Source organism: Janthinobacterium rivuli, assembly GCF_009208735.1.
Classification (GTDB): domain Bacteria; phylum Pseudomonadota; class Gammaproteobacteria; order Burkholderiales; family Burkholderiaceae_D; genus Janthinobacterium.
On sequence record NZ_WFLJ01000030.1, the window covers coordinates 1 to 50,930 of the forward strand.

Sequence of the window (50,930 nt, forward strand, 5' to 3'; positions counted from 1 at the left end):
CCCCTGCCTGGCGCGCCACGCATGCTGCCAGATATCGGCCCATTCGGCGAGCAGGGCCAGCTGCCCGGGCTGCAGCGGCGCGTCGCCGGCCAGCAGCAGGCCCGCCTGCTCGCCGGCGCGGCCCGTGGCGCGCAACGGCACCCAGGTGACGGCCACGGGCAGCCATTCGTCCCAGGCGGCGGCGATGGCGGGCGGCAGTTGCGCCGCCTCGACGGCCAGCGGCGCGGCGTCCGCATGGCGCTCCGCCAGCGCCCGGCACAGCTGATTGAGCCACTGGGCATACGGGGCGTTGGCTTCCACTTCCACCACGCCCGACAGGGTGTGCACGCCGCCGGCGTCGAACCACAGCGCGGCCTGGCGGTACGGCGCCAGCGCGCGGCTGTCGTTGACCAGCAGGAAAGCCAGCTCGTTGGCGCTGGCCGCGGCGCGTGCGCGTTGGGCCAGCTCGAGCAAGGTCAGCAGAGGATCAAATGCTACCGCGTCGTTCATGCATGCGCTTTCGCCGCCGCCACGCTACGCGACAACGCCGCCAGGCGCTCGGCGCCCGCGCCACGCACGGCGCCCAGCTGGGCACTGAGGCCGGGACGTCCCACGGGTTCTGCCGGGCCGGCGTCGCGCGCCGAGCTCTTGATGGCCTGGCCATCGCGGGTGATGACGATCTTGAAGGTCTGCACGGCGATGCGTCCCTGGGCGTCGCGCGCCGTGACCGTGAAGTGCAGCGTGCCTTCGAAGCCCGGCGGCGCCATTCCCTCGAAGCGCGCCGCGCGGCTGTCGAACCTGAGCCAGGCCGGCAGCGGCCTGCCGTCCGCCTGCTGTGCGCTGAGCTGGAACGGCGTGCCGCCGCCGGACTGCACGAAGGCGTCGGGCGCCAGTTGCACCGCGATGCGTTCGCCGATGTTGAAGGCCTTGTCGCCGATCGGCACCTGCACGAGCAGCGCATCGCTGCGCGACGGCAGTTCCGGCAAGCCGGTCGGCGTGAAGGCCGTCAGCAGCATGGCGGGGTTGGTCAGGGCGGCGATGCTGACGGGGGCCAGCGGACTCCTGGCCACGTCGGCCCCGCGCCCACCGCTGGCACTGCTCGGGCTGAACAGCGCCAGCGTGTCCGGTGCCAGCACGCCGGGGAGGGCTCCGGCGGCAGCGCTGGCGGGGGCCGTTTCGGCGACCTTGTCCGCCGGCGCGGGGGCTTCCGGCAGCACGCGCACGGGCGGCACCACCGCCACGGGCGGCGTCACCGGTACGCTCACTTGCGCCGTCAGGATGGCGCCGTTGTTGCCGGCCGTATCGCGCACCACCACTTGCACCTGGCCGGCGGCGACGCCGGCCAGCGACCAGCTGTTGCCGGACACGCCAGCCACCTGCCAGCTGGCGCCGCCATCGCGCGAGACGAGCACGGATTCGCCCGCCGCCAGCGGCGCCGAGAGGCTGCCGCCAAGTACATTCTCGCCCGATAGCGCGGCCGAGGTGGCCGTGGCGACGGGGGCGACGGTGTCGAGCACATAGGCGTGCGCGTACACGGGACCGTCGCCGGCGCTGTTGCTGACCTTGACCAGCAGCGTGTTGCTGCCGCTGGCCAGCGTGGCGCCGGCCAGCGACCAGCCGCTGGCGCTGCTGGCGGCGGTTTGCCAGGTGGCGCCGTTGTCCAGCGAGACCTGCACGGATTCGCCGGCTGCCAGCGGGGCCGACAGGCTGCCGCCGATGGTTTGCTGCGCCACGTTGGTGATGAAATCGCTGTTGCTGGCGCCCGTGTCGGCCGACAGCGCGGCGCCGGTGATGCCGGTGGTGGGCTGCGTCACCAGCGTGCCGATGGTCAGTTCGCCATTGCTGCTGTCGCTGGCGACGTTGCCGGCCAGGTCGGTGACGCTGGCCACCACCTCGTAGCGCTGGTTCAGGGCCAGCGTCAGCGTGCCGCTGAGCGGTACGGCGGTGGCCAGGTCCAGGCTCCAGGTGCCCGCCGCGGGAACGACGGCATAGGTGGCGCCGCCGACGGTGACGGTCATGGTTTCGCCGGCCGCCAGCGTCGCCGAGCCGCTCAGCACGGGCGTGCTGCTCATGCTCGACGTCGTGTCGACGGTGGGCACGCTGGCGGCCGTATCGTAGACATACGCCTGGCTCGTCGCGACGCCGTCGTTGCCGGCCGTATCGGACACCTTGACCAGCAGGGTGTTGCTGGCGGTGAGCGTCTGGCCGGCCAGCGACCAGGTGTTCTGGCCGATGGTGGCGCTGGCGTCGCTCCAGGTGGCGCCGTTGTCGAGCGAGACGAGCACGCGCTCGCCGGCTGCCAGGTTGGCCGACAGCGTGCCGCTGACGGTTTGCGCCGCCGTTTTGGTGATGAAGTCGGAGGACGAGGCGCCGCTGTCGTTGGAAAAGGCGACGCTGGCCACGCCGGTGGCGGGGGCGCTCGTGTCGAGCACGTAGGCCGCGCTGGTGGCGACGCCGTCGTTGCCGGCGGCATCGACCACTTTCAGCTGCAGCGTGTCGCTGCCGGACAGGACGACGCCGTCCCACGACAGGGTGGTGCCGGCCACCTTGGCCGTGATGTCGGTCCAGGTGGCGCCGTTGTCGAGCGAGCCATACACGATGTCGCCGGCCGCCAGCGGCGCGGACAGCGTGGCGCTGACGGTTTGCGCCGCCGTGTTGGTGATCAGGTCGGTGTTGCTGGTGCCCGTGTCGGCCGACAGCGCCACGCCGCTGAAGCCGACCGTCGGCGCCGTGGTGTCGAGCACATACGCCTGCGTGTAGGCGGCGCCGTGGTTGCCGGCGTCGTCGCTGACGCGCACCTGCAGCGTGCCGCTGCCCGCCAGGGTCTGGCCGGACAGCGACCAGGCATTGCCGCCCGTCGCGGCGGCGGCCAGGGTCCAGGTGGTGCCGTTGTCGAGCGAGACGTAGACATGTTCGCCGGCCGCCAGGCTGGCCGCCAGCGTGCCGCCGATGGTCTGCGCCGCCGTCTTGGTGATGAAGTCGCTGGCCGAGGCGCCGCTGTCGTTGGAAAAGGCGACCGTCGCCACGGTATTGGTCGGCGCGGCCGTGTCGATGACGATATCCTTGTTGGCGCCCAGCGAGCCGGCCGTGCCCGGTGTGGCCAGGCTGAGAACCGCATTTTGCTGGCTGCCGCCGGCGGTGACGATGGTGGCGCCGTTCAGCGCCAGCGCGGCCGTCGAGCTGACATCGAGGTCGGCGCTGTTCTGGCCCGCCGCCACGACGTAGCTGAAGGTCAGCGTACCGGTCCCCGAGCCGCCCGTGTAGGTGGCCGTGCCGCCGCCGTCGAGCGCCAGGGTCGGCGTGCCGCCGCTGGTGTTGACGTTGACGGCGCTGGAAAAGCTGACGGTGATGGTGATGGTCGCGCCGACGCCATAGGCGCCGTCGGCGGTGCTGGCCTGGACGCCGGTGACGCTGGCGTTCAAGCCGTCGACGTTGACGCCGGCCGTGCTGGCGACGCTGTTCAGGGTGGTCACGGCGTCGTTGCCGGCCGCATCCTTCATGCTGGCGCCATTGAGCGACAATGGGCCCACGGTGATGCCGTTGGCGTCGCTGTCGCCGTTCGGCACCGTGTAGCGGAACAGCAGCGCGCTGCCGCCGGAGCCGGACACATACTCGGCGTAGCGCGTGGTGGCGCCGACGACGAGGGCGATGCGCGGCGTGCCGCCGCTGGTGTCGACCGTGACCGCCTCGCCGAAATTGACCGTGAAGTCGAGCGCGTCGCCGCTGTAGTAGGTGGCGTTGGCCGGCACCGCGACGGAGCTGACGGCCGGCGCGATGGTGTCGATGCTGATCATCAGCGCGGCCGAGGCGTTCGAGACATTGCCGGCCGTGTCGGTGGCGGTGACGGTGATGGCGTGGCTGCCATTGCCCATGGTCGTGGCAGTGATGCTCCAGTTGCCGCCGGTGGCGATGGCCGTGCCCAGCACGGTGGCGCCGTCGTACAGGGTGACGGTGGTGCCGCTTTCCGCCGTGCCGGTGAAGGTTGGCGAGCTGACGTTGGTGATGCCGTCGCTGGCCGAGGCGCCGCTGTCGCTGCCCGGCGCCAGCGTCGGTGCGCCTGGCGTGGCGGGGGGGGCCGTGTCCAGGGTGTAGGCCTTGCTTTGCGCAGTGCCTTCGTTGCCGGCCGCGTCGACCACTTTCAGCTGCAGCGTGTTGCTGCCGGCAAGGGTCACGCCATCCCAGCTCAGCGTCGTGCCGGCCACCTTGCCGGTGATGTTGGTCCAGGTGACGCCGTTGTCCAGCGAGCCGTAGACGATGTCGCCGGCGCCCGGCGCGCTGCTCAGGGTGGCGTTGATGGTTTGCGCCGCCGTCCCGGTGATGAAGTCGGTGTTGCTGGCGCCAGTGTCGGCCGACAGCGCCAGGCCGCTGAAGGTGATCGTCGGCGCGCTGGTGTCGAAGGTGTACGCTTGCGACAGGACGGTGCCGTCATTGCCGGCCGCGTCGCTGACCTTTACCTTGAGCGTGTTGCTGGTGCTCAGCGTGTTGCCGGACAGCGACCAGGTATTCTGGCCGACGGTGGCGGTGGCGGCCGTCCAGGTGCTGCCGTTGTCGAGCGAGACGTAGACCTTCTCGCCGCTGGCCAGGTTGGCCGACAGCGTGCCGCTGATGGTTTGCGCCGCCGTTTTGGTGATGAAGTCGGTCGAGGAGGTGCCCGTATCGGCCGAGAAGCTGGCCGTGGCCACGCTGGTGGTGGGCGCCGTGATGTCGAGCGTGTAGTTCTGGAAGCTCAGCGAACTGTCGTTGCCGGCCGCGTCCGTGACCTTGAGCATGATGGCGTTGCTGCCGGCGCCCAGCGTGGCGCCGTTCCAGCTCAGCGCGGTGCCGGAGACCTTGTTGCTGATGTTGGTCCAGCTGTTGCCGCCGTCGGTCGAGCCCCAGACGACGTCGCCGGCGCCCGGCGCGCTGCTGAGGGTGGCGCTGATGGTCTGCGACGCCGTCCTGGTGATGAAATCGGTGTTGCTGATGCCCGTGTCGGCCGACAGCGCGATGCCGGTGAAGCTGGTGCCGGGTGCGGTGGTGTCGAGCCTGTAGGCGCGCGAGGTGGCAGTGCCATCGTTGCCGGCAAGGTCGGTGACGCGCAACTGCAGGGTGTTGCTGCCTTCGGCGAAGTTCACGCCGTTCCACGTCAAGGTCGTGCCGGAGACTTTGCTGGTGATGTTGATCCAGGTGGCGCCGTTGTCGAGCGAGCCGTAGACGATGTCGCCGGCGGCCGGCGCCGCGCTCAGGGTGGCGCTGATGGTCTGGGCGGACGTGTTGGTGATGAAGTCGCTGCCGCTCGTGCCCGTATCGTCCGACAGCGCCAGGCCGCTGAAGCTGATCGTCGGCGCGGTGGTGTCGAGCTGGTAGGCGTGGGCATAGGCGCTGCCCTTGCCGCCGGCATTGGCCACGCGCGCGAGGAAGGTGCTGCTGCCGGCCAGCGTGGTGGCGGTGCTCCAGAATTGCGAACCGACGCTGCTGCTGGTGGCATTGCTCCAGCTGGTGCCGTTGTCATACGATACCTGTACCCACTCGCCGGCGCCCAGCGCGCTCGACAGTGCGCCGGTGATGGTTTGCGCCGCCGTCCTGGTGATGAAATCGGTGCCGCTGGTGCCGGTGTCGGCCGACAGCGTGGCGCCCGTCACCGTGGTGGTGGGCGGCGGCGGGATTTGCTGCACGTCGGTGATGATGAAGTTCTGGAAGATCGCATACGAATCGGAGCTGATGACGATTTTGGTGACGTTGTCGATCGGCATACCCAGCGCGGCGATGTTGCCCATGCTGCCGAACGAGGGGATGCCGTGCTGCACGAAGCTGATGCCGGGGGAGCCGTCGGCATAGGTCAGCGTGAACTTGACCATGCCCGTGTTGGCCAGTGCCGCCAGGCCCGTGAGGTCGAAGCAGTAGCCGCTCTGGGCGGTGATGGTCAGCTGGATGTCGTCGCCGTTGACTCTGCCGTCGTAGGCATACAGGCCGCCCGCGTCGAACGCCATCTGCTCGGAGAAAAAGGCGATATTCACGGAGGGCGAGCCGATGCCCGTGGTGTTGGCGACGATCTTGTTGATGGTGGACGGCGTATAGGGGTTCGGCACGTCGCTGTCGCTGAAGTTGACGGTGTCGAGCACGCCATCGTACTGCTGCAGCGCCAGTTCGCGCGCCTCGATGGTGCCGCTGTGTTTTTCCAGCGTCCAGTTGCCGCCCAGGCGCGCGGCGCCCGTCAGGTCGGTCGAGGCGGCGACGTCGGCCCCGGTGGCGCGGGCCAGGCCGTCGAGCAGGCCCGTGCCGCTGCCGGCGGCAATGTCGCAGCCGTACAGCAGCAGGTCGCCATCGGCCGTCAGCGCCTGGCCCAGCTGCGCCAGCTCGGCCTGCGTGGCGGCCTGGCCCAGCGAGGCTTCGGTCAGGCGCGCGCTGCCGAGATTGAGGACGCCTTGCGCGCCGTGCGCCAGGATATGGATCGCATCGAGGCCGCGCTGGCTGGCGGCCCACTGCGCGATCTGCGCCAGGCCGTCGCGGCTGCCGTCGAATTCGACGATGCCGACGCCGGCGCGCACGCCCGCCTCCAGACTCTTGTAGTTGGCCAGCGACGTATCGACCAGCACGACTTCCTTCCTGCCCTCGTCCCTGGCCGGTTCGGCCGCGCGCACCGTGACGGCTGGCGGCGGTGGCGGCGGCGCGCTTTCATGCGCCTGCGCCGCGTGTGCCGCATCGGCGACGGCGCCGTCGAACATGAAACGCTGCTCCAGCGGCAGCAGTTGCGAGGCGCGGTGCAGCGGACGGCGGACGGCAGTCGTTGCCGCGGCAGGGAAGAGGGGATGATTCATGTCAGGCTCCTGGTGATACGTGACTGGCGCGCTTGAGCGGCGTGCCTGGGGCGGCGAATGGGGCGAGGTGGGCGTCGATCTTGCGGTCCAGCGCCGGCCGCCATGCGGCCGGCATGATGGCCAGCACCTGGTCCTGCAACTGCCTGGCCTGGTCTTGCAGCGCGGGGTCGCTCAGGCGGCTGCGGGCGGCGCTGGCCCACAGATAGATCTTGGCCAGGTTGGCGGCGGCGGGCGCGCCCGTATCGGCGTCGGGCGGCAGGTGGGCGTACAGCGCCGCCGTGGGCAGGTAGGCGGGCACATAGCCCTTGCCGGCCAGTTCTTCCAGGGCAAGCAGCGCCGCCTCGCCCTCGGCTTCGCCGCCTTCTCCCTGCGCTTGCATGATGGCCAGCTGGTAGCGCGCCTCGTCGACCTGGCGTTCCGCCGCCATGCGGTACCAGTGGCGCGCCAGGGCCGCGTCGTGCGGCACGTCGGGATCCTGGCGCAGGTAATTGGCCAGCTTCAGCATGGCTGGCGGCGAACCGGCCTGCGCCGCCTTGGCGCACAGCGCCAGACCGTGCGGCACGTCGCGGGCGACGTAGCGGCCGCGGATATAGAATTCGCTGGCCGAGCACAGCGAAATGAGGTGGCCGTTCGCGGCGGCGGCCAGGTAGCTGGCCAGCGCGGCGGCGGCATTGCCCGGCGCGTCCGGCGTGCGCATCAGGCAGTCGCCGGCGAAATGCAGGGCCGTCGGTATCTTGCCCTGGGCGGCCTTGTCGTACCACGCGCAGGCGGCGTCCTGGTCGGCTGGCCGGCCCCAGCCATTCTGGTGGAACTGGGCCAGGGTGAACTGGGCCAGGGGGTTTTTTTCCGCGTGGCGCAGGAAGGCCGGGTAGGCGTTGGCATAGTCTCCCTTGCCCAGCAAGGCATACGCGGCTTGCAGCGGCTGGGCGTGGTCGGCCGGCCGCGCGGCGCGCGCGCCCGCTGGCGCCGCCAGCAGCGTCAGCGATAGCAAGACTTGAAAGAGGCGGTGTGGCTGCATGATGATTTCGGCGGCCGCTCCGCTCGGAGGCGGCCGCGCAACACAAGGTTAGGTGGCGAGGTCCGTCAGTTCGACTGCGGGTAGACGCCGACGGCGGCGATGTAGTAATACATGGCCATGGACGGCTGCATGATGCTGAACGCGGTGCCCGCGCCCGTAATGCCGCTGACGGTTGCCGGCAGGGAACCGCTTAGTGTCACCGGCGCGGTGCCGGCCAGTGCAATGGTCGGCGAACCGGTGGAGGTGACGTTAATGCTGCCGCCCAGGGAGCCGCCGCCCATGACCACGTCGGGCGCGATGTTGTTATACAGCTTCGGCGCCGGGCCGTTCGCCGCGCCCAGCACGCTGCCGGCAAGCGGCGTGGCCGATGCACCCGCGGCGCTGCTGGCTTTCAGCGTCAGCGTCAGCGCACTGGTATTGGCGTTGTAGGTGACGGGCGTCATCGAAATGGTGGTGGGCGTGCCGGTCGTCTGCGCCAGGTTGACCGAGCCGCTGACTTTGCTCAAGTCGACCGCCGGCAAGGTATGCGTATGGGCCGGCAGATTGGCCATGGTCAGGGTGGCGCTGACGGCGCCTACCTTCTGGCCCACCGTGTAGCTGGTGTTGGCGTCGACGGTGCCGGCACCGATCACGGTGCGGCCGCGCAGGTCCGGCAGGTTGAAGGTGGTGTTGCCGTTGCCGCCATAGGTCGTGCCCAGCAGCGAGAACAGCACGGCATTCTGGTTGACGTTGAGGGACTGGCCGTTGGCCGGCATGTAGCCGTACAGGTCATTGCGGGTCCAGGCCATCACGCAAATGCTGGACACATAGGGTTCGGCGGGGCAGGCGTAGCTGGCCGTGCTCCAGCTGGCCGCGGCGGCGGCGACGGCAGCGAGCGTCATGCGGCGGGCGATGCGGTATGGACGAGATTTCATGTGCTCTCCTTGTGCTCTAAGCAGGTTGAAAAAATCATTTTGCCGGCGGCTGCATCAGTACCTTGCCGCTCATGCCGGCGATCAGCTCGCCGAAGCGCCCGTCGATGACGGCGCTCAGCTTGACGGACTGGCTGACGGGATCGACGCGGGCGCCGATGCGCTGCACCTTGGCCGGATAGGTCTTGCCCGTTTCGTCGATGCTGACCTGGAAGGGCGTGCCGTTGCGCACCCAGCTCATCCAGCGAGATGGAATGATGAATTCCAGCACCAGGGTGCTGTCGTCCAGAATTTCCAGCAGGGCCTGGCCCGGCTGCACGTATTGCTGCTCGCGCGCCTTTTGCTCGGCGATGCGGCCGGCGAACGGCGCGACGACCTGGCACTTGCCCAGCAAGGCCCGGTTGGCGGCCACTTCGGCCTGCGCCTTGAGCGCTTCGGCCCTGGAAATGTCGAGCTCGACCTTGCCCACGGAATTGAGGTCGGCGAGTTTCTGGTTGCCATGCCAGTTGGTCTCGGCCGCCATCCGCGCCGCTTCCGCCTTGGCCAGCTGGGCCTGCTGTAGCACGCAGTCGAACTGCACCAGCAACTGTCCCTGCTTGAAGGCCGCGCCTTCCGGCAGCGGCAGGCGGTTGATCTTGGCGCCGATCTCGGCAGCGAGGGTGGTGTAGCGGCGCGGCGCCAGCTGGGCGCGGATTTCCCGCGTTTCCAGCGTGGCGCCGGCGCCGGCCGGCTGCGGCGCGGCGGCCAGGGCGGTGTGCTGCAAGGTCAGGGCCAGCGCGGCGGCCAGGGTCATGCGTATTGCGGGTGCGACCAACTTCATGGACGGTCCTCAGGCGATGGCAGCTGGCCCTGATTCCAGGTCTGCAGCGATTGCGCGACGGCCGCCGTCAGTTCGGCCAGCGGCATGTCGGACGAGCCGTTGACCACCGGTTCCATGCCCAGCGTGGCTTGCAGGCGCGACGCGGCCGCCTGCGCGTTCGACAGGGCCTGGTAGCGGCGCAGCTGCGACAGCACGGCCGTGCTTTGCTGCGAAATGCGGTCCAGCGCCGACTGCTTCTGCGCCTCGGCCTGGTTGGCGATGTGCTGGGCGATACGCCCGTCCACTTCGGCGATGGCGTCGGCGCGCTCATACTGGCGGGCCGTGTTGGCGTATTGCTGGCGAGCAATGTGAAGCTGGCTCAGCACTGCCATCTGCATGGCCATGCGGCGCTGGTTCGCCAGGCTCACGCCCGCGTCGGCCAGGCGCATCTGCGCCGGCGCCGATAACAGGCCCAGCAGGTTGAACGAGATCTGCGCGCCGGCCTCGTTCCAGTTCTGGTGGATCAGGTAATCGTCGTTGCTGTGCTTGACGCCGTAGTTGAAGGACAGGCCGGGGAACAGCTTGAGCATGGTGCGCCGGGTTTCCTGCTGGGCGATGCGGGCGTTGTAGATGCCTTCGCGCAAGTCGGGATTGCGCAGCAGCGCCACTTCTTCCATTTTGTCGATCGGCTGGTTCAGCCAGGCCGTGTTGACGTCGCCGCCCGCCTCGACCACGCTGTAGTCGCTGCTCAGCGGCAGGGCGGTCAGGGCCGCCAGCTCCACGCGCGCCGTCGACAGTTCCTGCTCGATGGTTTCCAGCAGGCGCAGGTTTTCCAGCAACTGGCGCTGGTAGCGCAACGGTTCCAGCGGCGAACGGATGCGGTCGCTCTCCGCCGTGCGTGCATCCTTCAGTGCCGCTTCCGATTCGGCGATGGTGCCGCGCAGCAGCGGTACCAGCTTCTGCGCCGCCACCACGCGCCAGTAGGCGGTGCGCACGTCGAGTATCAGGTTGTGCAGGGCCTTGCGGCGGCGCTCGCCGGCGATCATCACGCGGTCCGCGTTCTGCCGCGCCGCGTAGTAGCTCTGGCCGAAATCGAGCAAGCTCCAGGAAATGCCCAGTTCCGTGCTCAGTACCTGGCGGCTGGACGAGATGTAGGGATTGGCCAGCGATGGCGCGCCCGTGACGGAATCGACGCTGCGCGTGATCAGGTCATTGTTGCGGTCGCGGTAGCCGGCCGAGGCGATCAGCTTGGGCAGCATGTCGAACTGCCCTGCCTCGAAGGTGCCCATGGCAACAGCTTCCTCCATGGCCTTGTAGCGGCGCTCGGCGTTGTATTTGATGGCGCGGGCGATGGCGCCATCCAGGGTCAGGGGGCCGTTCAGCGGTTCCACGTCGCGCGCCAGGGCCGCCTTGTCGTCCTGCAGCGTGGCGCGTACCTCGGCCGTGGAGAGCTTGGCCGTGCCGACGTCGAGTGTCGAGCAAGCGCTCAGCAGCCATAGACTGGCGCAGCCGAGCATGAGTGTCCTGATCGCGGAAGTGTGCATGGGATGATGTGATTGTTGTGCGCGCATTAATGGATATTTTCTAGGAAACTGCCGGGTTAATGACGGTGAAACAGTAATTTGCTTTGCGGTAAGTATACGTCCTTGCTCTCATTCAAATAATCAAATTTTCATTTGTTGCATATATGCCACATTTATTTATTTGCGAACTATATCTCGGGGCATGACGAACCGATCGCGGTGCAGCCACGCAGAGTGTGGCGCCATGCGTGTCGAGGCCTGGTCTGGCTGCTGGAGTGAGAATGGGGGAGATATTAAATTGCTGAAATAAATATTCTATTTATTAATGGTTTTTATATGCCGCCGTTTGAATTGACATACATCAAATTGGTGTTATTAATAATAGTGCAATAATATCCTCCGCACTGATTGGCGGAGATTCTGGTGATGCCGGCGCGATGGAATGATAGTCCGGCGCGACGCGTCCGTGTTCAAGCCAGCCAGGCACGCGCCAGGCCGACGGCGGCGCAGACCAGCAGCAATTTGATGGTTCCCATTTGAAACCTGATCAGCGCCAGGCCGGCCGCGAGCGCGATGCCGATGGCCAGCCAGTCCCAGTGCGGCAGCGGGTTTTCTTGCCAGAACACATGGTGTCCAAAGAACAGGGCCAGGCTGGCGATGACGCCCACCACGGCCGCCGAGATGGCCGTCAATGGCGCGCTCAGGCGCAAATTGCCACGCGACGCTTCCACCACCGGCGCGCCGGCCAGGATGAAGATAAACGAGGGCAGGAAAGTAAACCAGCTGGCGACGAGCGCGCCGCAGACGCCCGCCAGCCACAGGTGTTCCCCCGTCACGGCATGGCTCCAGCCGCCCACAAAACCGATGAAGGCGACGATCATGATCAGGGGGCCGGGCGTCGTTTCGCCCAGCGCCAGGCCATCCATCATCTGCGTGCTGCTGATCCAGTGGTAATGGTCGGCGGCACCCTGCACCAGGTAGGGCAGCACGGCATACGCGCCGCCAAACGTCAGCAGGGCGGCCTTGCTGAAAAACACGCCCATCTGCGCCAGCGGCTGGTCCGCGCCGCCTGCCAGCGCCAGGCCCAGCCAGGCGAGGAAGGCCAGGGCCAGGCCCACGGCGGCCGTGCCAAGCAGGCGCGGCCAGCTGAAGCGCGCGTGCTGCGGCGTGGGCGTATCGTCATCGATCAGGGCGGCGCCGTAGCGGGCCGCGCCGCCATGGTGCGCGCCGTTGACATGAAAGTGGGCCGGCAGCCAGCGTCCCCCCGCCATGCCCAGCAGGGCGGCGGTGAACACGATCAGGGGAAATGGCAGCCGTAGCGCGGCGATGGCGACAAATGCGCCCGCCGCGATGGCGATCAGGCCGGGGCTGCGCAAGGTGCGACGGCCCAGTCGCCAGGCGGCCGCCAGCACGATGGCGACGACGGCCGGCTTGATGCCGTAGAGGACGCCGGCGATGGCGGCCACGTGGCCATATGCCATGTAGAGCCAGGACAGGACGATCAGCAGCAGCAGCGAGGGCAGCAGGAATAGTAGGCCCGCCACGAGGGCGCCGCGCGTGCGGTGCATCAGCCAGCCGATATAGATGGCCAGCTGGGTCGCTTCCGGCCCCGGCAGCAGCATGCAGTAGTTCAGGGCGTGCAGGAAACGCTGCTCGGAAATCCAGCGCCGCCTTTCCACCAGTTCCGCATGCATCATGGCGATTTGCCCGGCCGGGCCGCCAAAGCTGACGCAGCCCAGCTTGAGCCAGTACCAGAAGGCGCTGCGCAGGCTGACGGGGGCGGGGCGGGGAAGGTTGGCGTTCTCGTGCATGGCGGCTGGCTGGCAAAGAAGTGGACGTAAAAAAGGGGAAGCCTGAGCTCCCCCTTTTTATGATTGGCGGCGGGGCGAACCCTGCGCGCTTAAGGACGTTGCGTGTTGACCTGGATCAACGGCTCATCCGATTGCGGCGGCAATGGCTTGCGTTCGCGCGGTTTGCGTACCGGAGCGACTGCCTTGGCGGCCGCTTCCTGCGCCAGGCGCAGTTTTTCCGGATCGGTGGCGGCCAGGGTCAGACCGGCCGAACCGAGCACCGCGTTCAAGTCCAGCGGCGCGGCGACGGGCGCTGCAGGAGCTGGCGCTGGCGCTGGAGCAACGACAGGCGTTGCCGCAGGAGCTGGAGCAACTTCGGCAAGCACCGGCGCCGCTTCCACCACGGCAGGCGCCGCTTCCGCTACCGGCGCTGGTGCTGGAGCTTCTTCGGCCACGGCGACGGTTGCCACGACAGCAACCGTTTCCACGACTGGCGCCGCTTCGACGATGACTTCCGCTGCTGCTGGCGCTGGTGCGGCTTGCACTTTCTCGGTAAAGCTGTACTCGGCAACCGGTGCCGGTTCGGCAGCGGCTGGTTCAGCTTGCGCTGCAGCCACTTCGACAGGGGCCGCCGCTGCGGTTACTTCAGCAACGGGTGCCGCTTCCGCGGCAGGAGCGGCTGCTTCGGCCTTGGCGATGTCCACCACCTTGACCACTTCCACCACTTCCACGACTTCAGCCACGATGGCTGGCGCGGTGTCGGCTGCGGCTTCCACTGGCGCTGCGACGGCGACGACAGCGGCAGCCACGACGGCGACCGGGGTAGCATCGGCGGCAGCTTCCGGCGCCGGAGCGACCGTAAAGCTGATCACTGGCGCGTCCTGGCCTTCGTTCTCGCCGTTTGCCGATTCGATCAGTTCGCCCGTTTCGCGGTCGCGGCGGTTGCGGTTGCGGCCGCCACGACGACGGCGGCGGCGCGGTTCTTCGCCTTCCACGTCGTTTTCCGTCTCTTCGCCTTCAGGGCCGGCATTCGCCGGCGCTTTCAGCAGGTTCGCCGGTGCGGCGTCGGATTCAGGGCCGTTGGACGGCACGACGACGTTCACGGCGCTGGCGGTGGCGCCAACCAATGCCAGCTCTTCGGCTTTCACTTCAGCAACAACAGCCTTGTCGGCGCGTGGTTCGCGGCCTTCGCGTGGCTGGCGTGGCGGACGCTCGGCGCGTTCCGGGCGCTCGGTGCGCTCGGGACGTTCCGCGCGTTCACCGCGCTCGCGTGGCGCCGCTGCCGTATCGCCGTTCTCGCGCGCTTCACGCGGTTCGCGTGGCGGACGCGGCGGGCGTGGCGGACGGGCCGCTTTTTCCAGTGCTTCCGCTTCTTTCGCGGCATCGTCCTGGGCTGGACGGCCCTGGCCCGGTTCGCGCTCTTCGCGGCCAGGCTTGCCGTTGCGGCCACGGCCACGCGGGCCACGGCTGTTGCGGTCGCCGCGGTCGGTGCCGGCCGGCTTGGCTGGTGCGACCGGGGCAGGCGCTGGCGCCACCGGTGCCGGGGCGCCGGTGAAGAAACTGATGATCTTGGCGATCAAGCCTTGTGGCGCGGCAGGCGCGGCCACCGGAGCCGGTTTCGCTTCGACGGGCTTGCGCTCGACCAGCGGTGCCGGCTGGTCAGGGGTGATCGTCTTGACGACGGCTTCCTGGCGCGGCTTGGCCTCTTCCTTCTGGCGCTTGCTGTAAGCCATGTCGGTTTCAGCGCTTTCGGCCAGGTTGTAGCTGGCCTGGCTGTCTTCCAGACGCGGATCGTCGTGCTTGATGCGTTCCAGCTTGTAGTGCGGCGTTTCCAGATGCTTGTTCGGGATCAGGATCACGGCGATGCGGTGGCGGTTCTCGATTTTGAGCACTTCGCCGCGCTTTTCGTTCAGCAGGAAGGCGCCCACGTCCACGGGCACTTGCACGTGGATGGTGGCCGAGTTTTCCTTCATCGCCTCTTCCTGGATGATGCGCAGCACCTGCAGGGCGGACGATTCCGTATCGCGGATGTGGCCGGTGCCGGAGCAGCGCGGGCACGTCACGTGCGAGCCTTCGGACAGCGAAGGGCGCAGGCGCTGGCGCGACAGTTCCATCAGGCCGAAGCGGGAAATCTTGCCCATTTGTACACGGGCACGGTCATGGTGCAGCGCATCTTTCAGACGCTGTTCCACTTCGCGCTGATTTTTTGCCACTTCCATGTCGATGAAGTCGATGACGATCAGGCCGCCCAGGTCGCGCAAACGCAGCTGGCGGGCCACTTCTTCGGCCGCTTCGCAGTTGGTGTTGAAGGCGGTCGTCTCGATGTCCGAGCCGCGCGTGGCGCGCGCCGAGTTGACGTCGACGGACACCAGCGCTTCGGTATGGTCGATCACGATGGCGCCGCCCGATGGCAGCGGCACGGTGCGGCTGTACGCTGTTTCAATCTGGTGTTCGATCTGGAAGCGCGAGAACAGCGGCACGTCGTCGCTGTAGCGTTTCACGCGGTGCACCATGTCGGGCATCACGTGGCTCATGAACTGGTGCGCCTGGTCGTAGATCTCGTCGGTGTCGATCAGGATCTCGCCGATGTCGGGCTGGAAGTAGTCGCGGATGGCGCGGATGACGAGCGACGATTCCTGGTAGATCAGGAAAGCGCCGTTGGCCGACTTGCCGGCGCCTTCGATGGCGCGCCACAGTTGCATCAGGTAATTCAAGTCCCACTGCAGTTCATCGACGTTGCGGCCGATGCCGGCGGTGCGGGCAATGACGGACATGCCGGCAGGCAAGTCCAGTTTATCCATGGTTTCGCGCAATTCCTGGCGCTCTTCACCTTCCACGCGGCGCGATACGCCACCGCCACGCGGGTTGTTCGGCATCAGGACCAGGTAACGGCCGGCCAGCGAGACGAACGAGGTCAGGGCGGCGCCCTTGTTGCCGCGCTCTTCCTTTTCGACCTGGACCATGATTTCCTGGCCTTCGCGCAGCGCTTCCTTGACGGAAGCGTTACGCACGTCGACGCCTTCGCGGAAATACGTGCGGGCAACTTCCTTGAAAGGCAGGAAGCCGTGGCGGTCTTCGCCATAGCTGACGAAGCACGCTTCGAGCGATGGCTCGATGCGCGTGATCACGCCTTTGTAGATGTTGGATTTGCGCTGTTCGCGCCCGGCTGTCTCGATATCGATGTCGATCAGTTTTTGTCCGTCGACAATCGCTACGCGCAGTTCTTCTTGCTGCGTGGCATTAAACAACATGCGTTTCATTTTTATAACTCCGCGACCCGTAGGCCATCTCAAAGCCGCTTCCAGGGAAGCGACGAAGTACAGGGATATATGCGAGAACGGGAGTGCTGGCGGGGGAAATGCCTAGGCGTGCGGAGCAACAACGCGTACGAGGTATACGTTACGGCCGCAACAGGCGCGGTGAGGTCGATCGTCATGCCGAGTGCACGGGACACTTGCAACTCATCTGAAACAGCCCGGATGCCGGGGGCAGAGAATGCAAGTGGTCAGCAAATTCAGAGCCAAATCGTAAGCCAGCTCATTACAGGGATCGCGATGGCGAGGCTTGGCCTCAGCCTATTCATCGACAACCCTCAGCATTGTGGCCGCATACGGGGTTTGGCGAAAACGGCAAGCGTTATCAACTTCATCAACCCGCGAGCCCGACTCGATAAGTCGCGCTAACGGGTACTTATCCTTATAATCCAATACACTCACTTCAGCATCTCCACGCGTTATCCGATTACAACTACGGTGCAACCTTGATTCGCGCAGCGATGGTGCATATACATTTTTTTCCACCGAATTTGCAATTTGGCGAGGCCGGTGGAGACGCCCCTGTGTAAAATGTGCTTTTATTCTTACACTCGCAGCAGCCAGGGCCGCAGCAAAAACAATTATATATTCAAAATGAAGGACTTAGAGAGATTTCTGGGAAGACATAGTAAATGAAGAGTCAAAATGATGTTGTTCCCCCTTCAACACCCCCGGTTCAGCCGCAAGCCCAATTCGTAACGATCGCCGAGGAAGAAGCAGGCCAGCGTATCGACAACTACTTATTAAGAGTGTGCAAGGGAGTGCCTAAAAGCCACATCTACCGGATATTGCGATCGGGAGAAGTGCGGGTCAATAAAGGCCGTATCGATCAGCTGTACCGTCTCGCCGCCGGCGACGTGGTGCGCATTCCACCCGTGCGCGTGGCCGAAAAGGCGCCCACGGGCGCGCCGGCCGCCGAGTTCAAGATCATCTTCGAGGATGCGCAACTGCTCGTCATCGACAAGCCGGCCGGCGTGGCCGTGCATGGCGGCTCGGGCGTCTCGTTCGGCGTGATCGAGCAATTGCGCGCCTCGCGCCCCGACGCCAAGTTCCTGGAGCTGGTGCACCGCCTGGACCGCGACACGTCCGGCTTGCTGTTGTTGGCAAAGAAACGTTCCGCGTTGACGAATTTGCACGAGCAGATGCGCGACGGCGTCACCGACAAGCGCTACCTGGTGCTGGTGGCCGGCGACTGGAAGAATGCGCGCCAGCATATCAAGTTGCCGCTGCATAAATATACGACGGCCGAAGGCGAGCGCCGGGTGGCCGTGCAGGCCGATGGACTGGCGTCGCACACGGTGTTTTCACTGTTGCATAAATATCACAACTTCGCCTTGCTGGAAGCGGAATTGAAGACGGGACGCACGCACCAGATCCGCGTGCACCTGTCCTCGTCCGGTTTCCCCATCGCCGGCGACGATAAATATGGCGACTTCGCCCTCAACCGTGCCCTGTTGAAAGCCGACAGCACGCGCGGCGCCCTGAAACGCATGTTCCTGCATGCGCATCAAATCACGTTCACGCATCCGGAAACGGGCAAGAGCATGACCCTGAACGCACCGCTGGCTGCCGAATGCGAGCGTTTCTTGGTAAGCTTGGGCAAACCATTGGCTGTTGCCGCACGTTAAGTGTGGCCGGGACTATCCACAAGATAGTCAGGCCATCATTCATTCTCAAGGAGCCGGCGGCTATGCCGTCGGGAAACATGGCAAGAAAGCAATTTGATCTGATCGTCTTCGATTGGGACGGTACCCTGATAGACAGTACCTCGACCATCGTCAAGTGCATCCAGGCATCGGCCAAAGACCTGGGCTTGCCAATTCCCACCGAGCTGGTCGCTTCGCACGTGATCGGCCTGGGCTTGCAGGAAGCCATGCAGCTGGTGATGCCGGACGTGGAGCCGAAATACCATGCGCGCATGGCCGAGCGCTACCGTTATCACTATCTGTCGCGCGATCACGAGCTGACACTGTTTCCCGGCGTGCACGAAATGCTGCTGGAATTGTCGCAGCAAGCGTACTTTCTGGCCGTCGCCACGGGCAAGAGCCGTGTCGGCCTGAACCGTTCGCTGAATGCCGTCAAGCTGCTGTCGCTGTTTGATGCGACGCGCTGCGCCGATGAAACGTTTTCCAAGCCCCATCCGGCCATGCTGCAGGAGCTGACGCGCGAACTGGGGCAGGACATGCGGCGCACCGTGATGATTGGCGACACCAGTCATGATTTGTTGATGGCAAGCAATGCAGGCGCGGCCGGTATTGCCGTAGAGTATGGAGCGCATCCGGTGGAACAGTTGCAAGCGTGCCACCCGCTGTATTCGGCCGCCACGGTGGCGGACCTGCATCAATGGCTGAGCGAGAACGCATGATGGGCGAGGCTGTCGACGTTTTCATTTGCGCCGCCGATGCCGTCGCCGATGGCGGCAAGGGCGTGCGCTTTCCCGTCTCGGCCGGTGGCGAAGCGACCACCGGCTTTGTCGTGCGCCATGGCGGCAAGGCATATGGTTACCTGAATCGCTGCGCCCACGTGCCCATTGAACTCGATTGGGCGGAGGGCGAGTTTTTCGAGTCCAGCGGCTTGTACCTGATGTGTTCGACGCATGGCGCCATCTATGTGCCGGAAAGCGGCTTGTGTGCGGGCGGCCCCTGCAAGGGCGGGCGCCTGCGTCCGATCGCCGTGGCCGAGCGCGATGGCCAGCTGTACTGGCAACCCGACGAGTATGTCCAGCCATTGCCGGCCTGAGGCCGGGGCAGGCCTTCTGTAATTTAAGCAAAGTGAACCATGAGCGATAACACGAATGACAAGCTGGACAGCAGCGCGCCAGCCGCCGGCCACGGTGCCCCTGCGGGGAACTGGGAGCGCGACGTGCTGGAAAAGCTGGTATTTGCCACGTTGCAAGAGCAACGCGCGCACCGCCGCTGGAGCATCTTTTTCAAGATCTTCGGCCTGCTGATCGTGCTGTTCGCCTTGTGGGTGTTTTATGACTACAACACGGCCGACGACGGCGAGACCCTGGGCCGCCACACGGCCCTGATCGATATCAGCGGCGCCATCGAGTCCGAAGGCAGCGGCTCGGCCGCCGTCGTCATCCCCGCGCTGGACAAGGCGTTTTCCGATAGCGGTTCCGTCGCCGTGGTGCTGCATATTAATAGTCCGGGCGGCAGTCCCGTGCAGGCCGGCATGATCGTCGACGAGATGCAGCGCCTGCGCAAGGGCTATCCGGACAAGCCCCTGTATGTGGTGGTCGATGAAATGTGCGCCTCGGGCGGCTACTACATCGCCGCCGCCGCCGACCGCATCTACGTCAACAAGGCCAGCGTGGTCGGCTCGATCGGCGTGCTGATGGATGGTTTCGGCTTCACGGGCGTGATGGAAAAGGTCGGCGTCGAGCGCCGGTTGCTGACGGCGGGCGAGAACAAGGGCTTCATGGACCCGTTCAGCCCCCTGACGGACAAGCACAAGGCGTATGCGCAAGGCATGCTCAATGAAATCCACCAGCAATTCATCGACGTGGTGCGCGCGGGACGGGGCAAGCGCCTGAAGGAAACGGCCGATACCTTCTCGGGCCTGTACTGGACGGGCGCGAAAGCCGTGGAAATGGGCCTGGCCGACGATTTCGGCACGGTCGACAGCGTGGCGCGCGACGTCGTCAAGGCGGAAGACATCGTCGACTATACGCAGCATGAAGGTTTGCCGGAACGGGTGCTGAAGAAGTTTGGCGCCGCCATGGGCGCCGGCGCCATGAAGGCGGCCGTGCAGCAGTCACAACCGGCGTTGCGCTGAAGATATCACTCTTGGCACGCAGGCAAGCCAGTCGAGAATGATTTTCAATAAGATGGTAAATTGGCTTGAAAAAGGGGCTGCTTGGGCTATAGTGAAAGCGTAGTTCTTTTCAAGGAGGGGCGATATATCAACTATGTTGTCAGTACTAACTTGATTGGCAGGTCTTGGAACTACTTGCCGCATCGCAGATGTGGTTTTGAGTGAATTTACATTCCTCACTAAAGTCCCGATGGGGCTTGGGAACGGCGGCGCAATGCCGCCGTTTCCTTTTGTGCGTGATTCATGGTCGATGGGATGTTGTCGCCGGCTGTGTCTGGGCGTGCGGGGAGGGCAGGCATGCGAGGGTGGGGCATGGCTGGTCGGCTGGGCCGCGCTCAGACGGCGCAGCCGTTGCAGTGCGCGGGCAGCGGCGCGGCGCTAGATTGCCGGGCCGGCGCGGTTGCCGCGCTGATGCTGGTGTCGGGCGGCATGTCCGCCATGGCAGGTGCGCTTACGTTGTCGGCCGCCGCATCCGCTTCCGCCTGCGCAAAACCGCCCAGTTCCAGCCAGCACATGAAATGGCATTGCGCCTCGGCATGCCAACGCATCTGGCTCGCCGGCGAGGGGCGCGCGTCCGCCTCCTGCGGTGCGGCGGCGTTGCTCCAGCGCGCCACGCCGAGTCTGACTTTGTGCATGGCCGACTGTTCCGTGGCGATGCGCTGGCGCATGTCGGCGATGCTCCCTTGTAAGGCGATGGTATCGGTATGCTTCATACGATGTCCTTGTCAGTGATTGCCTAGATATTATTCCTAAGGCTCATTAGGCGGATTCCTAACGAAGTTTCAGTCTATCAATGCGATATTCCGAGCGCTTGATATATCTCAAAGGAATCATCCATTTCTCGCCAAATCTCACCTTGTTCTTTTTGGTATTTCTGCCTGCGCCATGGTTTCGTGCCGCCGGCACCGTCGCGCGAGCGCCAGGTGCCGCCGCTTCACGCTGCCAGCCGCTTCTGGTAAAGTCACGCCCATGAGTAAATTATCCCTAGACCGCATCCTGCAATCGCAGGGTTTTGGCACCCGTAAATATTGTCGTTCCCTCATCGAGGATGGCGATGTCGTCATCGATGGCGTCACCCAGACCAATTACCGCACCACCGTCGAGACCGAAGGCCTGGTGCTGCACGTGTTCGAAGAAGAGTGGGTGGTCCGCATGCACGTGTACCTGGCGCTGAACAAGCCCGCCAACTTCGAATGCTCGCGCAAGCCCAGCCATCATCCTGGCGTGCTGACCCTGCTGCCGGAACAATTCACCTGGCGCGAAGTCCAGCCCGTCGGCCGGCTCGACCACGATACGACCGGCATGTTGCTGATGTCCGACGATGGCGCGTTTATCCATGCACAATCGTCGCCGAAGCGTCACGTTCCCAAGATTTACCAGGCCACCACGCAAGAGCCCGTGACCGATGAACTGGTGGCGCAGCTATTGGCAGGCGTGCAATTGCACGACGAGCCGGCCCCGCTGGCGGCCCTCGTCTGCGTCAAGCGCGGAGAATTCCAGCTGGAAATCGTGCTCGAGCAAGGCAAGTACCACCAGGTCAAGCGCATGCTGGCCGCCGCCGGCAACCATTGCAGCGCGCTGCACCGTTCCGCCATCGGCAGCCTGACCCTGGAATCGCTGGGTATCGCCGAAGGCGAGTGGTGCTATCTGACCCCGGAACAGTTGGCCCTGCTGGCCTGAACCTCTTCCTGACCGTCAAAGCCGGGACATCCCGGCTTTTTGGCGTCTTTGGCCTCCATTGTCTGCATTTGACGAAGTTTCCCGCACATGAAATTAGCTACACTGAAGGATGGCACGCGCGACGGCCAGCTGGCTGTCGTCTCGCGCGACCTGAAAACGGCCCATCTGGCCGATGGCATCGCCTCGACCCTGCAAAAGGCGCTCGACGACTGGAGTTTCATCGCGCCCCAGCTGGACTTGCTGTACCAGACGATCAATAGCGGCCGCGGCCATCGCGCCTTCGAGTTCGACCCCGCCAACTGCATGGCGCCCTTGCCGCGCAGCAGCCTGCGCGTAGCCGGCGCATCCTACCTGCAGCAGATCGAGCGTGCGTGCAAGGCGGCGGGCATCGAGGCGCCCGCCAATCTGCGCGACGCGCCACGGATGTACCAGGGCGCCAGCGACGATTTCCTCGGCGCCCACGACGACATTGTCTTGGCGCACGAGCAGTGGGGCATCGATTACGAGGCCGGCATCGCCGCCATCACGGACGACGTGGCCATGGGGTCGACGCCAGACCAGGCGCACTTGAACATCAAGCTGTTGATGCTGGTCAACGACATCACCCTGCGCAACCTGGCGCCCGACGAACAGGCGGGCGGCTACGGCTTCCTGCAAGCGAAGCCGGCAATGGCGTGCTCGCCCGTCGCCATCACGCCCGACGAGCTGGGCGATGCCTGGCGCGGCGGCAAGGTGCATTACGCGCTGCGCTGCAGCCTGAACGGCAAGTTGACGGGCCAGCCCCACGCGGGCGCCGACATGGCGTTCAATTATCCGCAATTGCTCGCCCATCTGTGCCAGACGCGCAACGCGCGCGCCGGCAGCGTGGTCAGCGCGGGCGGGGTCGCCAACAAGGAAGTCAAGAAGGGGTTTTCCAGCATCGTTGAGCGACGTAACCAGGAGATGATCGCCGATGGCGTCGCCAGCACGCCATTCCTGCTGTTCGGCGACGTCGTCCGCCTGGAGATGCTGGGCGATGACGGTAAATCCCTGTTCGGCGCCATCGAACAGGCGGTGAAACAGGCCGAGGCGCGCAAGTCCCGCTAAGGTTACTGGAGAGTAAAGGAAATACAGGGCATTTGCCCCCCTGTTCCGCCGATGGCGTGCGCCCGCTTGAACCGATAATGCCCCATGCCCAGTCCGTATTGCGCCTAGCCAGGCCGCAGGACTTCACCGGAGTTGATTGATGTCGGAAGACAGCGACGCAGAAAAGACCGAAGCCGCGTCACCGAAGCGCCTCGAGCAGGCGCGTGAGGAAGGCGACGTTCCGCGATCGCGTGAAGTGGCCACGTTTACGGTGCTGATGGCGTCCGGCTGCTGCCTGTGGTTTGCCGGCGACGCCATCGTGCGGCGGCTGACGGCCGTCATGGTGTCCGGCCTGACCCTGGACCGGGAGCAGATCCTCAATCCCGACGCGATGATGTTGCGCATCGGCTACGACGTGGGCTCGGTCTTGCTGACTTGCCTGCCGTACGCGCTGGCCATCATGCTCGTCGCCCTGGCCTCGCCCGTGCTGGTGGGCGGCTGGCTGTTCAGTTCCAAGGCGTTTACCCCCAATTTTGGCAAGCTCAACCCGATTCGCGGCCTGGGCAATATGTTTTCGAAGAATGCGCTGGTGGAATTGCTCAAGGCCATCGCCAAGACCCTCGTCGTCGGCGTCGTCGCCTGGATGGTGATGCAGCATCAAAAGGACGCCGTGCTGGGCCTGTCGGTCGAATCCTTGCGCTCCGGCTCGGCCCATCTGATCAGCCTGCTGATCACGGCCTTCCTGCTGATCGTCGGCGCGCTGGGCCTGATCGCCGCCATCGACGGTCCCTACCAGATGTGGCACTACGCCAACAAGATGAAAATGTCCTTGCAGGAAGTCAAGCAAGAGGCGAAGGAGTCGGACGGCAATCCGCAGATCAAGGCGAAGATCCGCCAGATGCAGCATGAAATGTCGCGCCGCCGCATGATGGCCGACGTGCCGACGGCCGACGTGGTGGTGACCAACCCGACGCACTACGCGGTGGCGCTGAAATACGGCGAGAATTCGCGCGGCGCGCCGCAGGTGGTGGCCAAGGGCGTCGACGAGGTGGCGGCGAAGATCCGCGAACTGGCCGGCGAACACAAGGTCGCCATCCTGGAAGCGCCGGCCCTGGCGCGCGCGCTGTACAAGCACACGGACATCGGCGACGAGATTCCCGAGGCGCTGTATGGCGCCGTGGCCGAAGTACTGGCCTACGTGTTCCAGCTGCGCAGCTACGGCAACGGCCACGGCGAGCGTCCCGACAAGCCGAAGAAACTCGACGTGCCGCCCGAGCTCGACCCACAGAACCCCGCATCGCAGACCCCGCCCGCAGCCGGCGCGGCAGACAAGAATAAAGGAAGTACACCATGAACGGCCTGAGATTGCCAGCCTGGCTCAGCGGAATGGGCAACAACGCCAGCAAGGGCATCGCCGCGCCGATCATCATCATCATGCTGCTGGCGATGATGGTGCTGCCGCTGCCCGCCTTCATCCTCGACATTTTCTTCAGTTTCAATATCGCGCTGTCCATCATCGTGCTGCTGACGGCGCTGTACACGGTCAAGCCGCTCGACTTCATGGCGTTCCCGACCATCCTGCTCGTGTCGACCATGCTGCGCCTGTCGCTGAACGTGGCGTCCACGCGCGTGGTGCTGACGGAAGGCCATACGGGCGCCGACGCGGCCGGTAAAGTGATCGAGGCCTTCGGTCACTTCTTGATTGGCGGCAACTACACGGTCGGTATCGTGGTCTTCATTATTTTGACGATCATCAACTTTACCGTGGTGACCAAGGGTGCGGGCCGTATCGCCGAGGTGGGCGCCCGTTTCGCGCTGGACGCCATGCCCGGTAAACAAATGGCCATCGATGCCGACCTGAACGCGGGCCTGATCGGCGAAGACGAAGCGCGCCGCCGCCGCACGGAAGTGGCGCAGGAAGCGGAATTCTATGGCGCCATGGACGGCGCCAGCAAATACGTGCGCGGCGACGCCATCGCCGGCATCATGGTCACCGTCATCAACATCGTCGGCGGCTTGCTGGTGGGTTTGCTGCAGCACGACATGGGCTTTGCCGATGCGCTCAAGAACTACACCTTGCTGGCCATCGGTGACGGCCTGGTGGCGCAGATTCCTTCGCTGATCATTTCCACGGCGGCCGGTATCGTCGTCTCGCGCGTGGCCAGCGAACAGGACATCGGCACCCAGCTGGTGGGCCAATTGTTCGCGAAGCCGCAAGTGCTGTATATCACCGCCGGCATCATCGGCGGCATGGGCCTGATTCCCGGCATGCCGAACATGGTCTTCATCCTGCTGGCCTCGTTGCTGGCCGGCTCCGCCTATCTGATCAGCAAGAAGCGCACGCAGGCAAAAGAGGCGGCCGAAAAGCCGGCCGAAGTGCCGCAAGCAACCGTGGCGCCCGAGCAGGAAGAAGCCAGCTGGCAAGACATCATGCCCGTCGACACCCTGGGCCTGGAAGTGGGCTACCGTTTGATCCCGCTGGTCGACAAGACGCAGGGCGGCGAATTGCTCAAACGTATCAAGGGCATCCGCAAGAAATTCGCCCAGGAAGTGGGTTTCCTGGCGCCGCCCGTGCATATCCGCGACAACCTGGAATTGAAGCCGTCCGCCTACCGCATCACCCTCAAGGGCGTGGAAGTGGGCGTGGGCGAAGCGTTCAACGGCCAGTTCCTGGCCATCAATCCCGGCATGGCCAGCGGCACCTTGCCGGGCCTGGCCACGAACGACCCCGCCTTCGGCCTGCCCGCCACCTGGATCGACGCCAGCTTGCGCGACCAGGCGCAATCGATGGGCTACACGGTGGTCGATGCGGGCACCGTGGTGGCCACGCACTTGAATCATCTGATCACCTCGCACGCGTCCGAACTGCTGGGCCGCGCGGAAGTGCAGTCGCTGCTCGATCACCTGGGCAAGGAATCGCCGCGCCTGGTGGAAGACCTGGTGCCGAAGATGCTGTCGCTGTCGACCCTGCAAAAAGTGCTGCAGAACCTGCTGGCCGAGGGCGTGCACATCCGCGACATGCGCACCGTCATCGAAACCCTGGCCGAGCATACGGTCAATACGCAAGACCCGAACGACCTGACGGCGCTGGTGCGCGTGGCCCTGGGCCGCGCCATCGTGCAGCAACTGTTCCCCGGCGCGGCCGAACTGTCCGTGATGACGCTCGACAGCCGCCTGGAGCGCCTGCTGATGCAGGCGATGGGCAATGGCGGCGATGGCGCCGGCATCGAGCCGGGCTTGGCCGACACCATCGCGCACCAGGCGGGCCTGGCTGCCCAGCAGCAGGAAGCGCTGGGCCTGACACCGGTGCTGCTGGTGCCTGCGCCGCTGCGCGCCTTGCTGTCGCGTTTCCTGCGCCGCGCCTTGCCGCAACTGAAAGTGCTGTCGCATGCGGAAGTGCCGGAAACCAAGACCATCCGCGTGACGGCGCTGGTGGGCGCGCAATAGTTGACAGCATTAGTACCGGGGTCAGACCCGCCGGGTCTGACCCCAGCCCTTGCTTTTGGTCAAATAAACATCAATTTCCTGCTGGCAAACTGAATAACGGGTACTTTCCCGTCCTGTTCCTTCGATCATTTCCTGTAAGCATCGCTAATAATGGAAACTGTCCGGGTGATCTGTGTCCATGTGGAAGACAGCACTCAAGCAACAGGAGTCGACGATGGTCACACAGTTCAGCCAATATTGCGCCACCCCCGCCCTGGGAGGCCGGTCATGAATGTGAAGAAATTTACGGGCGCCTCGTCGCGCGATGCGCTGCGCAAGGTGCGCGAAGCGCTGGGCCCCGATGCCGTGATCCTGTCGAACCGCCAGGCCGACGGCGTGGTGGAGATCCTCGCGCTGGCCAATGACGATGCCGCTTCGCTGGCGTCGCCGCCGGCCGCATCCGAAATGTCGCAGCCCCGTCCCCAGTTGCAGACCCAGTTCGCCACGCCGCAGCGTCCGGCCGCCCCGGCCCAGCGCCCGGCCGCGCCACGTCCTGCCGCACCGCGCCAGGTAGCCGGCGAGCCAGTGGACATGGCCCGCATGCAGCAGATGATGGCCAGCGCGCTGGCGCACGTCAAGGAAAACGCCGCCGCCGAGATGAGCGGCATGATGAATGAAATCCGCGCTATGCGCGGCATGATGGAAACCCAGCTGGCGGAAATCTCGTGGGGGTCGACACAGCAGCGCGAGCCGCAAAAAGCCGTCGTGCTGCGTGAAATGCTGGCGGCCGGCTTCTCTGCCAGCCTGGCGCGCTACCTGATCGACAAGCTGCCAGCCGGCCTCGATGGCGCGCAAAGCATGCGCTGGATTAAGACGGTCCTGAGCCGCAACCTGAACACGGTCGCCAATGAAGACGCGATGCTGGAGCAGGGCGGCGTGTTTGCCCTGGTCGGCCCGACGGGCGTCGGCAAGACCACCAGCACGGCCAAGCTGGCGGCCCGCTGCGTGATGCGCCACGGCCCGGAAAAGCTGGCCCTGATCACCACGGACGCCTATCGTATCGGCGCGCACGAGCAATTGCGCATCTATGGCAAGATCCTCGGCGTGATGGTGCATTCGGTGAAGGACGAGGCGGACTTGCGCATCGCCCTGAAGGAACTCAAGAACAAGCACACGGTGCTGATCGATACGGTGGGCGTGAGCCAGCGCGACCAGATGGTGACGGAACAGGTGGCCATGCTGTCGGGCGCCGGCGCCGACGTGAAACGCCTGCTGTGCCTCAATTCCACGGCGACGCAGGAAACCCTCAACGAAGTGGTGCGCGCCTATCAGGGCAGCGGCCTGGCCGGCTGCATCATGACCAAGCTCGATGAAGCGGCCTCGATCGGTAACGTGCTCGACGTGGTGATCCGCCAGAAACTGAATCTGTTTTATGTGTCGAACGGCCAGCGCGTACCGGAAGACCTGTACCTGGCCGACCGCGGCTACCTGATCGACCGCGCCTTCAAGCTCAAGCGCGATGCGGCGGCCACGCAGTTTTCCGATGCCGAACTGCCGCTGCTGATGGCGCAGGCGGCCGCCCGCAACAATGAAGCGCGCGGGGTGCGCCTTGGCTAATTTCGATTTCGACCAGGCCGAAGGCCTGCGCCGCATGCTGGCCGGCCCGCAGCCGCGCGTTATGACATTTTTATCGGCCACGCCGCAGGACGACAAGGGCGCCATGCTGGTCAACCTGGGCGCCTCGCTGGTCTACGGCGGCAACGACGTGCTGCTGCTCGACGCCAGCGGCGGCGGTGATGGCGTCGCTGCGCGCCTGGGGCTGGCGCACGGCGCCAGCCTGCGCGACGTGGCGCGCCAGCAGTGCGGCTTGAACCAGGTCATCCACCAGGTGCCGCAAGGCTTCGGCGTGGCCAGCCTGGGCGCGCGCAACCACCTGATGGACAGCATGGATTACGCTTCGGCCGACGAGCTGCGCCGCCTGGGCAAGACCTTTGACGTGCTGGCGCGCCAGAGCGGCATCGTGCTGGTCGACGGCGTCGTCGCCGATGAGGGCGATTGTTTCCCCGTGCCGCTGATGGCTTCTTCGGATATCGTCGTGCAAGTCTCGACCAGCGCCACCTCGATCAAGGCGGCGTACTGCCTGATCAAGCGCCTGAGCCAGGAACTGGGACGCCGTCCGTTCGGCATTCTCGTCACCGGCGCTTCCGAATCCGAAGCAAAAGTGGTATACGATAATATGGCGCAGGCGGCGAGCCGCTACCTGGCCGTGAAGCTGACCTCGATGGGGTCGGTGCCTGCCGATGAGTATCTGCACCGCGCGGCGCGGCTGGGCCGCAGCGTGGTCGATGCCTTTCCGCTGGCGGGAGCGTCGGTGGCGTTTCGCGGACTGGCCGAGCGGCTGGCCCGTTCGGCGGCGCCGGTGCTCGGCGGCACCTTGTACCAGACGGGGAGCCCGCACCAGTTCAGCGCCTGAGACCCACCGCGGCACCAGATAAAAGATGAGAAAACAATAAGCAGCCTATGTACACGGTCAAAGGGAAATCGAACAAGGACTATTTGCTGACGGAGCACATTCCGCTGGTGAAGCGTCTGGCGCACCATATGAAGGCGAAATTGCCGCCTTCGGTCGAGGTCGATGACCTGATCCAGGCCGGCATGATCGGCCTGCTCGATGCCATCAGCCGCTATGAAGAGACGCATGGCGCGCAGTTCGAGACGTATGCCGTGCTGCGCATCCGCGGCGCCATGCTCGATGAATTGCGCACCAGCGACTGGCTGCCGCGCAGCATGCGCCAGAACATGCGCAAGATCGAAGAGGCGATGAGCACCTTGCAGCAGCGCCTCGGCCATCCGCCGACGGAGTCGGAAGTGGCGAAGCTGCTGAAAATGTCGCTGGCCGACTACCAGGAAATGCTGGGCGATGGCGGCGGCCACCAACTGCTGTATTACGAAGATTTTCATGACCCGGACGGCAATGACAGCTTCCTCGACCGCCATTGCGTGGACGAGGACAGCGACCCCTTGCGTTCCCTGCTCGATACCGATTTCCGGCAATCCGTGATCGATGCCATCGACGCGCTGCCGCCACGCGAGAAAATGCTCATGGGCCTGTATTACGAAGAAGAGCTGAACCTGAAGGAGATCGGCGCGGTGATGGGCGTATCCGAATCGCGCGTCTCGCAGCTGCATACCCAGGCCGTCGCGCGCCTGCGCGCAACCTTGAGGGAGCTGGCGTGGACTGGTCCAGCGTAATCGGGCTGGCGCTGGCGCTGGCGGGCCTGCTGGTCGGCCAGGCACTGGAGGGCGGCAAGATGGCCTCCCTGCTGCAGCCGGCCGCCTTCGCCATCGTCATCATCGGCACCTTCGGCGCCGTGCTGCTGCAGACGCGGCTGCGCACCTTCGTGCGCGGCCTGGAAATGCTGCGCTGGGTGTTTTTGCCGCCGCCCGACACGCGCGCCGCGCTGGCGCGCGACATCGGACTATGGAGCTTGACGGCGCGCCGCGACGGCCCGCTGGCGCTCGAACGCCTGATGGAAAACACGGCCGACCGCTTCAATGCCAAGGGCTTGCGCATGATCGTCGACGGCATCGCGCCCGACAAGCTGCGCCAGCTGCTCGACGTGGAAATCTCCGCCTACGAAATGGCCGAGCGCCAGGCCGTCAAGGTGTGGGAATCGGCGGCCGGCTATTCGCCCACCATCGGCATCCTGGGCGCCGTGCTGGGCCTGATCCACGTGATGGAAAACCTCACCGACCCGAGCAAACTGGGCAGCGGCATCGCCGTGGCCTTCGTCTCGACCATTTATGGCGTCGGCCTGGCCAACCTGCTGTTCCTGCCGGTGGCCAACAAGCTCAAGGCCATCGTCTCGCGCCGCGTGCTGCAGTATGAAATCACGGCCGCCGTGCTGTACGACATCGCCACGGGCGACCATACGCGCATCATCGAAGAGCGCGTTTCCAGCCTGCTGCACGAGCACTGACCATGATGCGGCGCGCGCGCAGGAAATATGACGAGGAACCGGACAACCAGGACCGCTGGCTGATCTCGTACGCCGACTTCATCACCCTGCTGTTCGCCTTCTTTGTCGTCATGTATGCGATTTCACAAGTCAACGAAGGCAAATACCGCGTCTTCCAGAGCGCCATCGGCCAGGCCTTCAGTCTGGAAAAGGGCGCGCCGCCCATCATCATGGAAGCGCCGCAAGCCATTCCCTTGCCGAATCCCGCCCTGAAACGCCGCGCGGAAGCCATCCGTCGCGAGCGCGAACACATGACGCGCCTGGCGCAGGACCTCACGTCCACCCTGGCGCCGCTGGTCAAGGAAGGCAAGGTGCGGGTGACGCAGACGAGCCGCGGCGTGAGCGTGGAAATCAATGCCAGCGTGCTGTTCGATCCGGGCGCGGCGGGCCTGACGGCGGAATCGGACCAGGCGCTGCGCGCCGTCGCCGTGCTGCTCAAGGATGACACGCACGATGTGCAGGTGGAAGGGCATACGGATGTCCAGCCGATCAGCAATTCCAGTTTCGCCTCGAACTGGGAATTGTCGGCCGCGCGCGCCAGCGCCGTGGTGCGCCTGTTCATCGCCAGCGGCGTCAAGGCGTCGCGCCTGACGGCCGTGGGTCACGCCGACAACATCCCCGTGGCGCCGAACGCCACGCCGGAAGGGCGCGCGCGCAACCGTCGCGTCGCCGTGACGATTCTCTCGGGCATCCCCGAAACGGTGACGGAAGTGCCGACGGCGCCCATGGCGCCTGCGCCGGCCAACTGAGCCCGTCAACTGCGGGTGCCGCTTGGTACAATCGCCACCTTCCCATTTTTTACGTCTCCATCATGAAAAGCAGCTCCCTGGGCGGTCTCGTCTATTCCACCGAAACGGGCCGCACGTGTCCCGCGTGCCGCCAGCCGCTGGCGCAATGCGCGTGCAAGGCGCAGGCGAAGGCGGCGCCCGCGGGCGACGGCGTGGTGCGCGTGTCGCGCCAGACCAAGGGCCGCGGCGGCAAGAGCGTCACCGTGGTCAAGGGCTTGCCGTTGGACGCCATCGCCCTGGCCTTGCTGGGCAAGCAACTGCGCACGCAGTGCGGTTCGGGCGGCACGGTCAAGGATGGCGTGATCGAAGTGCAGGGCGACCATGTGGACGCCATCCTGGCCGCGCTGCTCAAGCTGGGTCACCAGCCGAAAAAGGCCGGCGGCTGAGCGCGTGGAGGCGTGCGGCATGCCGCCGCGCGCCTGTGGTAACGTGTATTTTCTTTATGCGCCACCTCATATGAATAGCAAACTGACCAGCATCGCCATCGCCGCCGCCATCGCGGCGGGGCTGGCATTCGCGTACTGGCCCGCGCCCGACGGTGCCGCGCCGGCAGCCGTGGTCGCCGGCGGAGCGCCGGCGGGACGCAGCCTGGCGTCGTATCTGGCTATCGATGCCAGCCCCGTCGCCGCTGCCGCGCCCGTTCCCGTGACCCTGGCGCAGCGGCTCGAACGCCTGGGCGCCAGCGGCAAGCCGGAAGACGCATATGCGGCCTACAACCTGCTCGACGACTGCATCGTCTTCCAGCGCGAAAGCCGCTTGCCTGGGCTGGAGTTCGAACTGGGGCGCGAGATGACGGCGGAAGAAAAAACCGCCCAGCAGCAGCTGTGCGCGGGCCTGACGCAGCGCCAGCGCGAGGATCGCCTGGCCTACCTGGCCGCCGCCGCGAAGGCGGGCGTGCCCGGTGCCGCCACGCTGTTCCTGTCGGAAGGGCCGTTCGGCGACCGCAGCGCGCTGCGCGACCGTCCCGACGATCCGCTGGTGCAGGCATGGAAGCGGCAAGCCATAGCCCAGCTGGCGGCGCAGGCGGACGAGGCGGAATTGAGCAGCGTGTCGACCCTGATGATGGCGTATCTGCGCGATGGCGAGGTGGTGCGCAAGGATGCGTCGCAAGCGTATGGTTACCTGCTGGCCTTGCGCCAGGTCTATGACGACATCCTGGCGCCCGGCGTCACCAATCCGTACCAGGATGAATACTGGCACTGGCTGCAAAACGAGCTGACGCCGGAGCAGCAGGCGGCCGCCAGCGCCAGGGCGCAAGCCATCGTGGCGAAATATCGCCAGCATGCGGGGCGTGCCGCGCACGGATGAGCCGGCAAGGCCGCTGCGCCTTGCCGGGGGGATTGCTGTGAACTAGGGGGTATCAGCCGATGACGACGCGACGGCTGGCCGTGTTCGTCGTCGCCTGGCCGCTGGGGCCGTAGAAATTGCCGCTTTGGGCCGGGGGGCGCATGGCGTTCAGGGCGCCTTGCGTGTGCAGCATGTGCTTGTTGACGAGCAGGCTGTTCAGGCGGTTTTGTTCCTTCGCTTCGCGCGTCGTCTCGAGCAAGGCTTTCCACAGGGGCGCCGCTTCCGCTTCGCCGGCGCCGACCAGCCAGTCTTCCATGCCCGCTTCGGCGGCCGTGAAGCCCGCCGCCGCCAGCGCCTGGTGGCGTTGCGCCGCCAGCTGGCTCAATTGTCCGATCAGCGCCGTTTTGCGCACCGTGAGCTCCGCGATTGCATCGATGTCAGCCGCAACCAGATGCCGCTGTTCTTCTTTCATCAATGCCAGCAATGTGGTCATGAGCTGTTGCTCGTCGCGCAGGCTGGAAAACGGAGTCACTGATTGCATGAGGGAACCTATCTATTTCGTGAGTGCAGCAAGTCCTTGACCGTGTCGAGGAGACCGTCCGCCACTTTTTCTGAGTTGACCTGGAACTGGCCGTCGGCGATCGCCAGCTTGATGCGTTCGACTTTTTTCGTGTCGAACACGGCGCCGCTGCCGGCAGTTGCACTGGCCGCCAATGCCTGTCCTTGCGGCGACAGGCGTACATTGTCCGACGTCGTCGGTGTTGCCTGGGCTTTCTCGGCATTCCGGGCGCCGGAGGTACTCGCGGGCGCCACCGGCAGGCCGGGATTGCTTTTAATGGTGTTGTCGGTAATTTTCACAGCGTGATCCTCGTCTGGTCGAAGTCAAAAAAACTCCGGGATATGTGTCTTTATCGGCACCTTTTGCCGAAACTTTAGTGCGCCAGACCAGAATATCGCTGTCCATCCGTGTTTAAAACGCCACCTCCACCAAGCCGCCAGCCCGCGCCACGCCGCTGATCTGCTGGCCGCTCTGCGTGCGTACCTGTACCGTCTGGCCATCGCCGGCGCTGCCGATGGCGCGCCCTTCTGATGCCACCTGGAAACCGTTGCCACTGGAAACGACGCGCACCAGCTGGCCCTGCATCACCACCGGCTTGCGGCGCAGGGTATCGAGGCGCATCGGCGTGCCGGGTGGCAAGGAAATATTCGTGCTGGCGCCCACCACCTGGGCCATGTCGGTGGCGATGCCTGCCGGCAATGCGGCCAGGTCGCCCTGCATCGTCACCAGCTGGCTGGCGTCGATGGCTTGCCCTTGCGCCAGCGGCACGGCGCTGGCCACGTAGTCGCCGACGACGGCCACGTTCGCCTGCACATAAATGGTCCAGCTGGAGGGCGCCGTGCAGCGCACGCCCACGGTGGTCTTGCCCCAGGCGCGCGCGCCCGGCGCCATGAACGCTTGCGGCGCGGGGCAGGCGGCCAGGTTCAGGCGCGGATCGACGGCGCCGACGGTGACCGTCACCTTGCCCGGCAAGCCGTTGCTTTGCACTTGCAGGAATTGTTCCACGCTGTTGCGCAGCGCTTCCGGCGTCTGCCGGCCGGCATTTTGCGCCTGCGCCAGCAGTGGCAGGGCGGCAAGAGCGAAGAGGAAAGCGAGCGGTGTTTTCATGGTGATAGGCCTCTGGAATACTGCCATGATAGTGCGCGCGGCCCCGTTCGAAGCGCCGATTAAGGGGTAAAAGTATGGTCTGATCCGGCGATGGTCTTGCTGGCGGGCACCGTACTATGTTTCCTGTCATCACTATACCGCCATCCTTCCGCCATCTCGGGCGCCAGTGGCAGATCTTTCCGGAGCCTGACATGATAGGGAAACTCGACGATTACATGCGCTTCAACGAGACGGCGCTGAGCCTGCGCTCGACGCGCCAGGAATTGCTCGCCTCGAATATCGCCAACGCCGACACGCCCAATTACAAGGCGCGCGATGTCGATTTCGCCGCCGCCCTGAAGGGCGCGATGGCGCGCAAGGACGGTGTGCCACCGGCACTGAAGGGCACGGCGCCGCAGCATATGCCGGGCAAGGGCGTGGCCGCGGCCGCAGGCGGCAGCACGGGCGGCAAGGTCGAGACCCTGGCCGACGGCACGCCGCTGCTGTACCGCGCGCCGGCCCAGGGCGCCGTCGATGGCAATACGGTCGACATGGATCTCGAGCGCAACGCGTTTGCCGACAACGCCATCCGCTACGAGGCGGCCGTGACGTTCCTCAATTCGCAGATCAAGGGCATGCTGACTGCCATCCAGGGAGGACAATAATCATGTCGCTATTTAATATCTTCAATGTCTCCGGTTCGGCCATGAGCGCCCAGGCGCAGCGCCTGAACACGGTGGCCAGCAATCTGGCCAATGCCGACAGCGCCACCAGCGCCACGGGCGAAGCCTACCGCGCCAAGCAGGTGGTGTTCGAGGCCGTGCCCATGGCCAACGGCGCCACGGCCGTCAAGGTGCAGAAGGTGATCGAAGACCCGTCGCCGATGAAGCTGGTCTACGACCCGAAGAATCCGCTGGCCGACGAGAAGGGCTACGTCACCATGCCCAACGTGAATACGGTCGACGAGATGGTCAACATGCTGTCGGCCTCGCGCTCGTACCAGACCAACGTGGAAACCATGAACGCGGCCAAGTCCCTGCTCCTGAAAACCCTCACCCTCGGCCAATAAGGCTGACTGATCATTATGGCAACCATCGATACCACGACCTCCGTCACCACCGACCTGATGGCGACGATGAATCCGAAGAAGACCACGGCCGCGAAAGGCAGCGTCGAGGAGGAAACAAACAAATTCCTGACCTTGCTGGTGACCCAGCTGCAAAACCAGGACCCGATGAACCCGCTGGACAATGCGCAGCTGACCAGTCAGCTGGCCCAGCTGTCCACGGTGACGGGCGTCAACAAGCTCAACACCACGCTGGAAACGCTCAAGACCAGCTACCAGCAAGCCGAATCCATGCAGGCGGCCAATATCATCGGCCACGGCGTCTTGACGGCAGGGAAGAACATCACCTTGAGCAAGAGCGCGGCCCTGCTGGGCGTGGACCTGGCCACGCCGGCCGACAGCGTCAAGGTCATCATCTACAACAGTGCGGGCAAAGAAGTCCATTCCATCGACCTGGGCCCGCAGGACGCGGGTACCTTGCCGCTGGGCTGGAACGGCTCCACGGCCGAGCTCGACAAGGATGGCAAGAACATCGTGCTCGCTGACGGCGCCTATACGTTCTCGGTGGAAGCGACGCGCGGCGGCGCCAAGCTCAAGGATGCAGCGGCGCTGATGTTCGGTTCGGTCGCCAGCGTGTCGACGGGCGCCAGCGGCGTGAAGTTGAATGTGCCGGGCGTGGGCAGCATCACCATGGCCGATGTGAAACAGATTTTGTAAGCCGCTCATTTGTAGCGTAGACCCTCTACCCCTATTTTCTACCAGGAGAACACAATGTCTTTCCAACAAGGCCTGAGCGGCTTGAACGGCGCCGCCAAATCGCTGGACGTCATCGGCAACAACATCGCCAACTCGGCCACCGTGGGTTTCAAGCAATCGCAGGCGCAGTTCGCCGACATCTATGCCAACTCGCTGTATGGCGTGGGCGGCAACCAGCCCGGTATCGGCGTGTCCGTGTCGCAAGTGGCGCAGCTGTTCAACCAGGGGAACCTGGAGAGTTCATCCAATCCGCTCGACATCGCCATCAATGGCGGCGGTTTCTTCCGCACCAGCGTGAACGGCGCCATCCAGTATTCGCGCAACGGCCAGTTCCAGGTCGACAAGAGCGGTTTCATCATCAATGCCCAGAAAGCCCAGCTGACCGGTTATCCGGCCGATGCGAACGGCAAGATCCTGGCCGGCGCCACCGTGCCGCTGCAGATCGACCCGTCCGACATGGCGCCGCAGGCGACCACCAAGGTCGACACCCAGGTCAACCTCGATTCCAACTCGGCCATGCCGACCGTGGTGCCATTCAGCGTAGGCGAGCAAAAGTCGTGGACCAAGCAATTCCCCGTGCCCGTCTACGATTCGCTGGGCAATTCGCACACCATGTCCAATTTCTATGTCAAGACGGGCACCAATACCTGGGATGTCTACTCGGCCACTGACGGCAAGGAAATTACCAGCGCGAAAGTGGCAGCGGCAGCGCAGACCGATGCCGCCTCGCTGGCTGCGCGCAGCGCCTACCAGGCCGCCGTCACGGCCGTGCCGCTGGTGCCGGCAAATATCACGGCTGCCGCCATCGCCTATGGCAATGCGGCCGGCGCCGCCGTGCGCGCCGCCGCCGCAGCGGCCGGCGCCAGCCCGGCCCAGCTGGCCGCCATCAGCGCCACCTATGGCAGCGCCGTGCCCAATGGCGTCAATTCCAGCTTGACGCCAGACCAGATCGACAAGAATATCGCCTCGGTGACGGAAGTGCCCGCCGTAAGGTCGGCTTCGCTGGTGTTCAACAGCGTCGGCAGCCTGGACAAGGCCGCCATGCTGGCACTGACGCCGCCGCAAACCCTGCCGGTGACGGTTAACCTGCCCGTCTTCCCCGCCACGGGCGCGAACGCGAATCTGGCGATCAAGGTCGACTTCACCAATTCCACCCAGCTCAGTTCGTCCACCAGCGAAAAGCGCACTGTGGCCGATGGCTACGCGGCCGGCCAGCTGGACCGTTTCGTCGTGGGCAGCGATGGCGTGATCCAGGGCCAGTATAACAATGGCAAGACGCGCGACATGGGCCAGGTGGTGCTGACCAAATTTGCCAATCCGAATGGCCTCGAGCCGCTGGGCAACAATGCCTGGGCGGAAAGCTCGACCTCGGGCAGTCCGATGACGGGCGAGCCGAGCTCGGGTGGTCTGGGCGACTTGCGCGCCTCGGCGGTGGAGGTGTCGAACGTCGACCTGACGGCCGAACTGGTCAACATGATCACGGCCCAGCGCGCCTACCAGGCGAATGCGCAGACCATCAAGACGCAGGATTCCGTCCTGCAAACCTTGGTCAACCTGCGTTAAGGGTAAGGGGAGCGGTTCTTTCGGACTGCTCCCGGCTTTCGTTTTGCACGGAGAAAACACATGGACCGTCTCATCTACACCGCCGGCTCGGGCGCCAAGCACATCCTGGACAAGCAGGCGACCACGGCGAACAACCTGGCGAACGCCACCAGCACGGGTTTCCGTGCCCAGCTCGACTCGTTCCGCGCCGTGCCCGTGGTGGCCGACGGCATGATGCCGACGCGCGCCTTCGTCGTCGATTCGACGGTCGGTTCCGATTTCACGCAAGGTCCCATGCAGCACACGGGCCGCGCGCTCGACGTGGCGGTGGAAAACGGTGGCTGGATCGCGGTGCAGTCGGCCGACGGCTCCGAAGCCTACACGCGCAACGGCGCCCTGAAACTCAATGAAAACGGCATGCTGCAGACGCAGTCGGGCCTGATGGTGCAGGGCGATACGGGGCCCATGGCGATTCCGCCCGGCGTGACGGTGGCCATCAGCGGCGATGGCACGGTGGGCACGATTTCCACGGACGTGCCGCCGGGCCCGTCGACGGTGCTGGGACGCATCAAGCTGGTCAACCCGCCCGAGCAGCAGCTGGTGCGCGGCGACGACGGCTTGTTCCGCCTGAAGGATGGCACGGTGGCGCAGGCCGACCAGGCCGTCAAGCTGACGACGGGCGCGCTGGAAGGCAGCAATGTCAGCCCCGTCGACTCGATGGTCAGCATGATCGCCCTGGCGCGCCAGTTCGAAACGCAAATGAGCCTGTTGAAGAATGCCGAGAATAACGCGGCGAAAGCCACCCAGATCCTCGCTTTGAATTGATGGGGGCGCCCGCATAATGGTCACATAGAAATAGTCTACAGGGCTGGTTAGCGCTGTTATTGGAGAAAAATCATGATTCGTTCCCTTTGGATTGCCAAGACCGGCCTGGAAGCGCAGCAGACGCAGATGGACGTGATCGCCAATAACCTGGCCAACGTCAGCACCACCGGCTTCAAGAAGTCGCGCGCCGTGTTCGAGGACTTGCTGTATCAAAATGTGCGCCAGCCGGGCGCGCAATCGTCGCAGCAGACCCAGCTGCCATCGGGCTTGCAGATCGGCACGGGCGTACGCACCGTGGCCACCGAACGCATCCATACCCAGGGCAATCCCCAGGCTTCCGGCAATTCGCGCGACGTGATGGTCAACGGCACAGGCTTTTTCCAGGTGCTGATGCCGGACGGCGCCACCGCCTACACCCGCGACGGCTCGTTCCAGACGGATGCCAACGGCCAGCTCGTCACCTCGGAAGGCTTCGTCATCCAGCCCGCCATCACCGTGCCGACCAACGCGCTGAGCCTGACCGTGGCGCGCGACGGCACCGTCTCCGTCACCTTGCCCGACACGGTGGCGCCTTCGCAGATCGGCTCGCTGCAGCTGACCACCTTCGTCAACCCGGCCGGCCTGGAGTCGAAGGGCGAAAACCTGTACATGGAAACGGGCGCCTCCGGCGTGGCGCAGACCAACACCCCGGGCACGAACGGCGCCGGCGTGCTGATGCAGGGCTACATCGAGACGTCGAACGTCAACGTGGCCGAGGAAATGGTCAACATGATCCAGACCCAGCGCGCGTACGAGATCAACAGCAAGGCCATCACCACGTCCGATCAAATGCTGCAGAAATTGTCGCAACTTTAATTTTCATAGTCGTCATGCCATCCGCCGCCGGATGGCAGCGGAGGTTCGCCATGCAATACCCCATCATCGCCCTGTTGTCCGCAGTCCTGCTGTCCGGCTGCGCCATCACGCCTACGTCCATCGTGCAATATCCCACCAGCACGCGCGCGCCGATGCCCGAACCGGTGGTCGTCAACAACGGGTCCATCTACCAGCCGTCGACCTACCGTCCCGCCTTCGAAGACCGCCGCGCGCGCCACGTGGGCGACACCATGACGATCGCCATCACCGAGCGCACGAATGCCGTCAAGGCGGGCGCCAGTTCCGGCAACAAGTCGGGCAGCGTGGGTTTCAGCACGCCCGGCTTCGCCCAGGGACGCTTCGGTGGCACCGTGGCGGCGAATGGCGCGACGAAATTTGCCGATGGCGACAACCAGTCCGCCAGCAACACGTTTTCCGGCACGATCGGCGTGACGGTGATCGAGGTCTTGCCAAACGGTAATCTCATCGTCGCCGGGGAAAAACAGATCGCCATGAACAAGGGCACGGAATTCATCCGCTTCTCGGGCATGGTCAATCCGGACACCATCGGCACGGGCAACGTCGTGCCATCGACCCAGGTGGCCGAGGCACGCGTCGAATACCGCACCAACAGCCAGATCGACCGCGCCGAAATGGCCTCGATGGCGTCGCGCTTCTTCCTCAGCCTGCTGCCATTCTGATCATGGCAACGTTGACCTTTCCCCGCCTTGTCGCCGTTTTCGGCCTGGCCATCTCCCTGCTGGCGCCCGTGGCGCAGGCCGAGCGCATCAAGGACCTGGCCAGCATTGCCGGCGTGCGCCAGAATCAGCTGATGGGTTATGGCCTCGTCGTGGGTCTCGACGGCAGTGGCGACCAGACCACGCAAACCCCGTTCACCATCCAGAGCGTGGCGGCGATGCTGCAGCAGCAGGGCATCAATTTGCCGCAAGGCACCAGTTTGCAGCTGAAAAACGTGGCCGCCGTGATGGTGACGACGGCCTTGCCCGCGTTTGCCCAGCCGGGCCAGTTGCTCGATGTGACGGTCTCGTCGATGGGCAATGCGAAAAGCTTGCGCGGCGGCACCTTGCTGATGACCCCCTTGAAGGGCGCCGATGGCCAGGTGTACGGCATGGCGCAGGGCAACGTGCTGGTCGGCGGCGTGGGCGCGCAGGCGGCCGGCAGCTCCGTCGTCATCAATCACTTGAGCGTGGGCCGCATCTCGGGCGGCGCGACGGTCGAGCGCACCGTGCCTTCGGCGCTGGGCGCCAACAACACCATCCGCCTGGAATTGAACGCCACCGATTTCGCCACCGCCAGCCGCGTGGTCGACGCCATCAACAGCCGCTACGGCGCGGGCACGGCCGCCGCGCTCGATGGCCGCGTGATCCAGGTGCAGTCGCCCAGCGGCAGCGACCAGCGCGTGTCCTTCCTGGGCCAGCTGGAAAGTATCGAAGTCAATCCTGCCCGCCTGGCGGCCAAGGTCATCATGAATGCGCGCACGGGTTCCGTCGTGATGAACCAGTCCGTGACCCTGGAAACGTGCGCCATTTCCCACGGCAACCTGTCCGTCACCATCAATGTCGAGCCGCAAGTGAGCCAGCCGGCCCCCTTGTCGGGCGGGCGCACGGTGGTCACGCAGACGGCGCAGATCGATATCAAGAAGGAACCGGGCAAGGTCATGCTGGTCAAGGGCGGCGCCTCGCTGTCCGAGGTGGTCAAGGCCCTCAACGCCATCGGCGCCTCGCCGCAAGACTTGCTGGCCATCCTGCAGGCGATGAAAGCGGCCGGTTCGCTGCGCGCCGAACTCGAAATCATTTGATGGGCACGCCATGATCAGCCAAACCGACCTCAGCAATACCGCCGCCTATGACGTGAAAGGCATGGATGGCTTGCGCCAGTCCGCCAAGGCGAAGGACCCCGCCGCCCTGAAAGAGGCGGCCACGCAATTCGAAGCCATGTTCATCAACATGATGATGAAAAGCATGCGCGAAGCCACGCCGCAGGACGGCATCATGGATAGTCAGCAAAGCAAGATGTACACCTCGATGCTGGACCAGCAGACGAGCCAGAACCTGGCCAAGCGGGGCACGGGCCTGGCTGACGTGCTGATCCGCCAGCTGTCGTCGTCGAACCAGGCGCTGGCCGCCGATGGCGCCGAAGCGCCGTCGCCCCGGTCTTCCAGCATGGCGCAGGCGCTGGCCGCCTTCCGCCAGCAGCAGGGCGCCCTCGCCGAGGGGGCAGGCGTTGCCAGCGGCGCTGGCAAGACCCTGAGCGACAAGGCCAACGCCACACAGGCGCCGCATGTGCGCGCCTTCCAGGAAAAGTTGGGTGTGCATGCGGAAGAAGCGAGCCGCGCCACCGGCATCCCGGCCAAGTTCATGCTGGGCCAGGCGGCGCTGGAAACGGGCTGGGGCAAGCGCGAAATCATCGGCCGCGACGGCAGCAGCAGCCACAACCTGTTCGGCATCAAGGCAACAAACGACTGGAAGGGCAAGGTCACGGAAGCCGTCACGACGGAGTATGTGAATGGCAAGGCGCAGCGCAAGGTGGAAAAATTCCGCGCCTACGACAGCTATGCGGACAGCTTCAAGGATTACGCGCAGTTGATTACCAACAACAAACGCTACGAAAAAGTGCTGGCCAGCGCGGGCGACGCCAGCACCTTCGCCCAGGGCTTGCAGAAAGCCGGCTACGCGACGGATCCGAATTACGCTGCCAAATTGACAAAAATTATCAAGCATTCGCTGGTCGGTTAAGGCGCCGCCTTGCCCCCGTGCAGGCCGCGCGCTTCAAGTTTTCGCCGCGCCTGCCGTAAATACATTTGACGGTAACCAATAAGACACCATGACTTCGAATCTACTCAGCATCGGTAAGAGCGGTTTGCTTGCAGCGCAGGTGGGCCTGTCGACGACCGGGCATAACATCACCAATGCGAACGTGGCCGGCTACAACCGCCAGGTGGTGCTGCAGCAGACGGCGCAGTCGAACTTTGCCGGCTATGGCTTCGTCGGCACGGGCACGGAAGTGTCGCAGATCAAGCGCCAGTACGACAGCTTCATGGCCACCCAGGTCAATGCCGCACAAAGCGCCACCAGCGCGCTCGATAGCTATTACACGCAGATCAGCCAGATCGACAACTTGCTGGCCGACCCCACGGCGGGCCTGTCGCCCGCCATGCAGGATTTCTTCAAGGGCGTGCAGGACTTCAGCGCCAATCCGTCTTCGGTCGCCTCGCGCCAGGCGCTGCTGTCGAGCGCCGGCTCGCTCGCTGCGCGCTTCCAGGGACTGAGCGCGCGCCTGACGGAGATCGGCGACGGCGTCAATTCGCAGATCACTTCGAATGTGACGGTGATCAATACCTATGCCAAGCAGCTCGCCGAGCTGAACAAGTCGATTTCCCAGTTGTCGGTCGACGTCAGCAACCAGCCCAACGATCTGCTGGACCAGCGCGACCAGCTGATCACGGAATTGAACAAATACGTGAAGGCGACGGTGCAGCCCGCTGCCAACAATACCGTGACCATTTCCATCGGCGCGGGGCAGCCCCTGGTGGTGGCGGACCGCAGCTTCGAACTGGCGGCCACGCCTTCGCGGACGGACCCGAACCGCATCGAGGTGGGCTATGTCACGGGCAGTACCGTCACCGTGCTGCCGGACAGCTCCCTGACCGGCGGTTCGCTGGGCGGCTTGCTGGAATTTCGCAGCGGCACCCTGGACAATGTGCAGAACTCGCTGGGCAAGGTCGCCATCGCGCTGGCCAGCACCTTCAACGACCAGCACAAGCTGGGCCAGGACTTGAATGGCGCCATGGGCGGCGACTTTTTCAAGATACCCGACCCGGTGATCGGTGCCGACCGCGGCAACAACGCCAGCAGCACCACGGTGCTGTCGGCCAAGGTCAGCGACCCGACCAAGCTGACGGCCAGCGATTACAGTCTGAAATACGACGGCAGCAACTATGTGGTGACGCGCGAATCGGACGGTGCACACACCATCATCAATCCGTATCCGCAAACGGCGCCGCAAACCATCGACGGCGTCGATTTCTCGATCTCGGGCACGGCCGCCCAGGGCGACAACTACGTCATCAGGCCGACGGCGAACGGCGCGGCCGGCCTGAATGTGCTGATCACCGACCGCAACAAGATTGCCGCCGCCGCCCCCATCGCCACCTCGGCGCCGGTGGCCAATACGGGTTCCGGCAAGCTTGGCGCCGGCTCCGTCGACAAGGCCTACCTGCTGCCGGGCAATGCCCTGACCGGTCCCCTGACGTTGACATATGACAAGGCGACCACCTCGCTGACGGGTTTCCCTGCGGGCCAGGCGGTGACGGTCAAGGGCTTGAATGGCGCGACCACGACCTATCCGGCCGGCACGGCGAACATCCCCTACACGGAAGGCGACAACTTCAGCTTTGGCGGCATCAATGTCAGCATGACGGGCACGCCGGCGCAGGGCGATACCTTCGTCATCAAGCCCAATACGGGCGGCGTGGGCGACAACCGCAATGCGGCGCTGCTGGCGGGCTTGCAGACGAAGAATATCCTCGATGGCGGCAATGCCACGTTCCAGGGTTCGTATGCACAAACCGTCAGCTTCGTGGGCAACAAGACGCGCGAAGTGCAGGTCAGCGGCCTGGCCAGCCTGGCCTTGTTGCAGCAGGTCAGTACCCAGCAGCAGGCCGTCTCCGGCGTCAACCTCGACGAAGAGGCGGCCAACCTGCTGCGTTACCAGCAATCCTACCAGGCGTGCGGCAAGGTCATGCAGATCGCCAGCACCCTGTTCGACGTGGTCATCGGCCTGGGACGTTAATCAATTTTTGCCGCAGCGCAGTGCGCGGCGGCTTTCTGGAAGGGCAGCATCATGCGCATCAGCACACGAATGATTTATGACCAGGGCAGCTCGCAGCTGAACAATCTGCAGGGCGCCCTGAACCGTACGCAGATGCAGCTGTCGTCGAACCGCCGCAACCTGACGCCGGCCGATGATCCGATCGCCTCGGCGCGCGCGCTGGAAGTGACGCAGTCGCAATCGATCAACACCCAGTTCGTGACGAACCGTTCGAATGCCAAGAACTTCCTGTCGCAGGAAGAACTGGCGCTGGCCAGCACCACCTCGCTGATCGCCGACGTGAAGGACCTGGTGCTCAAGGCCGGTAACCCTGCCCTGAAGGATGTCGACCGCGATACCCTGGCGAAGGAACTGGAAGGCCGGCTGACCGACTTGCTGGGCATCGCGAATACGGCCGACGGCGCGGGCGGCTACCTGTTTTCCGGCTACAAATCCACGACCCAGCCATTCAGCCAGACGCCGACGGGCGCCAGCTATGTGGGCGACCAGGGACAGCGCGAATTGCAGGTGGGTTCGGCGCGCTACCTGGCCACCAGCGATTCCGGCGCCACCGTGTTCGAGAATAACCTGACGGGCAACGGCAAGTTCACGACCGCCGCCGCTACCGCCAACTTCACGCGCGGCGGCTCGGGCGTGGTTTCGGGCGGCACGGTGACGGATCCTTCGGCATTGACGGGGCACAAGTATTCAATCGACTTCAAGGTCACGGGCACGGGAACGGACGCCGTCACCACCTATACCGTCACCGACGCCACCCTGGGCCAGACGGTGCCCAATCCTGCCGTGCCCATCCCCTACAAGGCGGGCGACGCCATCACCTTCGACGGTCAGCAAGTGAACATCACGGGCAAGCCGGCCGACCAGGACAGCTTTACCCTGGAGCCGAGCGCCAAGGAATCGCTGTTTACCACCGTGAAAAACCTGATCGGCGTGCTGCGCCAGCCGGGTAGCGGCGATGCGGGACAGGCGCGCCTGACGAACGGCTTGAACGCCGCGCATAATATTCTCGACACGGCCTACGACAATGTTCTGTCCGTGCGCGCGGAAGTCGGTTCGCGCATGAAGGAACTCGATTATCTCGATAGCGCCGGCGACGACCTCGACATCCAGTACGCCACCACCCTGTCGGACCTGCAAGACCTCGACATGGTGAAAGCCATTTCCAACTTCAGCCAGCAGCAAGTCACCCTGCAGGCGGCGCAAAAAACGTTCACCTCGATCTCGGGCCTGTCGCTGTTCAATTACATCAGCTGAGCCATCCGTCGCGATAGCGGGCCGGGGCAGGGAGTGCATCTCCCGCCCCGGCTTTTTTGCGTCCGCACAATGGCCGTCTTGATAAGATATGCAGGCAAACTGTGCAGTCTAACTGCATATATGGTATGGTAGCGTCTGTTGAATCACCACACGGCCGTCATGAGCACCCCGCAAGCAGAATACGAAGACCACGAACACGTGCTGCAACTGGCCGGCGAATTGCGCATCCTGGTCGGCAAATTGCGCCGCCGCCTGCGCGAAGAGGCGCACCTGGGCGATGTCAGCATGTCGCAAGCCTCCGTGCTGAGCCGCCTCGAGCGCGACGGCCCGGCCACGGCCAGCAGCCTGGCGCGCGCCGAAGGCATGCGTCCGCAGTCGATGGCCGCCACCGTGCAAGCCTTGACCGAGGCGCGGATGGTGACGGGGTCGCCCGATCCGCTGGACGGACGGCAAACCATCCTGACCCTGACGGACAGCTGCCGCGCCTGGATCGCGGCCAGCCGCGCCGCGCGCGAGGACTGGCTGGCGCGCACCATTGAAACCCGGCTCACGCCGGACGAAGTCACCGAGCTGAACCATGCGGTGGCCCTGCTCAAACGCTTGGCGGAGTGATCCGCTGATTTTTTCACCACAACCCCGGCAAGGAGCCCGCACGCCCAGATGAACAACACCTTCCGTTCGCTACGCATTCCCAATTACCGTATCTGGGCCGGTGGCGCCCTCGTGTCGAATGTCGGCACGTGGATGCAGCGCACGGCGCAGGATTGGCTGGTGCTGAGCGAATTGACGCAGCACAATGCCAGCGCCGTCGGCATCGTCATGGCCTTGCAATTCGGTCCGCAACTGCTGTTGCTGCCCCTGACGGGCATGGCGGCCGATTTGCTGGACCGCAGGAAATTGTTGTTGTGTACGCAGGCGGCCATGGGCTTGCTGGCGCTGGGCCTGGGCTTGCTGTGCATCAGCGGCCTGGTACAACTGTGGCATGTGTATGTGTTTGCATTCCTGCTGGGCTGCGTGACGGCCTTCGATGCGCCAGTGCGCCAGACTTTTGTTGCCGACATCGTCGGCGAGGAAGACTTGACGAACGCCGTGGCGCTCAATTCCACCTCGTTCAATGCGGCGCGCATGCTGGGCCCGGCCGTGGCCGGCTTGCTGATCAGCAGCGTCGGCAGCGGCTGGGTCTTCATCATCAACGCCGTCTCGTTTGCGGCCGTGATCGGTTCGTTGTTGCTGCTGCGCGTGGAATTGCTGCGCCGCGCGCCGCGCCTGAAGGCCTCGCGCGCCAGCCTGGGCGAGGGTTTCCGCTACGTGCGCCAGCGGCCCGACCTGATGGCCATCCTGCTGATGCTGTTCCTGATCGGCACCTTCGGCTTGAACTTCCCGATTTTCCTGTCGACCATGTCCGTGACGGCCTTCCATGCGGGTGCCAGCCAGTATGGCGTGCTCAGTTCCATCATGGCTTGCGGCTCCGTGGCCGGCGCCCTGCTGGCGGCCGGGCGCGGCCAGCCCACCCTGGCCTTGCTGCTGGGCGCGGCCGCGCTGTTCGGCCTGGCTTGCGCGCTGGCCGCCGTGATGCCCAATTACTGGCTGTTCGGCATGATGCTGGTGGTGATCGGCATCGCCGCGCAAACGTTTACCACCAGCGTCAACAGCAGCGTGCAACTGTCGACGGCGCCCGCCATGCGGGGCCGCGTGCTGGCCATCGTGCTGGCCATCTCGGCCGGTGGCACGCCGCTGGGCGCACCCATCGTGGGCTGGGTGGCCGACACCTTCGGCCCGCGCTGGGCGCTGGGCATAGCCGCCCTGTCGGGCCTGGCGGCGGCGCTGGTCGGCGTGCGCTACCTGGTCAAGCATCACCAGCTGCGCGTGAATGTCGACGTGCGGCGCCGGCGCCTGGCGTTCAGCAGCGACCAGTCCTGACGCTACCTGTCAGGGTGGCAGCAGTCCCGTGCGGGCGGCGGCCAGGATGGCGCCGCTCAAGCCGTCGAGCAGGCCGGACGCGGCGCGCGCCGTGTGCCAGTACAGGGGCACGTCGAGCGGGGCGTCCGGCAGCAGTTCGACCAGGCTGCCGTTGTCGAGACAGGGCTGGATCAGCGCCTGCGGATGCAAGCCCCAGCCCATGCCGGCCAGGCCCGCCGTGACGAAGGCGTGCGAGGAAGGCAGGGCGTGGCGCGGCAACTCCACGTGCCGGTGGCACAGGCGCCGCACCCAGCGCGATTGCAGTTCGTCCTTGGCATTGAAGACGAGGCTGGGCGCCAGCGCCAGGCTGGCGGCGCCCACGCCGTGGGAAAAATGCCGGCGCATGAAGGCGGGACTGGCGGCCGCCAGGTAGCGCATGGCGCCCAACGGGCGGCTGTTGCAGCCCGATGCGGGCCGGGCTGTGGCGCTGACGGCCGCCAGCACGGCGCCGCTGCGCAGCCATTCGGCCGTATGGTCCTGGTCGTCGACGGCCACTTGCAGCAGCACCGGGTGCTCGGCCGCGAAGGCGGCGATGGCGGGCGCCAGCCAGGTGGCCAGGCTGTCGGCATTCACGGCGACGGGCACGCTGGCGCGCGAGGGGCCTTGCGCCGCCAGCGCCGGCAAGGTCCCCTGCAAATCCTGTTCCAGCAACTGCACCTGGTCCACGTGCTGGCACAAGCGCCGGCCCGTTTGCGTGGCGCGGCAGGGCTGGTCGCGTATCACCAGCGCGCAACCGACGCGCTCTTCCAGCAGGCGGATGCGTTGCGAAATGGCCGATGGCGTCACGTGCAAGGCGCGCGCTGCACGCTCGAAACTGCCTTCGCGGATGACGGCGGCCAAGGCGGACAGGGCGGCATAGTCGAGCATGGATGAAGTTTTCCTTAACTTGCTGTAGAAAAGGTAGTTTGCCTTCATTCCATCGGGCTGGCAAGATCGCCGCATGACACTCTCCGCCACCACACCACACGCCATTTCCGTCTTTCTCCAGGGCATGACCCTGGGTCTGGGACTCATCGTTGCCATCGGCTCGCAAAATGCCTTTGTCTTGCGGCAAGGCCTGCGCCGCGAACACGTGGGCGCCATCGTGCTGTTTTGCGCGCTGGCCGACGCGGCGCTGATCGCCGCCGGCGTGCTGGGCATGGCCAGTGCGCTGGGCCAACGTCCCATGCTGGCTACCGCGCTGGCGCTGGGCGGCGCCGTTTTCCTGGCCGTCTACGGTTGGCAAGCCCTGCGGCGCGCGCGCCGGCCGCAGCAGTTGCGCGCCGCCGCGGGCGGCAATGCGTTGGGGCTGGGCGCCATCCTGGCCCAGGCGGCGGCCTTTACCCTGCTCAATCCCCATGTGTATCTGGATACGGTATTGCTGGTCGGTAGCATCGGCGCCCAGCAGCCGGGCGCGCTGCGCGGCGGCTTCATCGCCGGTGCCAGCGCGGCCAGCCTGCTGTGGTTTGCATCGCTGGGCTATGGCGCGCGCTGGCTGGCGCCGTGGTTTGCGCGGTCGCGCGCCTGGCAAGTGCTCGATGGCTTGATCGGCGTGACCATGTTCGTGCTGTCGGCGCTGTTGCTGCGCCACGCGCTGGGCAGCTGGTCCTGATCAGCGCGCGGGCGGCAGCGGCGCCGGCACCGCCGGGCGCAAGGGATTCGGCGGCGCGGGCGGCGGCGGCCGGTCGCGCGTGGCAAAGCCGCGCGGCAGCAGGCGCGCCGTTTCTATGCCGCGCAGGAACATGTTCTGGAAGGGCGTGGCCAGGTAGGGCAGGACCATGCTGATCACCAGCAAGCCCACGCCCAGGGTGACGGGGAAGCCGATACCGAAAATGTTCAGCTGCGGCGCGGCCCGCGTCAGAATGCCCAGCGCCACGTTGGTCAGCAGCAAGGCGGCGATGATGGGCAGCGCAATTTGCAGGCCGGAGCGGAAGATTTCCCCGCCCCAGGCCGCCAATTGCTGGAAACCGCCGCCGCTGATGGGACTCGATGAAATCGGCAGGCTGACAAAGCTTTCCGCCAGCGCCGCCAGCAAGACCAGGTGGCCGTTGACCGTCAAAAACATCAAGGTGGCTAGCATGACGAGGAACTGGCTGATGGCGGACGACCTGCCCTTGGTTTGCGGGTCGAAGAACGAGGCGAAGCCCAGGCCCATGGTGAGACTGCTGAGTTCGCCGGCCATTTCGATGGCGGAAAACACGATGCGGATGGAAAAGCCCATGGCCAGGCCCACCAGCATTTCCTGCGTGAGGATCAATAAACCGGGCAAGGACATCGGGTTGACGGCAGGCAAGGCCGGCACGGTGGGGGCGATGATCATGGCCAGCAGCGCGCCCAGGGTCACCTTCACGCTGGCGGGCACGGCCGCGTTGCCGAACAGGGGGGCGGCCGCGATCAGGCCGAGGATGCGGCTGAGCGGCCACAGCAGTGCTGCGATCCACGTGTTCAGTTCGATGCTGGACAGGGTCAGCATGGCAACGACTGCAGCACTAGCCCACCAGGTTCGGGATGCCGGTAAAGACCTGGCGCATGTAGTCGAGCATGACGGACAGCATCCACGGGCCGGCCACGACGATGGCGACGAAGATGCCGACCAGCTTGGGGATGAAGGACAGGGTCGCCTCGTTGATCTGCGTGGCCGCCTGGAAGATACTGACGATCAAGCCGATGATGAGGGCGACGAGCAGCATGGGCGCGGCCACCATCAGGGTGATTTCCATCGCATGGCGGCCCAGGGTCATGACGCTTTCGGGTGTCATCGTAGTTCCCCTAGTAAAAACTCTGAGACAAGGAGCCCAGCAGCAACTGCCAGCCATCGACCAGCACGAACAGCATCAGCTTGAACGGCAGCGAGATCGTCGCCGGCGACATCATCATCATCCCCATCGACATCAGCACGCTGGCGACCACCATGTCGATGATCAAAAACGGGATGAAGATGGCAAAGCCGATCTGGAACGCCGTCTTCAGTTCGCTGGTGACGAAGGCGGGCACGAGGATGCGCAGCGGTACGTCTTCCGGGCCTTGCAAGGCCGGCGAACGCGACATCTTGGCAAACAGGGCCAGGTCGGCCTGGCGCGTCTGCTTGAGCATGAAGGTTTTCAGGGGATCGACGCCCTTGTCCATCGCCTGCTGCATGGTGATCTTGTTTTCCTGATACGGCAGATAGGCATCCGTATAGATCTTGTCGAACACGGGGCCCATGACGAACAGGGTCAGGAACAGGGCCAGGCCCACCAGCACCTGGTTCGGCGGCGCCGATTGCGTGCCGATGGCCTGGCGCAGCAGGGACAGCACGATGATGATGCGCGTAAAGCAGGTCATCATCAAGAGGGCTGCGGGCAGGAAGGTGAGCGACGTCATCAGGATGAGCGTCTGCACCGGCAAGGAGTAATTCTGTCCGCCGCCGGGCGCCGGCGTGCTGGTGAAGGCCGGGATGCCCGGTTCGGCCCAGGCCCACAGCGGCAAGGCCAGGGCGGCCGCCGCCAGCAGCCAGGTCAGGGGAGTCTTCAAGGTCGACCACGCCATCTGCTGCTTATTTCCCATTGCGTTTTTCGATGGTCTGTTTCAGCCACTCGGAAAAATTGGCGGCCGCGGGGCCGTTTTGCGCCGTGGCCAGTTGCGGCAACTCGCCTTCCTGGCGCGGCATGGTGGCCAGCGCGTTGATCCTGCCGGGCGAGGCGCCGACGACGATCCACTGGTCGGCCACTTCGACGAGGACGATGCGTTCGCGTCCGCCCAGGTTGAGCGAGCTGACGACGCGCATCTTGTTGTTGCCGCCCATCACCTTGGGGCCATAGCGTTTCATGAACCAGGCCAGGCCGATCAGGAGGGCCAGCACGAACACGAGCGCGAAGATGGTTTGCAGCAAGCTGCCGGCTGAGCTGGTCGGCGCCATCGTCATCGGTGCGCCGGGCGGCATGGCGGGCAGGGCGGCGGCGGGCGCGGCGGCTGGTGAGGCGGCCGGCAGCGACGCGGCAGCC

General features: G+C 65.1%; 45 protein-coding genes and 1 pseudogene. 29 read left to right on the forward strand and 17 right to left on the reverse strand.

Annotated features, from left to right (window positions below):
- From GCN78_RS27785 to GCN78_RS27820, 8 genes and pseudogenes are all read right to left on the reverse strand, one after another.
- A pseudogene (locus GCN78_RS27785) lies at positions 1-489 on the reverse strand (secretion protein HylD); the annotation flags it as partial.
- The gene (locus GCN78_RS27790) at positions 486-6,776 is read right to left on the reverse strand and encodes an Ig-like domain-containing protein (protein WP_152254586.1); all 6,291 of its coding nucleotides are present in this window, start codon (positions 6,774-6,776) and stop codon (positions 486-488) included. The pseudogene GCN78_RS27785 and the gene GCN78_RS27790, both read right to left, overlap by 4 nt.
- Position 6,777: 1 nt before the next feature.
- Positions 6,778-7,794: a tetratricopeptide repeat protein gene (locus GCN78_RS27795; RefSeq protein WP_152254587.1), complete on the reverse strand. Its 1,017-nt coding sequence runs from the start codon at positions 7,792-7,794 to the stop codon at positions 6,778-6,780.
- Between the two features lie 65 nt (positions 7,795-7,859).
- Positions 7,860-8,708 (reverse strand): phage tail protein, encoded by an 849-nt coding sequence (locus tag GCN78_RS27800; protein ID WP_152254588.1) that lies wholly within the window; start codon positions 8,706-8,708, stop codon positions 7,860-7,862.
- A gap of 34 nt (positions 8,709-8,742) precedes the next feature.
- The gene (locus tag GCN78_RS27805) at positions 8,743-9,525 is read right to left on the reverse strand and encodes an efflux RND transporter periplasmic adaptor subunit (protein WP_152254589.1); all 783 of its coding nucleotides are present in this window, start codon (positions 9,523-9,525) and stop codon (positions 8,743-8,745) included.
- The gene (locus tag GCN78_RS27810) at positions 9,522-11,021 is read right to left on the reverse strand and encodes a TolC family protein (protein ID WP_152254590.1); all 1,500 of its coding nucleotides are present in this window, start codon (positions 11,019-11,021) and stop codon (positions 9,522-9,524) included. The genes GCN78_RS27805 and GCN78_RS27810 overlap by 4 nt, the downstream gene beginning before the upstream one ends.
- 476 nt (positions 11,022-11,497) lie before the next feature.
- The gene (chrA, locus tag GCN78_RS27815) at positions 11,498-12,838 is read right to left on the reverse strand and encodes a chromate efflux transporter (protein ID WP_152254591.1); all 1,341 of its coding nucleotides are present in this window, start codon (positions 12,836-12,838) and stop codon (positions 11,498-11,500) included.
- Between the two features lie 89 nt (positions 12,839-12,927).
- On the reverse strand, positions 12,928-16,077 hold the full coding sequence (locus GCN78_RS27820) for an Rne/Rng family ribonuclease (protein ID WP_152254592.1): 3,150 nt from the start codon (positions 16,075-16,077) through the stop codon (positions 12,928-12,930).
- 686 nt (positions 16,078-16,763) lie between these two features.
- On the opposite strand from GCN78_RS27820, the gene GCN78_RS27825 reads away from it, so the two are divergent.
- From GCN78_RS27825 to GCN78_RS27840, 4 genes are all read left to right on the forward strand, one after another.
- Positions 16,764-17,759: an RluA family pseudouridine synthase gene (locus tag GCN78_RS27825; protein WP_152254593.1), complete on the forward strand. Its 996-nt coding sequence runs from the start codon at positions 16,764-16,766 to the stop codon at positions 17,757-17,759.
- 77 nt (positions 17,760-17,836) lie between these two features.
- Positions 17,837-18,496 (forward strand): HAD-IA family hydrolase, encoded by a 660-nt coding sequence (locus GCN78_RS27830; RefSeq protein ID WP_152254594.1) that lies wholly within the window; start codon positions 17,837-17,839, stop codon positions 18,494-18,496.
- The gene (locus GCN78_RS27835; RefSeq protein WP_152254595.1) at positions 18,493-18,870 is read left to right on the forward strand and encodes a Rieske (2Fe-2S) protein; all 378 of its coding nucleotides are present in this window, start codon (positions 18,493-18,495) and stop codon (positions 18,868-18,870) included. The genes GCN78_RS27830 and GCN78_RS27835 overlap by 4 nt, the downstream gene beginning before the upstream one ends.
- 39 nt (positions 18,871-18,909) lie before the next feature.
- Positions 18,910-19,911 carry a S49 family peptidase gene (locus GCN78_RS27840; RefSeq protein ID WP_152254596.1) on the forward strand — a complete coding sequence of 334 codons (1,002 nt, stop codon included), beginning with the start codon at positions 18,910-18,912 and terminating at the stop codon, positions 19,909-19,911.
- Positions 19,912-20,285: 374 nt separating this feature from the next.
- Here GCN78_RS27840 and GCN78_RS27845 read toward each other — a convergent pair whose 3' ends face one another.
- Entirely contained in the window at positions 20,286-20,663 is a 378-nt protein-coding gene (locus GCN78_RS27845) for a hypothetical protein (protein ID WP_152254597.1), read from the reverse strand.
- Between the two features lie 256 nt (positions 20,664-20,919).
- Here GCN78_RS27845 and GCN78_RS27850 point away from each other — a divergent pair, with 256 nt between their 5' ends.
- The 11 genes from GCN78_RS27850 to GCN78_RS27900 all read left to right on the forward strand — a co-directional run bounded on the left by GCN78_RS27850 (position 20,920) and on the right by GCN78_RS27900 (position 32,236).
- Entirely contained in the window at positions 20,920-21,630 is a 711-nt protein-coding gene (locus GCN78_RS27850; protein ID WP_152254598.1) for a pseudouridine synthase, read from the forward strand.
- Positions 21,631-21,717: 87 nt separating this feature from the next.
- Positions 21,718-22,716 carry a fumarylacetoacetate hydrolase family protein gene (locus tag GCN78_RS27855; RefSeq protein ID WP_152254599.1) on the forward strand — a complete coding sequence of 333 codons (999 nt, stop codon included), beginning with the start codon at positions 21,718-21,720 and terminating at the stop codon, positions 22,714-22,716.
- Between the two features lie 139 nt (positions 22,717-22,855).
- Positions 22,856-24,049, forward strand: coding sequence for a flagellar biosynthesis protein FlhB (flhB, locus tag GCN78_RS27860; protein ID WP_152254600.1), 1,194 nt, complete (start codon positions 22,856-22,858; stop codon positions 24,047-24,049).
- Positions 24,046-26,142 carry a flagellar biosynthesis protein FlhA gene (gene flhA / locus GCN78_RS27865; protein WP_152254601.1) on the forward strand — a complete coding sequence of 699 codons (2,097 nt, stop codon included), beginning with the start codon at positions 24,046-24,048 and terminating at the stop codon, positions 26,140-26,142. The genes flhB and flhA overlap by 4 nt, the downstream gene beginning before the upstream one ends.
- A gap of 267 nt (positions 26,143-26,409) precedes the next feature.
- Positions 26,410-27,738: a flagellar biosynthesis protein FlhF gene (gene flhF, locus GCN78_RS27870; RefSeq protein ID WP_152254602.1), complete on the forward strand. Its 1,329-nt coding sequence runs from the start codon at positions 26,410-26,412 to the stop codon at positions 27,736-27,738.
- Positions 27,731-28,594, forward strand: a complete 864-nt coding sequence (locus tag GCN78_RS27875; protein ID WP_152254603.1) for a MinD/ParA family ATP-binding protein — start codon at positions 27,731-27,733, stop codon at positions 28,592-28,594. The genes flhF and GCN78_RS27875 overlap by 8 nt, the downstream gene beginning before the upstream one ends.
- A 47-nt stretch (positions 28,595-28,641) precedes the next feature.
- Entirely contained in the window at positions 28,642-29,373 is a 732-nt protein-coding gene (locus GCN78_RS27880; protein WP_152254604.1) for an RNA polymerase sigma factor FliA, read from the forward strand.
- Positions 29,355-30,101 (forward strand): flagellar motor protein, encoded by a 747-nt coding sequence (locus tag GCN78_RS27885; RefSeq protein ID WP_152254605.1) that lies wholly within the window; start codon positions 29,355-29,357, stop codon positions 30,099-30,101. The genes GCN78_RS27880 and GCN78_RS27885 overlap by 19 nt, the downstream gene beginning before the upstream one ends.
- Positions 30,102-30,106: 5 nt before the next feature.
- A complete protein-coding gene (gene motD, locus GCN78_RS27890; protein WP_152254623.1) occupies positions 30,107-30,889 on the forward strand; it encodes a flagellar motor protein MotD in 783 nt (260 codons plus the stop codon).
- A 62-nt stretch (positions 30,890-30,951) separates the two neighbouring features.
- The gene (locus GCN78_RS27895; protein ID WP_152254606.1) at positions 30,952-31,314 is read left to right on the forward strand and encodes a translation initiation factor Sui1; all 363 of its coding nucleotides are present in this window, start codon (positions 30,952-30,954) and stop codon (positions 31,312-31,314) included.
- A 70-nt stretch (positions 31,315-31,384) separates the two neighbouring features.
- Positions 31,385-32,236: a hypothetical protein gene (locus GCN78_RS27900; RefSeq protein WP_152254607.1), complete on the forward strand. Its 852-nt coding sequence runs from the start codon at positions 31,385-31,387 to the stop codon at positions 32,234-32,236.
- A gap of 52 nt (positions 32,237-32,288) precedes the next feature.
- Here GCN78_RS27900 and GCN78_RS27905 read toward each other — a convergent pair whose 3' ends face one another.
- The 3 genes from GCN78_RS27905 to flgA all read right to left on the reverse strand — a co-directional run bounded on the left by GCN78_RS27905 (position 32,289) and on the right by flgA (position 33,881).
- Positions 32,289-32,756, reverse strand: a complete 468-nt coding sequence (locus tag GCN78_RS27905; protein ID WP_152254608.1) for a flagella synthesis protein FlgN — start codon at positions 32,754-32,756, stop codon at positions 32,289-32,291.
- An 8-nt stretch (positions 32,757-32,764) separates the two neighbouring features.
- Positions 32,765-33,073: a flagellar biosynthesis anti-sigma factor FlgM gene (flgM, locus tag GCN78_RS27910; RefSeq protein ID WP_034787161.1), complete on the reverse strand. Its 309-nt coding sequence runs from the start codon at positions 33,071-33,073 to the stop codon at positions 32,765-32,767.
- A 112-nt stretch (positions 33,074-33,185) separates the two neighbouring features.
- Positions 33,186-33,881: a flagellar basal body P-ring formation chaperone FlgA gene (gene flgA / locus GCN78_RS27915; RefSeq protein WP_152254609.1), complete on the reverse strand. Its 696-nt coding sequence runs from the start codon at positions 33,879-33,881 to the stop codon at positions 33,186-33,188.
- Positions 33,882-34,072: 191 nt separating this feature from the next.
- Here flgA and flgB point away from each other — a divergent pair, with 191 nt between their 5' ends.
- The 13 genes from flgB to GCN78_RS27980 all read left to right on the forward strand — a co-directional run bounded on the left by flgB (position 34,073) and on the right by GCN78_RS27980 (position 46,929).
- Complete coding sequence (flgB, locus tag GCN78_RS27920) at positions 34,073-34,525, forward strand: flagellar basal body rod protein FlgB (protein ID WP_152254610.1); 453 nt, start codon at positions 34,073-34,075, stop codon at positions 34,523-34,525.
- A 2-nt stretch (positions 34,526-34,527) separates the two neighbouring features.
- On the forward strand, positions 34,528-34,929 hold the full coding sequence (flgC, locus tag GCN78_RS27925) for a flagellar basal body rod protein FlgC (protein ID WP_071075845.1): 402 nt from the start codon (positions 34,528-34,530) through the stop codon (positions 34,927-34,929).
- 15 nt (positions 34,930-34,944) lie between these two features.
- Positions 34,945-35,643 (forward strand): flagellar hook assembly protein FlgD, encoded by a 699-nt coding sequence (locus tag GCN78_RS27930; RefSeq protein ID WP_152254611.1) that lies wholly within the window; start codon positions 34,945-34,947, stop codon positions 35,641-35,643.
- Positions 35,644-35,697: 54 nt separating this feature from the next.
- Positions 35,698-37,245 carry a flagellar hook protein FlgE gene (locus GCN78_RS27935; RefSeq protein ID WP_152254612.1) on the forward strand — a complete coding sequence of 516 codons (1,548 nt, stop codon included), beginning with the start codon at positions 35,698-35,700 and terminating at the stop codon, positions 37,243-37,245.
- A 60-nt stretch (positions 37,246-37,305) separates the two neighbouring features.
- Entirely contained in the window at positions 37,306-38,049 is a 744-nt protein-coding gene (locus GCN78_RS27940) for a flagellar basal body rod protein FlgF (protein WP_152254613.1), read from the forward strand.
- 72 nt (positions 38,050-38,121) lie between these two features.
- On the forward strand, positions 38,122-38,904 hold the full coding sequence (flgG, locus tag GCN78_RS27945; RefSeq protein WP_034754070.1) for a flagellar basal-body rod protein FlgG: 783 nt from the start codon (positions 38,122-38,124) through the stop codon (positions 38,902-38,904).
- 50 nt (positions 38,905-38,954) lie between these two features.
- On the forward strand, positions 38,955-39,605 hold the full coding sequence (locus tag GCN78_RS27950) for a flagellar basal body L-ring protein FlgH (protein ID WP_152254614.1): 651 nt from the start codon (positions 38,955-38,957) through the stop codon (positions 39,603-39,605).
- Positions 39,606-39,607: 2 nt separating this feature from the next.
- Complete coding sequence (locus GCN78_RS27955; RefSeq protein ID WP_152254615.1) at positions 39,608-40,723, forward strand: flagellar basal body P-ring protein FlgI; 1,116 nt, start codon at positions 39,608-39,610, stop codon at positions 40,721-40,723.
- A gap of 10 nt (positions 40,724-40,733) precedes the next feature.
- Positions 40,734-41,660 (forward strand): flagellar assembly peptidoglycan hydrolase FlgJ, encoded by a 927-nt coding sequence (flgJ, locus tag GCN78_RS27960; RefSeq protein ID WP_152254616.1) that lies wholly within the window; start codon positions 40,734-40,736, stop codon positions 41,658-41,660.
- Between the two features lie 88 nt (positions 41,661-41,748).
- A complete protein-coding gene (gene flgK / locus GCN78_RS27965) occupies positions 41,749-43,716 on the forward strand; it encodes a flagellar hook-associated protein FlgK (protein WP_152254617.1) in 1,968 nt (655 codons plus the stop codon).
- A gap of 51 nt (positions 43,717-43,767) precedes the next feature.
- The gene (flgL, locus tag GCN78_RS27970; RefSeq protein WP_193316894.1) at positions 43,768-45,009 is read left to right on the forward strand and encodes a flagellar hook-associated protein FlgL; all 1,242 of its coding nucleotides are present in this window, start codon (positions 43,768-43,770) and stop codon (positions 45,007-45,009) included.
- A 159-nt stretch (positions 45,010-45,168) separates the two neighbouring features.
- Positions 45,169-45,621 (forward strand): MarR family winged helix-turn-helix transcriptional regulator, encoded by a 453-nt coding sequence (locus GCN78_RS27975; RefSeq protein ID WP_152254625.1) that lies wholly within the window; start codon positions 45,169-45,171, stop codon positions 45,619-45,621.
- A 48-nt stretch (positions 45,622-45,669) separates the two neighbouring features.
- A complete protein-coding gene (locus GCN78_RS27980) occupies positions 45,670-46,929 on the forward strand; it encodes an MFS transporter (RefSeq protein ID WP_152254618.1) in 1,260 nt (419 codons plus the stop codon).
- A 9-nt stretch (positions 46,930-46,938) separates the two neighbouring features.
- Here the strand turns inward: GCN78_RS27980 and GCN78_RS27985 are convergent, their stop codons facing one another.
- Positions 46,939-47,835 (reverse strand): LysR family transcriptional regulator ArgP, encoded by an 897-nt coding sequence (locus GCN78_RS27985; RefSeq protein ID WP_152254619.1) that lies wholly within the window; start codon positions 47,833-47,835, stop codon positions 46,939-46,941.
- Positions 47,836-47,908: 73 nt separating this feature from the next.
- On the opposite strand from GCN78_RS27985, the gene GCN78_RS27990 reads away from it, so the two are divergent.
- Positions 47,909-48,559 carry a LysE/ArgO family amino acid transporter gene (locus tag GCN78_RS27990; protein ID WP_152254620.1) on the forward strand — a complete coding sequence of 217 codons (651 nt, stop codon included), beginning with the start codon at positions 47,909-47,911 and terminating at the stop codon, positions 48,557-48,559.
- On the opposite strand, the gene fliR is transcribed toward GCN78_RS27990, so the two are convergent.
- The 4 genes from fliR to fliO form a co-directional block, all read right to left on the reverse strand.
- The gene (fliR, locus tag GCN78_RS27995) at positions 48,560-49,420 is read right to left on the reverse strand and encodes a flagellar biosynthetic protein FliR (RefSeq protein WP_152254621.1); all 861 of its coding nucleotides are present in this window, start codon (positions 49,418-49,420) and stop codon (positions 48,560-48,562) included.
- Between the two features lie 16 nt (positions 49,421-49,436).
- Positions 49,437-49,706 (reverse strand): flagellar biosynthesis protein FliQ, encoded by a 270-nt coding sequence (gene fliQ / locus GCN78_RS28000; protein ID WP_034754044.1) that lies wholly within the window; start codon positions 49,704-49,706, stop codon positions 49,437-49,439.
- A 10-nt stretch (positions 49,707-49,716) separates the two neighbouring features.
- Positions 49,717-50,493, reverse strand: coding sequence for a flagellar type III secretion system pore protein FliP (fliP, locus tag GCN78_RS28005; RefSeq protein ID WP_152254622.1), 777 nt, complete (start codon positions 50,491-50,493; stop codon positions 49,717-49,719).
- A partial coding sequence (gene fliO, locus GCN78_RS28010; RefSeq protein ID WP_226939859.1) for a flagellar biosynthetic protein FliO occupies positions 50,483-50,930 on the reverse strand: 448 nt, incomplete at its 5' end. The genes fliO and fliP, both read right to left, overlap by 11 nt.

Excerpts from the sequence above, each read along its gene's own strand:
- GCN78_RS27840 (WP_152254596.1), top strand. The coding sequence starts at position 18,910 with ATGAGCGATAACACGAATGACAAGCTGGACAGCAGCGCGCCAGCCGCC.
- flgJ (WP_152254616.1), top strand. The coding sequence starts at position 40,734 with ATGATCAGCCAAACCGACCTCAGCAATACCGCCGCCTATGACGTGAAA.
- flhA (WP_152254601.1), top strand. The coding sequence starts at position 24,046 with ATGAACGGCCTGAGATTGCCAGCCTGGCTCAGCGGAATGGGCAACAAC.
- GCN78_RS27825 (WP_152254593.1), top strand. The coding sequence starts at position 16,764 with ATGAAGAGTCAAAATGATGTTGTTCCCCCTTCAACACCCCCGGTTCAG.
- GCN78_RS27905 (WP_152254608.1), bottom strand. The coding sequence starts at position 32,756 with ATGCAATCAGTGACTCCGTTTTCCAGCCTGCGCGACGAGCAACAGCTC.
- GCN78_RS27805 (WP_152254589.1), bottom strand. The coding sequence starts at position 9,525 with ATGAAGTTGGTCGCACCCGCAATACGCATGACCCTGGCCGCCGCGCTG.
- GCN78_RS27810 (WP_152254590.1), bottom strand. The coding sequence starts at position 11,021 with ATGCTCGGCTGCGCCAGTCTATGGCTGCTGAGCGCTTGCTCGACACTC.
- fliP (WP_152254622.1), bottom strand. The coding sequence starts at position 50,493 with ATGGGAAATAAGCAGCAGATGGCGTGGTCGACCTTGAAGACTCCCCTG.
- GCN78_RS27855 (WP_152254599.1), top strand. The coding sequence starts at position 21,718 with ATGAAATTAGCTACACTGAAGGATGGCACGCGCGACGGCCAGCTGGCT.
- motD (WP_152254623.1), top strand. The coding sequence starts at position 30,107 with ATGCGGCGCGCGCGCAGGAAATATGACGAGGAACCGGACAACCAGGAC.
- GCN78_RS27835 (WP_152254595.1), top strand. The coding sequence starts at position 18,493 with ATGATGGGCGAGGCTGTCGACGTTTTCATTTGCGCCGCCGATGCCGTC.
- flhB (WP_152254600.1), top strand. The coding sequence starts at position 22,856 with ATGTCGGAAGACAGCGACGCAGAAAAGACCGAAGCCGCGTCACCGAAG.
- flgA (WP_152254609.1), bottom strand. The coding sequence starts at position 33,881 with ATGAAAACACCGCTCGCTTTCCTCTTCGCTCTTGCCGCCCTGCCACTG.
- GCN78_RS27795 (WP_152254587.1), bottom strand. The coding sequence starts at position 7,794 with ATGCAGCCACACCGCCTCTTTCAAGTCTTGCTATCGCTGACGCTGCTG.
- flhF (WP_152254602.1), top strand. The coding sequence starts at position 26,410 with ATGAATGTGAAGAAATTTACGGGCGCCTCGTCGCGCGATGCGCTGCGC.
- GCN78_RS27940 (WP_152254613.1), top strand. The coding sequence starts at position 37,306 with ATGGACCGTCTCATCTACACCGCCGGCTCGGGCGCCAAGCACATCCTG.
- GCN78_RS27850 (WP_152254598.1), top strand. The coding sequence starts at position 20,920 with ATGAGTAAATTATCCCTAGACCGCATCCTGCAATCGCAGGGTTTTGGC.
- fliQ (WP_034754044.1), bottom strand. The coding sequence starts at position 49,706 with ATGACACCCGAAAGCGTCATGACCCTGGGCCGCCATGCGATGGAAATC.
- GCN78_RS27985 (WP_152254619.1), bottom strand. The coding sequence starts at position 47,835 with ATGCTCGACTATGCCGCCCTGTCCGCCTTGGCCGCCGTCATCCGCGAA.
- GCN78_RS27895 (WP_152254606.1), top strand. The coding sequence starts at position 30,952 with ATGAAAAGCAGCTCCCTGGGCGGTCTCGTCTATTCCACCGAAACGGGC.
- GCN78_RS27930 (WP_152254611.1), top strand. The coding sequence starts at position 34,945 with ATGGCAACCATCGATACCACGACCTCCGTCACCACCGACCTGATGGCG.
- chrA (WP_152254591.1), bottom strand. The coding sequence starts at position 12,838 with ATGCACGAGAACGCCAACCTTCCCCGCCCCGCCCCCGTCAGCCTGCGC.
- GCN78_RS27845 (WP_152254597.1), bottom strand. The coding sequence starts at position 20,663 with ATGAAGCATACCGATACCATCGCCTTACAAGGGAGCATCGCCGACATG.
- GCN78_RS27820 (WP_152254592.1), bottom strand. The coding sequence starts at position 16,077 with ATGAAACGCATGTTGTTTAATGCCACGCAGCAAGAAGAACTGCGCGTA.
- GCN78_RS27900 (WP_152254607.1), top strand. The coding sequence starts at position 31,385 with ATGAATAGCAAACTGACCAGCATCGCCATCGCCGCCGCCATCGCGGCG.
- flgC (WP_071075845.1), top strand. The coding sequence starts at position 34,528 with ATGTCGCTATTTAATATCTTCAATGTCTCCGGTTCGGCCATGAGCGCC.
- GCN78_RS27830 (WP_152254594.1), top strand. The coding sequence starts at position 17,837 with ATGGCAAGAAAGCAATTTGATCTGATCGTCTTCGATTGGGACGGTACC.
- GCN78_RS27790 (WP_152254586.1), bottom strand. The coding sequence starts at position 6,776 with ATGAATCATCCCCTCTTCCCTGCCGCGGCAACGACTGCCGTCCGCCGT.
- GCN78_RS27955 (WP_152254615.1), top strand. The coding sequence starts at position 39,608 with ATGGCAACGTTGACCTTTCCCCGCCTTGTCGCCGTTTTCGGCCTGGCC.
- fliR (WP_152254621.1), bottom strand. The coding sequence starts at position 49,420 with ATGCTGACCCTGTCCAGCATCGAACTGAACACGTGGATCGCAGCACTG.
- flgK (WP_152254617.1), top strand. The coding sequence starts at position 41,749 with ATGACTTCGAATCTACTCAGCATCGGTAAGAGCGGTTTGCTTGCAGCG.
- GCN78_RS27935 (WP_152254612.1), top strand. The coding sequence starts at position 35,698 with ATGTCTTTCCAACAAGGCCTGAGCGGCTTGAACGGCGCCGCCAAATCG.
- flgL (WP_193316894.1), top strand. The coding sequence starts at position 43,768 with ATGCGCATCAGCACACGAATGATTTATGACCAGGGCAGCTCGCAGCTG.
- GCN78_RS27880 (WP_152254604.1), top strand. The coding sequence starts at position 28,642 with ATGTACACGGTCAAAGGGAAATCGAACAAGGACTATTTGCTGACGGAG.
- GCN78_RS27950 (WP_152254614.1), top strand. The coding sequence starts at position 38,955 with ATGCAATACCCCATCATCGCCCTGTTGTCCGCAGTCCTGCTGTCCGGC.
- GCN78_RS27800 (WP_152254588.1), bottom strand. The coding sequence starts at position 8,708 with ATGAAATCTCGTCCATACCGCATCGCCCGCCGCATGACGCTCGCTGCC.
- flgG (WP_034754070.1), top strand. The coding sequence starts at position 38,122 with ATGATTCGTTCCCTTTGGATTGCCAAGACCGGCCTGGAAGCGCAGCAG.
- GCN78_RS27975 (WP_152254625.1), top strand. The coding sequence starts at position 45,169 with ATGAGCACCCCGCAAGCAGAATACGAAGACCACGAACACGTGCTGCAA.
- GCN78_RS27980 (WP_152254618.1), top strand. The coding sequence starts at position 45,670 with ATGAACAACACCTTCCGTTCGCTACGCATTCCCAATTACCGTATCTGG.
- GCN78_RS27990 (WP_152254620.1), top strand. The coding sequence starts at position 47,909 with ATGACACTCTCCGCCACCACACCACACGCCATTTCCGTCTTTCTCCAG.
- flgB (WP_152254610.1), top strand. The coding sequence starts at position 34,073 with ATGATAGGGAAACTCGACGATTACATGCGCTTCAACGAGACGGCGCTG.